Here is a 57,671-nt window from a genome sequence, read left to right as displayed (position 1 = left end):
TATTTAACTCTGATAGTGGTGTACCACCCATTCCATTAACTATAACGATTAATGATTGCTCTTGATTTTCTTTAAGTAATCGACTTAATAACCGTTCAATGATACTATCGATTTCTTCATAGTGTATTCGTTCAATTCCTTTTTCCCCATGAATACCTATCCCAATTTCTATATCCTCATCATTAATATCAAATCCATATTGGCCTGTTGTCGGAACCATTGGTGGTGTCAGTGCCATACCAATACTTTTAATTTGTGAAGCTATTGTTTCCGCTTTTTCTTTAATATCCTGTAGAGCTAAACCTTGTTCAGCTAAATAGCCTACATATTTATGAACGCATACTGTGCCTGCAACACCACGTCTTTGCGTTTCTTCAGACACTGATATGTCATCTTTAACGACAACCATCTCTACTTGAATATCTTCCATTTCTGCCATTTCTTGCGCCATTTCAAAGTTCATTACATCGCCAGCATAATTTTTAACAATTAATAAAACACCATCACCAGTATCGACAGCCTTAATTGCTTCTAACACTTTATCAGGTGTTGGTGAAGTAAATACTTCTCCGCAAACCGCCGCATCAAGCATCCCTTGCGCAACATAACCTGCATGAGCCGGTTCATGTCCACTACCGCCACCTGAAACAATCGCTACGCCTTTAGATTTCTTTTTACGTCGCACGACAACAGTTTCTGCAATGATTTCGATATCATTATTTGCTATTTTTAAACCGTCTAGCATATCTTTTAAAAAGTTTTCTTTTTGTTTCATTAGCTTTTTCATATGTAACCTCCTCCTTTGGCCTATCAATTTAATTATAAATCAAGCATAATGTATGCGCTATCATTTACATATAAATCGACTTTAATAAAAAAGTGGAAATGGAACAGAATTTGTCCTTATCCAAACACAGAGAATTTCAGCGTAAAATTCATTAATAGGGTCTGTCCACTCCCACGAAGATTACTACAATAGTAAAAAGGTTAATATTTAACTAATTAGAAACGATGTCTTAAATATATTTTATCCTTCAGCATCACTATTCAATGCACCAATTTTTAAATACTTTTAGATTTATACATTAAATAAATGAAATAAGGTGCGCCTATAATAGCAACTACAATACCAGCAGGTACCCCTGTCGGTTCAAGAATAACCTTACCAATGGTATCTGATAAAACAAGTAAGAAGGCACCTACAATAATTGAAATTGGTAAAAATAGTTGATGACGCGGTCCAATAATTGATTTTGCAATGTGTGGTCCCATTAAACCAATAAATGTAATAGCACCTGCAACAGCCACGGCAATTGATGATAAAACAACAGCAATAAAGAATAAAATTACACGTTCACGTTCAATCTTAACACCAAGTCCTTTTGCAATATGCTCATGTGTATTAATTAAGTTCAGCACATTAGATTTATATAAAAGAAATGGAATAATAATGATAAGCCATGGAATAGTTGCAATTACAAATGTAAAGTCATCGCCCCAGATATTACCAGCAAACCAAGTAGCAATAAATTCTGACTGATCTTCATTAAATTTAGACATAAGCGTAATAGAACCACCATATAAGGCTGTCTGCATACCTACACCAATTAGCACCATACTTGAAGGTGTAATGCCATCTCTCTTGTTCACACTAAATAAAAAGATAACAATTGCAGTAGCTACACCACCAATGACACTAATCACTGGTAACACATACACAAAATTATCAGGGTTAATATGTCCTATTGAAATAAATAGCGCTATGGCGAAACCACCGCCAGCATTAATACCTAAAAAACCTGGCTCCGCAATTGGATTCTTAGTGACACTTTGAATAATAGCACCACTTAAACTTAACGCAGCACCTGCTAAAATAGTAATTAACATTCGTGGAAAACGAAATTCCATTAAGATTAATTGATCATAATATTCACCTTGACCTATGAGCGTCTTTAAAAAATGATCAACCGGAATTTTATATTCTCCTGAAGACACACTCCATATACATGCGACTAATAATAATATTGAGAAAATTACTAAAGTAACGATTTGTTTTCGTCTTAATTTAGGATGAATCATATTGTGCGCCCCCCTCTTTTAACTAAGTATAAGAAGTAAGGTACACCGATAAATGAAATAATCGCTCCCACTGGCGCTTCACCTAACATTCGTGCAACAGTATCAGCTAAAATCATAAGTAAACCGCCTGTTAAAGCTGTTAATGGTAATACCTTTGCGTAGTCTGTGCCTACTAAGAATCTGACAATGTGAGGTACCATCAAGCCAACAAAGGCAATTTGTCCTACCATTGAAACGGCTACCCCCGCTAATATCATTGTTAAGAACAAACTTACTCCACGAATCAACGTGATATTTTGTCCCAAGCCTTTAGCAAGTGTCTCTCCTAAATTTAAAATCGTTAATTGTTTACTCATTGTTATGATGATAACAATAGCAATGATAATAACAGGTCCGCTCCACATAAGTTGTTTCCAAGTCGTACCTGAAACACCACCAGCAGTCCAGAAAGTAAGTGTTTGATTCAGCTTAAATGTTAAAGCAATACCTTGACTCAAAGCCGTTAAAAGTGCACTTACAGCAGCACCTGCTAAAATGATTCTCATAGGATTGAAGCCATCACGTCTAGATCGACCTATTGTTAAGACAATAAAGCCACCCAACATCGCACCTAAAAACCCTGCACACATGAGCATTAAGAATGGTACTGCCGGATAAAAAGCAAATGTTAACGCCAATGCAAATGAAGCCCCAGAGTTTAAACCTATTAAACTTGGATCTGCAAGTCCGTTTTTAGTTACGCCTTGAATAACAGCACCAGCAACTGATAATGCCATTCCAACTAATACCGCACCTAAATCACGCGGTATACGTATCTCACTAATAATATTATGTTGTTGATTTTTAGGATTATAATGAAAAATAGCATCCATAATAGTTGAAAAACTAATTTTTGCTTCACCTATCAAGATAGATACAAGCAATGCGCCTATTAACAACACAAAGACTAAAATAATATAGCCAATAAAACCTATGTTTACTTTTTTATCTTTCTCCATCATGATAAAAATTCCCTTTTCTTAGTTTATCTATATATTATGAATAATTGCGTTCGAATAAGTCATATGTCACTAACAATGGTTTACCTGTACGAGGGTCCGTACTAAGTACGACATCAATATTAAACACTTTTTCTAGAATATCTTTAGTCAACACGTCTTCAGTAGCGCCACAAGCAATGATTTCACCTTTCTTCATAGCGATAAGATGATCAGAAAAACGAATAGCCTGGTTAATGTCGTGTAAGACCATTATGATGGTACAACCTTGTTCTTTATTTAATTGTTGAACTAATTCTAAAATTTCTAATTGATGTGAGATATCTAAATATGTTGTGGGTTCATCTAGGAAAATAATGTCTGTTTTTTGAGCCAATGCCATCGCAATCCAAACTCGTTGACGCTGACCACCACTTAAATCATTAATAGAACGATGTCTAAATTCAGATGTGCCAGTAACATTTAAAGCCCAATCAATCTCTTTTTTATCTTCAGCAGATAGACGGCCGAACCCTTTTTGATGTGGAAAACGACCATAAGATACTAATTCTCCAACTGTAAGACCATCTGCTACTTCTGGTGTTTGTGGTAATATAGCAATTTTTTTAGCAATTTCTTTAGTTGATTGCGTATGAATATTTTCACCATCTAATTGAATTTCGCCATTTTTGATTGTTAATAAGCGTGACAATGCTTTTAATAATGTAGATTTCCCACAACCATTAGGCCCAATGATAGACGTAACCTTGCCATCTGGTATTTCTACATCTAAATTGTTAATAATCGTATGATCCCCATATCCAATTTCTACTTGTTCCGCTTTTAAACGATTCATGCTTTCCCTACTTTCATAATAAATAACTTTATGTACGATTGAGTTTTCCAATTGATAATAATTATCATAGTCAATAGTGGTATTATAACATCTTTGTAAATAACTGACTATTTGTAATCGACAAAACAAAGGTTAGGTATTTCATTAATTGATGTCGTCATATCACCTTCACCAATATATTGAAACACCTAACCTTATTCATTCTCATTATTCATCTGCTAAAAAGCCATTACCATATACATCTCTCACATCATGCACAACTAAAAAAGCTTGATTATCAATCTTTCGTATAATTTTCTTAGCTCGAGACACTTGTGTTTTTGCAACGACAACATATAATACGTCTTTTTCTTCACGACTATAATAGCCTCGACCATCTAATATTGTGAGACCTCGTCCAACTTGTTCATCTATCGCTTTCGCTACTTGGTCAGGCTTACTTGAAATAATTGTCATTGCTTTTTTAGTATTTAAACCTTCTATAACATATTCCATAACTTTGGTACCTATATATAATGATATAACTGTTACTAAGGCCATCTGCAATGGTAATACAGTTAATGATATGAGTACTACAATCAAATCAAAAAACAATAACGCATATGCAGTACTTACATCTAAATATTTATTAGCAATTTGTGCTAGTATCGTTGTCCCTGCAGTTGTACCACCAGCTAAAACAATAATACCAATGCCCAACCCAACACAAGAGCCACCAAATATAGCGTTAATAATGATATTTCCAGTTTCGACGTGCCAAGACTCAGTTAAACTTAAAAACACTGAGATAAGTACAGTTGCCACAATAGTTAATAACATACTTTTTTTACTTAAAAATTTATACCCTACAATGATCAGTAGTGCATTTGCTACAAAGTTCGTGATGGCTGGAGAAATGTGAAACGCATAATATAATACAATGGCTATACCTGTTACGCCACCTTCTCCTAAATTACCTGAGATAACGAATGCATTAACTCCAGCTGAAAATATGAAAGAGCCTAGTATAACTAAAAGTAAATCTTTAATATTTTTATTCACATACACCAACCCCTTTTAATGTAATATCATTAAAAAGGTTATCACAATCACTAGTGAAGCTACAATATGCATTTTAGAAATAGTCTATATCTAGATTATTTTCAAAGTATATTTCTATTTCATCATGTTTAAGTGAACTAATTTAAAAACAAATATAAATTTTCTGAATTTTTCGTTTACTTTGTCAATTACATTTGCTATAATGTGTATAACTTCTTAATAAGAGAAGTTATCTCCTTTGTGTTGTTTATAGTAACAAAACAAATTTTGCTCGAAGTACTGTGACAGTACCTAGTCCTTACCGTTACAAGTACATTAATATTCATTTCCCATAAAAACCAAGTATATAGAGTGTCTCCTCACCCTACATACTTGGTTTTTATCATGTTAACTAAAATCTACTGAAATAATTCAAAAAAATCGTGGAACGAAATTCAAATTGAATGATGTTCCACGATCCTTTTAAATTGTCAAACATGCTATGTATCTTCTTACCAAGCGAATAATCCGACAAACGCTGCAGTAAGTAATGATACTAATATACCTGCTAATAACATCATTGGTACGTATTTAGATACAAAATCTGATGTTTTTTGATCGACAATCCCTTTTAATGTTCCGACAATCATTCCGATTGTAGAGAAGTTAGCAAATGAAACTAAGAATGTTGAAATAACAGCTCTTCTGTGAGGGCTATATGAATCAACGACTTTACTAATTTCACCCATAACTACAAATTCATTAGTAACAATCTTCTTAGCCATTTGTTGAGCAACAATCCATGCTTCTCCCCATGGCAAACCAAGTAAAAGTGCAAATGGATACATAAATAAACCTAAAATTTGATTTAAACCGAAACTTCCTTTTACGCCTATCCATCCACCGACTAGACCTGTAATTAAGTTTATAAAGCGATCAATTAAGTCTGCTAAAGCAACAAAACTAATTACAAATGCAATGATGATTAATACTAATTTACCTGCATTAAGTACAGAATCACCTAAAAATGAGAAGAAAGGTTGACGTTCTACCGTTTCATTATTTTTGATGCTATAAATGATGTCTTCCTGTTCTTCAACACTTACCGGATTCAAAATTGAAGATACAATTATCGCATTAATAATATTTAGCGGTATCGCTGTTAATACGAGATCACCCGGTATCATTTGAACGTATGCACCAACAATAGCTCCAGAGATTGAACTCATTGACATCATAGCCACTGTTAATACACGCATTTCATTCATACGTTTCAATTGTTCGTTTGATACAGCTAAAGCTTCAGTATTACCTAAGAACATCATTTCGATGCCAAAGAATGATTCAAATTTAGGCTGACGCGTAATTTTCGCTAGCACCCAACCAATACCACCTATAATTTTAGGTAAAATATTGAAATACATTAATACGTCAAATAATGGTACTACAAGCAGAATTGGGAAGAGTGCGCTAATCGCCATATCCATCTGTTTACCGCTAGTGAAACTGCTGAATGCAAAGCCTGTTCCAGTATGCGCTGATTGAATTACCCATGCAATTGCTGAAGCTAATCCTTCTACAATCGTTCTCCCGATTTGGAAATAGACGAAGAACCATGCTAAAAACAAGTTTAATACTACAAGAATTAAAATAGATTTCCATTGGATGTTTTTGCGATCTCTTGAAAATAAAACTGCAATTCCCAAAAATGCAAGTAACCCAATGATGTTAACCAATAAAAACATAAGGCACCTACCTGATTAATTTTTTATGCCATTAATATCATAGCATGTCTATACAACAGAACCGTACTTTATTCACTAATTAACCCCAAAAGTTCTGTTAATAATATATTTTTAATTATACCATGAGGTAATGTTCGAGAAAACAAAGATTTTTTAAATAGTACAATAGAAAGCACTAGAGTTAAATTTACTGCTCTAGTGCTTTCTACTTTCATTTTAATTATGATTTTTTCTCAATATCTTTATAAATATAATCACCAATATATTGAGATGCTTTTCCATTTTCTATAGAACAAAAATCATTATAAAATGATTCTATCTTATCTTGATATTTCACTTTATGTTGATCAATTTGTTTTAACTCTTCAGCTAATTTAAACTCGTCTGTAATAATTTCACCTGGTAGGTCGTTCATGTAATCCATGTAGAAACCACGAAGTCCTTTATCATATTTTTCTATATCGTATGCAAAGAAAAATTGTGGACGCTTCAAGATACCAAAGTCAAACATAACAGAAGAATAATCAGTAACTAATGCATCAGAAATTAAGTATAATTCCGAAATGTCATTATAATTTGATACATCAATCGCAAAGTCATCATATCCATGTAAATCTAAGGCATTCGCAATTAGATAATGCATTCTTAATAAGATGACATACTCATCTCCTATTTCTTTTTGAAGATTAGCTAAATTAATTTTCAAATCAAATAAGTATTGTCCCTTTTTCACAAACTCATCGTCTCTCCAAGTTGGAGCATACATGATAACTTTCTTATCTGTAGGTAAATTCAAATCACGCTTAATTTGTTCAATATATTCAGTGTCATTTTGATGGTTAACTAATACATCATTTCTCGGATAACCAATCTCCCAAATACGGTCTTCATCCATCCAAAATGCTGATTTAAAAATATCAGAAGAATATCTATTTGGTGATACTAAACGATCCCAACGTGATGCTTCAGCATAGAAGTTCTTCTTATAGTTTGCAGTTGTCGTGCCAGGCATTCTAACCACTTTCATATCATTAGCTAAACGTTTTAATGGTGTTCCGTGCCAAGTTTGGATATACATTTGATTCTCTTTTTTATTTAAATATAAAGGTAATCTAGCGTTTGTAACCCAATATTTCGCTTTAGCATAGGCATCATAATAAGCTTGAGATCCTTTTTTCACTTTAGTAGCATTACCTGGAATATTGTTATTTTCTGGTTTTGAAAAGACCCAAATATAATTTAAATGAGGATAATGTTTTTGCATGTATTCATAAATATATTTAGGACTATCGCTATAATTTTTACCACCAAACGCTTCAAATACAATTGTATTCGAGTCAACTAAGTCTTCATTATCACTCAGTTGATATTTTGAGCGTTCTTTCATCTTGCTATTTAACACAATATTTTTAACTAAACGTGTTTTATTTCGTAAGTCATTAACATATTTGGCATTTTCAACATCATCCATTGATAAGAATAATATTTCTAAATTGTATAATACTTTCCCATCTTTTAGGATGTTCCATTTTAAAGCTTTAACAATTTTAATAAGCGCATCTTCAAGTGACACATATCGAGATTTTATATCTCTAAGTGCAGGATCAAATCCACTTTTAATTTCATTTTTCATTCGTTGAATGAGGAAATTTTTAATTCGCTTATCATTCGTTCTTTGCATAGCATCAAAGAAACTATTAACATGATCTTCAAATCTATTTGTAAAATCTTGATCACTCAATGTATTACCATAAAATGGATCGTATACCTCACCACGATAATAGAATGGGAAGTTGGTAATTCTAACAAAACGCTCCGCATATTTTAAATACTCAAGCACAAATGACGTATCTGCATAAATATCTAATGATTCATTAAATTGAATCTGATGCGCTTTAATAATGGCATTTTTAAATAAAATATTACATGCTGATTCTTTTCTCAAAATTGCATTTGGCCTTTTTTGATGAGAAGCATATTGCAAACGTACTTTATCTTTATCTACATACTGTGGTCGTTGACTTCTAAATTTATGAATTGGTGCAATCAGTGTATCTAAACCATTCACATGTTGAAGATAGTAATCAACAGCATATGAGGCCAATTGATCATCGGCATCTAGGAATAGTACGTATTGACCATGCGCTTGTTCCAAAGCTACATTTCGTGCATGTGCATGTCCAGTATTCTCTTGCAATTGAATGAAGTGAACGTCTTTATCATATGATTTTAATACTTCTTGTAAGATTTCTGTTGAGCGATCAGTTGAACCATCATCGACAACAATAATGTCAAAATCTTGATTTCTCTGGCTTTTTAAACTGTGAATACACTCACTAATATAATCTTCATTATTAAAATACGTAATAATAATCGATAATTTATTCAATATATTTCTCTCCAATTTTCTATTTATTCTCCGCATGTGTTACGTCATCGATGAGTGATTGATAATTATTTGATGCTTGTTCTACACTAAATTTTTCACTTAATTTTACATCTTTGAAATGAATATTTCTAGCCATTTCCATTGCATCCGCAAACCCTTCGATGTCATCTTTTTTCACAATTATACCATTTTCATGATTAGTAATTAACTCACTCGGTCCATAACGTACGTTATATGAGATAACAGGGCAACCGCTGTTTATACTTTCCATAATCGATAACCCAAAGCCTTCATACCGACTTGTCAATAGTGAAGCTATCACTTTTGAAAAGACTTCTTTAGGATGATTAGTGTGTCCTTTGAATATTACTTTATCTTCAAGTTGAAGTGTTTTAACCAATTGCTTCAATTTGTTTAAATTACCCTCTTTATCTTTTCCATATACAAGCAACGTAGATGAATAACCTTTTTTCAAATAAATATCAAACGCTTTGATAATATGATCAATTTGTTTTTCTTGAGCCAATCTACCAATAAAGCAAAATTGATCTTCTACATCATCTCGACTATTTGAGTGCGCTATGCTGACAAAATGAGGTATGACATCTATTTTATTATCATCTATGCCAAACTGTGATTGAATATCATGTTTTTGATATTCTGTTAAAACTATATATTTATCGATTATTTCTTGTTTATCTAGTGCTAATTTATATGAATGACGAACTTTATTACCTTGTAAATGATTGCTATGAAACATTAATATGCGCTTAATGTCATTTTCACAATCAATCAATGGTCTGTCGAGTAAGCGTGCATCATTAAATACAACACTTCCATTAGGTAAAACATGGTTATAATAATAAGTAAATAACGCTTTTTCATTATTAAAGGTGCGCGTCTCACCGTGCATTGATAGATGTTGAATATCAATCAATTTGTTCTTTTCATCGTTCGTAAAATGTTTCTTTAAATAAACGTTACCCTTTTTATCATAATATTCTTCCATTGTTTTGATTGCCCTTACATCATCAAAGTAATCAATTTTATGTAATCTGCCATTTAGCGTGAATGCCTTACGTTTAGATACCTTTTGTGAATTAGGATTGATTGTATCTTCAAACTTCATAATCTGTCTATTCGCATAATATTTGCGAAATAACACATAAACATTATCTTTATAGTATTTTACGTTATCGCCTTCTCGAATGGCCTCTAACCCACGTATTTTAACTTTAGTTTGAATTGGTAACTTTCTAAATAATTTGGGTTCAACTGGTTCCTCTAATAAATTATAATTCGCAAGCCAATCGTATATGTTGTCTAATTTTGTATTCTCAGTTATTAATTCTTTATTCCTAAAAATTCGATATACATTTTTATAATTAGCGTTATAGTTCGTCGTTAGAATTGTAGAAGTTTCTCCCAATTGAGTTTCTAAAAACTTTACTCTATGTAACAAAGATTTTGTTCTTCCACCATGTGTAGGAGGTAAGGTGGAAGTTATTGTATATAACATAATTATGCTCCAATCTTAAGTTTTAAAGTGTGAGACTGTATACTCACATACGTCATTTAATTATTGATGATTATTTCACAGTTAACTACATAAGACAAAACATATCCTTCATTTTTTCTTATTAAAAAAGTAGTTGGAGCTAACATAAGTCCCAACTACCTAATATTCATTACTCGGTTAAATTTTGAGTAGTAACAAACTGATGGTATTTTTCGTGATTTCTCATTAATTCAGCATGTGTACCTTCACCTGTTACCTTACCTTGATCTAGGAATATGATTTTGCCTGCTTTTTTTATAGTTGAGAGACGATGTGCAATAACAATAGTGGTTCTTCCTTCCATAAGAATTTCTAATGCCTCTTGGATTTTTTGTTCGCTCTCACTATCTAAATTTGCGGTAGCTTCATCTAATAATAAAATATCAGGATTTTTCACAAAACTGCGTGCAATATCGATACGTTGTCTTTGACCACCAGATAACTTCAGACCACGTTCACCTACTAACGTGTCATAGCCATCATCAAACTGCATAATAAAGTCGTGACAATTCGCTAACTTAGCATACTTAATCAATTCTTCATCCGACACTTCACGGTTTATACCATATAAAATATTGTCACGTATCGTACCACTCATCATAGAATTCGATTGCATTACATAACCAATCTTGTTTCGCCAATTTGTAATTGGAACATCATAAATACTTTGCGTTCCATATTTAATATCTCCAGATTTAATGTCATACATACGTTCAATCAAATTGAAAATTGTACTTTTTCCTGAACCCGACGGACCAACAAATGCGCTCACCTCTCCTTGAGGTATACGGAAAGATACGTTACTAAGAATCGTTTTAATATCATATTTAAAATCAACATTTTCAAATGACAATTCACCATCGTTAATTGAGATATCTTCTATAGGTTGTAAATCTTCCATTGGTTCAATAGGTTCTTGCATGATTTCAAAGATTCTACTACTTGCACCAACTGCTTTTTTATAATCTGTAACTAAGGTTGAAAGATTCATTAATGGCATAGATAACTGCATCACATAAAAAATCATCGCAATTAACGCACCAGCTGTTATCGCACCTGTAGCTATCCTTATCGCACCGAATCCTAATATAACTGCGATCATTAATAACATAATCACACTTGAAATAGGTTGAATGACAGCTGTAATTTTTGCTTGTCGCAGACCTAAATTATAAATCTCACGTAAATTACTGTGCGCGTTGTTTAATTCTTGCCTTTCTGTATTCGATACTTTTACTAAACGCATCTCAGTTAACACACGACCTAGCAAACCACTAAAGTTAGCAATTTCAGTTTGTGTGTTCATTGATATCTTTTGCATTTTGCGACCTAATGGAATCATTATTGCCATAAATATCGGAATTGCAATAAATGTTAATAATGTCATTTGCCAGTCCATAATAAACAACATAACTATGGATCCAATGAGTGTAATTACTGCGGGAAGTAATTGTGGCAATTTCTGTGAAATAAATTCATTTATAACCTTAGTATCGTCTGTCAAACGACTCATTAACTGCCCACTTTCATTCTTATCAAAAAAAGGCATTTTTAATTTAATGATATGTTCCCAAAGTATTGATCGAATATCGTAAATCATTTTTTCACCAATTTTACTTAGTAGATAAATACCAATACCACTTAGTAGTGCATTAGCTATAAATATTCCTGCAAATAAAAGAACGATATTCCAGTTGATACTACTTGTTGAGAATTTATCAACTAATCGTCCGGTAAATAGAGGAATTAATAGACCACTAATACTCCCTAGCGAAGAAATAATGATTGCCGCAATAATCAGTCCATATGGCCACGACAATCGTTTAAATAAGAAAAATAACGGATTTCGTCCTTTCATAAATTAGCCCTCTTTTTATATTCATTTTAAAAATTTAATTATCTTATTTTCCAAGTATAAAGCTTTAACAAATAAATTCATATAAACAAATTTATATGATAAAATATTTTAGTTGAAATTTTGAAAAAGGAAAGATAAGAATGAAACGAAACTTAATAATTACCTTTGCTCTACTTTTAACCATTGTTATTATAGCACCTAACTCCTACGCTTCCGAATATGAACCAACACCTACTGAAATTGCTAGACAATATGGTTACCCGAATGTAACAGATGCCTATCAACCTGAAGGTAGCATAAATGTAAGTCAAACCGGGCAAATTTTGTACGACTATCAATCTAACCAAAAATGGTACCCCGCTTCAATGACGAAGCTAATGACAATGTATCTTACACTTGAAGCCGTGAATAAAGGTGAGCTTTCTTTAAATGACAAAGTACATATTACGGACAAACATTATCGCATGTCAACTTTACCAGAATTAAGTAATACGAAATTATATGCTGGTGAAACATATACAATTAGCGAGCTACTCCAAATTACAGTTTCTAACTCAAGTAACGCTGCAGCTTTAATTTTAGCTGATGAGGTTTCGGGAAATGTGAATGATTTTACTGATTTAATGAATAAGAAAGCTAAAGCATTAGACATGTCAAACACACATTTCGTAAACCCAACAGGTGCTGAAAATAAGCAATTAAAAGAATTTGCGCCATCAAAATATAAAAACCAAGACAATACTACTTCCACTGCGAAAGATTTTGCAATTTTAGATCAGCATATCATCAAAGAGACTCCTAAGATATTACATTTCACTAAACAACTTGCTCCTACACAACACGGTGTCACATATTATACATTCAATCATTCATTAGAAGGAGCCAAAATGAGTTTGCCGGGTACAGATGGTTTAAAGACTGGCTCAAGTGATGTTGCAGATTATAATCACACGATTACAACTAAACGTAACAACTTCCGCATTAACCAAGTTATTATGGGAGCAGGAGATTACGTGAATTTAGGTGGAGAAAAGCAACGTAATATGATGGGAAATGCCATGATGAACCGTTCTTTCGATCAATACAGTTATAAAAAGGTACTTTCAAAAGGTACACATAAAATCAATGGCAAAAAATACTATGTCAAAGACAACTTATATGATGTAGTACCTGAAGGTATGAATAAAAAAGATTATAAATTTATCGTTAAAGATGGTTCAATTCATCTTGACTACAATCGTCAATTTCTTACAAAAGATGATAGACCTCCAAAAGTTGAAGTAACGAAACCTCTATTGCACAAAGCAAATACCATTGCTCAAACGACGTGGAAAGAGCATCCAGTGGTTACCTTTGTCGCATTAGCATTATTAGCAATTGCATTTATACTTATTGTACGTTCAATTATTCATTTATTATTTAAACGTAAATAAAGTGATTGATAACTCTTTGACTATATAGTAACAATATCTTTTACTTTCATTATTAATATAAAGAACCTAAGTGCTATATCACTTAGGTAAGAAATTCTAAAATGTAAAACAATTAAGAATTACTTTAAAGAACTGCTATAGAGACGTCACCTCAGGAACGTGAAGTAACTTAAGTTAAACAAAGAAGCCAGCAAATGAATTCAAAAAGTTCATTTGCTGGCTCTTTTAATAGGATTAAGACCTTATATTTTTAATTATTTAGCGTCTTTGCCATATAATTCTTGTTTAATCTTAGTTGTTGAAATACCTTCAGTACGTTTTAAGTATACGACTTCACATTTATCTTTTAAGAAGTCGAATTCACCTTCCCAGTCATGTCCCATTACAAAGACATCTACTTCAAAGCGATCCACATCAATTTCTTTTTGACCCCAATCATTCTCAGGAATAACTAAATCAACATAACGAATTGATTCTAACATCATTTTACGTTGTTCATAATCATAATATGACTTTTTATTCTTAATTTGATTGAATTCATCTGAAGATAAAGCAACTATTAAATAATCGCCCATTTCACGCGCTCTTCTTAGTAATTCAATATGACCATAGTGTAATAAGTCATAAGTACCATAAGTAATAACTCTTCTCATAAACGCTATCTCCTTAACATAATTTTTAACATTTTTTCATAATCTTAATTTAGCATAAATAAAATTTACATACCATTAATTTTATAAGTTATACTACACTATCTCTTTAAAGTACGCTTAACTAACTGTTTACTGCTAAAGGCAAATTTTTTAGGGATAACTTGTGCTTGAAAACGAAAATATCCTGGTCTTCCAATACCAACATCGATAAGCGTTTGACGCCACTTCTCGTAAGTGTCACGTGTCCAATTTGTTGCACCTTGCTCAACTGCTTGAATGATTCTAAACAACGCATCGCCAGAGTAGTTCGTATGTTGCATATCTTTAATGTAATGCGTGACCTTATCAATAAATTCAGGTGTAACTTTACTGTATTTTAATAAGTAAGCTTGGATAAGATAACTAACAATTAAATCATCCATTCGATAACTATAGTATGCTTTCTCATTTGTTAAAAGTAGCATCTCCATGACGTGCTGACGTACTCGTCGAGCATCTTCAATATAAGATATAAATGTATCAGCTCGTTTATCTGTGATTGAACCTTCTTGCTCATTATAGCCATATATAATGAGTGGTAGTAATTGGATATCGCGCGCTGTTAAATAAGCTCGTGTGACAAAGGTATGCTCTTCACAAAATACAACGTCTTCATCAAAACGTAATACACTAAATTTAGAATTAAATAATTTTCCACCAGGACCAATAGATTGCAAAATTTCAGGCGCTTGAGCTAAAGATACTAGTGATTCACGATTCATTTCCTCATGTGTCGGTACAATTTTCCAATCTCCTTGGACACCTCTACCAATTTGACCAATGACGATATCAACCTCTTGATTACGTTCATAGTAATCTATCATCTTATCTAGTCTTCCCGGTAAAAATTGATCATCTGCATCTAAAAACATAAATGCTTCAACATCATCAGACATTGCAGCTAATCCAAAATTTCTACTTGCAGCTGCACCTTGATTATCTTGATTGTAAATCATAATATTTTTAACTTCTTTTTGTAATTGAGTGAGCTCATGTCTCGAATGGTCTGTAGAACCATCATTCACACAAATGATTTCAGTCTCATGTGTTGTATCGATAGATTTGATTGCTCTACGTATTGTCTTTTCTGCATTATATACAGGTATTATGATAGCTATTTTCATCTTTTCACCATCTTTTCAATAAATTCTGTAACGCGTCGAACACTATCTTCACGATTATACTTATGCCAATTTTTAAATAAAGGTTTGAACAAGGCAATATCATTTCTAATTTTTAAAATTAATTCTTCTTCTGTTGTTACTTTATATTGTTGTGGAATTGCTTTATAAAATTGGTTTAAGCCACGAATTTTATCATATTTATGCTCGTCGTACACATAAAATAATGTTGGTTTGTCTAATAAACTCGCCTCAATAGGTAATGAACTATAATCACTAATAATCACATCCGCCATAATCATCAATTCTTGTGTTGTGGCTATAGATTGACTTTTTGAAATAGATGGATGTAATTGATTAATCAATGTGTACTCGGGTAGCGCTTCTTCAAAGCGAGCAACATCTATTTGTCTATTGTTTTCAGAACCTTCACGATAAGTAGGAACATAGACCACCAATTTTTTATGAATATTATAATGCTTTTTCAAACGTTCTTGCTCGGCCTTAAGATTGAATTTTAAATATTTTGATAGACGTGGTAAACCGAGTGGCAATAATTGTTCTTCAGTAGCTTCAAATGACTCTTTAAAACATGTTCCCATCTCTTTACCACCAATAAGATAATAATTAGTCGCTTGATACACGCGTTGATATTGTCTAACCATGGTTACATTAGTCAAATCAACTTGATGATCAGTCAGCCCAAAATTTTTCAGTGCGCCAGATGCATGCCACGTTTGAATAATCGTTTGTGTCTTCTTCTTAGTATAACCACCTAGCATTAAATAATACGTATCGATTAAAATGACTTTCGAACTACTTAATGCTTTTATATGTTTGACGATATATTTGTTTCCTGCTGGTATGAAAGTAATGTTGTTAAGATGTTTCAGCCCATATTGTTCTTCAAATTTTGCAATTACAGTTATTTTGTAACCTTTATTGTCTAATTCGTTAATAATCGGCATGACATCTTCAGGAAATGTCATGAGTACCGTAATTTGCTTTTTATCAACTTGTCTACTTTTGTAAATAAAATTCAATAATGTAATCATCAACATATATACTTTTTTAATAATTAGTCGCATACATTTACCTCTCATATTTTCATTATAAAAATTACAAATCAAAAATTGTCATTATGCTGTATACACAAAGTCCTTGATAAACGCATCAACATTTATCAAGGACTTTAAATTATAAGAAATCTGCGAAATGATCACGATATCTTCGATGTAAAATTGAACCTAGAACAAAGAAAATTAAAATAACTATCACGTTATAAATTAATAATTTCCAATGTTCTATAAAGTACCATTCGTGGAATAAAATCGCTGCACGATATGATTCAGCCAAGAAATAAACTGGATTAAATTTAATAATTTCACCAATTGTTCCACCAATACCTGAATCTTTAGGTACCCATAAAATTGGAGACATATAGAATAAAATTCTTAGCAAAGCCTGCATGATCATTTGTGTATCCCGTACAATAATGCCGAGTGTCGACGTAAATAATGCAACAGATGCTGTAAAGAAAAATGTCATTGGTACATAAATTAATAATTGTACAATATGAATAGAAGGGAAAATACCATTAACGATACAAATTCCTATAATAATTAACAATAAACCTATATGACCATAAAAACGACTGGTTACAGTGTAAGTTGGTATGATAGAAAGTGGGAAATTCATCTTTGCCACTTGATTAAACTTCATAGATACTGATTTAGTACCTTCAAGAATACCTTGGTTTACGAAGAACCACATACTAATCCCTACAAGTAGCCAATAAATAAAAGGTATCCCATGAATAGGTTGGTTACTTCTAATCCCCATACCAAATACAAACCAGTAAACCATGATTTGTAATGCTGGATTCAGTAATTCCCATGCTACACCAAGATAGTTATTCGTATTCGTTATTTTAATTTGAAATTGTGCAAGTCTTTGCACTAAGTAAAAATTCTTGATATGTTCTTTAAAAACAGATCCTACTGCCGACATTGAAATTAACCACGCTTTCAATTAAATATCCACAATGTATTTACATTTTTTATTTAAAATTAGGATAACTATATTATATATAACATTTTCTCAAAAGTTTAATATAATTATTACGTACATATAGTATTATTTTATATTGTAGAGAAGATTACTAGAAAATAAGAACCATAACTATGGACTTAATTTTCCAAAAAAAGTAGAATCTACTTATTGTTTACAAAAAGTTATTCAAAATCTCTTATACACTTTACACTAGGTTAATAAATTTAACAACTATTGTATGATGTATTATAATCTATATAAGTATTTATAAGGAAGGAAATATCATGAGCGTATCTGTAAATATAAAGAATGTGACAAAAGAATATCGCATTTATCGTAATAATAAAGAACGCATTAAAGATGCCTTAATCCCTAAAAATAAAAACAATACATTTTTCGCTTTAGATGATGTCTCTATAACAGCTCACGAAGGTGATGTCATAGGCTTAGTCGGCATTAACGGCTCAGGTAAATCTACATTAAGTAATATGATTGGTGGTTCTATTTCCCCAACTTCTGGAAATATTGAACGTAATGGTGAAGTCAGCGTCATCGCAATCAATGCAGGTCTGAATGGTCGTTTAACTGGTGTAGAAAATATCGAATTTAAAATGTTATGCATGGGATTCAAAAGAAAAGAAATCAAGCAACTTATGCCTCAAGTTATAGAATTTAGTGAACTCGGCGAATTTATCCATCAACCTGTTAAAAATTATTCAAGTGGTATGCGTGCTAAATTAGGATTCTCGATTAATGTTACAATTAATCCTGATATCTTAGTCATTGACGAAGCATTATCTGTTGGTGACCAAACTTTCACTCAAAAATGCTTAGACAAAATTTATGAGTTCAAAGAAGCGAATAAAACGATTTTCTTCGTAAGTCATAATATTCGCCAAGTCCGTGAATTTTGTACTAAAATTGCCTGGATTGAAGGCGGAAAGCTCAAAGAATACGGAGATTTAGAAGAGGTTCTTCCTAAATATGAGCAATTCTTAAAGGACTTTAAGAAAAAATCAAAAGCTGATCAAAAAGCATTTCGCAAAGGTTTAGATGAAAAACGCTTTATTGTTAAATAGCGATAATTATAATAAAAAATTTTAAAGGCGGATTCAGCCCTCTCGACTTGAATCCGCCTTCTTCATATTTAAAATAATTAGTATCAGATTAGCTACTTATTTTTGCTTTTTCATTTTTAGTTGTACTTTAAAAACTTTAAACATAAACTTAGGAATGCTACGCATACGTCCAATACGTTTCCAATCGATTAATAAACGATATACCCATTCGATATTTAATTTAATAAATAGTTTAGGGGCGCGTTTTTTTGTGCCACTATATATTTCAAATGAGCCGCCCACACCCATCATTACAGCTCTTTTAAAGGTGTGTCGATGTTTTTGAATCCATTCTTCTTGTTTAGGGAAACCCATTCCTACAAATATATAATCAGGATTAAAACGTTTTATGCGCTTGATTACCGTCTCATCATTTAAATCTATATAACCATGATGGTAATCGAATTGCGCCTGAGGGTATTTGTGTTGTAAATTTTTATGTGCTAGTGTGACTACTTCATTTTTGGCACCAAGTAAATATACTTTTTGATAATTTGTATGGGCAATCTTTAAACAATGTTCCATTAATTCAATGCCCGGCACACGTCGTTTCAACGGTGTTCTCAAACGATTTGATGCTTTAATAACACCTGTGCCATCCGGGACAACAAAATCCGCACTATTAATTAACTGTTTATAAGTACTATGCTCTGACGCATAATCAACGATTTCTGGATTAGCTGTCACGATAAACAAATTATCCTCAGTCTCTTGTGAGAAAAATGTTTTGACATGTTCAATCATATCTAACATGGTTACATTATTAAATTTAACACCTAAAATATCCACTTTAGTCGCTGTTGTCTCTTTTTGATCATGCATTTAAGTAATCTCCTTACTGTCTAAACAATTTTCATATGCATATATTATATGAAAATAGAGTCATAATAAATAACTATGTAGCTGCCTACATATATTTTCAAATGATTTATCTTCTTTTTTTAAGTTCTCTCATTAAAAGATACATCTAAAGTCTAAACGCTAAATCATCAAATTTACTTTATAATAAATACTATAATCTTACACTCGACGAGGTCAACTATGGTCTATTTAGAAAACTTTTTTACTACAACTATTAATTTAAATATATATTTAATCTGTATTATAGCAATTATCTATATTATGATTCATCAAAATAGACATCGTCAATTCAATCAATATTTAGATGTTTATTTAAATTATATTCCTGTACTTACACATGAATTCGGTCATGTATTATTCAATAAAATCAGTGGTGGACGTGCAAAAGATTTAGTCATCATCACACGACCTTCGGAACGACTTCAAACGATGCAACAAGGCTATGCCATTACCCAATCCAAGGGGCTCATTGGACAATTCATTACTACTCTAGGTGGCTATATTATGCCTCCATTAATGCTTTTAATTGGTCTAAGTGCTGCGTATTATGGTCACCCTAGTTTGTTCTTAAGCGCTTATATCATCATTTTCATTTATTTTTTAATGCTTACATCACGCAAACTATCACCTATCATTGTACTAATTATATTTATTGCACTTCTATACTTCTTAGTACAACATGATAATCAATTATTATTTTATTATCTAGTCACATTTATTTATCACCTTATACTAGGTGTCTTATTAGGTGAAGTTTTACAATCAAGTTGGACGATATTCAAACTGACTTTTCAGCGACCAATTCCAAGTTGGGATGGACGCACATTGACAGAACTTACACGCATACCAACTTCCTTATTCAGTACATTATGGATAGCGATTAACATATTATCGATATACTTAATGCTTATCTTTACAATTTAATAAATTCATTCAAAAAATCTCCAATAAAAAGGTATTATTGAACCTTTTATTGGAGATTTTATTATCTGATTTAAACATGCTCTGCGAAAATATTCATTGCATTATCATAACTTAGTATCGTTACAATATCATTTCGTTTCACAATCATTACTTTATTTGTTTCATCTTTAGTTACGATTTCAACATCATTTCCAATTGAAATATTTTTGCTAGAAAGGTATACTAAAATTTCGGTCTTATCACGCACTCGCTTAATCGTCACTTTATCACCAGGTTCAAATTCTAATAAAGATACCGTGAATTTCTCTTCAAAATGCTGATTTCTAGGGATAATACCACCGTGTGGACATGTTTCAGGATAATCAAGTATCTTATCCAAGCGTTCTACAAATAAATCTGAAATGCGATGTTCCAAGATTTCCGCTTCTTGATGGACTTCTTCCCAATTATATTGTAAAACTTCTATTAAAAATAACTCCAACAGGCGGTGACGCTTAATGATATCCAACGTATGTTTCAAGCCTTCATCTGAGAGTTTCACACCTTTATAGTGTTTCGTTTCAACATAACCAGCCTTTTCCAAGCGTCCAACCATTTCACTAACTGAAGGAGGTTTTATATTTAAGTACTGAGATAACTTTTTATTTGAGACAAAGGATGTATCCCCATCATTGGCTAATATTGCTTTTAGATAATCCTCTTTTTCTTCAGTTAACATCATTTCACCTCACCCATACATTCACTTTATTGTATCATGAATTGATAACGAATGTTATTCACCTTATTTAAACAAACCGTACCTTAATAAAAAAAGTGAGGCTAGGATAGAATTCCATTTGAATTCATTATCCCGACCACACTCTATTATATCTTCAATCATATTTATTAAGTTAGTCAGTTAAGCTATCAACGATAACCATTTCATCATAGTTTATCGCTTCTCTTAATTTCAATGCCGTACTTTCAGTAATCTCTCCATCGTCAGTTAAACTAGATAAAACACGGCGTTGTTCTCTTAAAGCATTTAATTTTATCTTCGTAATTGAATCTTCGGCACGCGTATTAAAGAAATTAGATGGCGATAAGTTATCTATTCTCATAAGATAACCGTCACAAATCATACCAACTTCTAATTTGTTATCTTCATTCGCTTCATCTACAAGACGACTAACAACATTATAATGAACAATCTTATTGATTTTAGAAAGTTCCATTAAGTTATCAGTAACACTTAATGATGATGCCGCATTGGTACGTGTACGTATACGACGTTTTAATAGTACAGCTCTCGCACCAACAATCATACGACGTATCAATGACGCTTGACGATACACTTGTGTACGTTCTGCATAACGCATGTAGTTTTCTAATACACTCGCAGTTATTTCACCATCATCGGCAAGTCGTTCTAACGTTTTCGTTTCAACCTTAAAAGCTAAACTCTGTAATCTTTCGAGTTCTTTTGAGTTCTCATCATCCTTTTCAACAGATTTCAAGAACGTTAATTTATCGTGATATTCTTTAATAACATTACCATAACGATAACTTGTTTCAAATGATGAATGATGATTCAAGTAATCTATGACATGTTCAAGAATATATATTCTAGCTTCTTTAAAATTCATACTTCCAATCTTAGCCTCAGGTGCACTAGATGTTACAAACGGCAATACAACTTGTGCAATCACAAGACTTATAATAACCATACCTGATGAAATAAATAGTAAATCATTACGATATGTAAACGCATGATGATCTGCTAAAAAGTATGGTAATGTTAATGCGATTGCTAACGAAATAGTTCCGTGCACGCCACATAGTGTCATGATAAGCGCATACATGCTTCGTTTAGGTGGCTTCTCTTTCTTCTTGTCTTCTCCTTCTTCATTCATTAATTTTTGGAAAGGACTGACAGATAAATAGAATAGAGGATAGAGCACATACACCCATATGAATCTAAATAAGTATACCGCTAACGCAACGAGTGCTGTTATCACAACTAAGAACAATAAATTGTGTGGTTCAGTCTTTACAATATTTCCAATTACTTCTGGAACTAAAAATCCTAATATTGAAAAAACAAAACCATTCAATGCATATCCTAAAATGTTCCAAGTGTGATTGTAACTCATTTGAAGTCGAGTACGTGTTTGAGCGATACGATCACGTTCAAAACCATGTACTAAACCTGCTACAACGGCAGCAATAATACCTGACGCATGAAACATTTCAGCAACAAGATAAGTAACAAATGGCGTTAATAGTTGTAAAAAAGTAAACATATTAATGTTTTCTATGCCACGTCTTGTAAGTGTTAAACGGAATCTAACAAGCGCAATACCAATAAGTAAACCAATAATCGCACCACCGATTGACGCGATTAGAAATTGTTGCACCGCTTCAAATAATGAGAATGAACCAGTAATTAAAACACCTACCGCTATTTTGAATGAGATGATACCTGCTGCATCATTAAGTAATGATTCACCTTCAAGGATAGTCATAGCACCTTTAGGTAAAACCTTACCTTTTGTAATAGCTTGCACTGCCACAGCATCAGTTGGACATAATATTGCGGCTACGGCAAAAGCTGCACCAATAGGAAGTGTCGGCCAAATCCAATTAATAAATAGACCTACACCAATAACAGTTGTAATAACGAGTCCTAAAGCCATTAACATCACTGGTTTAATATAACGACGTAAATGAGCTCTCGAAACGTTAACACCTTCCACAAAAAGTAACGGTGCAATCGTTGCTACCATAAAGAGTTCTGAATCGAAGTTAAATTCTACAGGTACCGGCGTTAAAAAGAGGAGCATTCCTAAAGCAATTTGAATGAATGCCAGAGGCACTTTGGGTAAAAAAGTATGAACAAAGGAGCTTACAATAACTACTGCTAGAAATATGAGAATCGTTTCAAATATTTCCAAACTTCCACCCCATTTTATACTTCATATTTAATTGGAGAAATAAGACTTGCCTAATATAAAAATAAGTTTTATGTCTATTTATATCCTGATAAAATACATCTTAAACTCACAATCGGTTAATTATAATTTTACCATTAAAGTTACAATGAATTAACTAACTTGCATTCATTTCTAATCTATTTTAATTAAATTGAAGACACTATAATTCACTTCTAAACCATACATACATTTTTCATTCCCTATTACAATAAAATTCAGTAATGGATTGAAATAGCGGTCCTTCCTCTTCTTTTATAAACGGAAGATTAATTTAGTTGACGTATTTTTAATCTTTACTAAAATTTTAACCGTATAACAATTCTATTTTAAGGAGTTAAAATTATGAATATATTTTCAGAAAAGGAAAAACTCAAATTATTATCAGATATCGTAGAAATTAATTCGGTGAATGATAATGAAATTGAAGTTGCAACTTATTTGAAGGACTTATTTGAAGCGCACCATATTAACGCAGAAATTGATGTTATTGAAGGTAAACGTGCTAACTTAATTGCTACAGTCGGCAGTGGTAGTCCAGTTGTTGCAATTTCAGGTCACATGGATGTTGTATCGGAAGGTGATCAAAACGATTGGGACTATCCACCATTTCAAATGACTGAAAAAGATAATCGATTATTCGGTCGTGGTACCTCAGACATGAAATCTGGACTTATGGCTTTAGCTATTACGATGATTGAGTTGAAAGAGAATGATGCACTACCTCATGGTACGATAAAATTTTTGGCAACTGCCGGCGAAGAAAAGGAACAACTTGGTTCCGCACAATTGTATAAGAAAGGTTATATGAATAATGTTGATGCTTTGATAATTGCCGAACCATCTGAAACGAATATTGTTTTTGCTCATAAAGGATCGATGGATTATAAAATCACTTCTAAAGGAAAGGCCGCACACAGCTCTGTACCTGTCGTAGGATTTAATGCAATTAAAACATTAATTCAATTTATACAAGATATCGATACAGAATATGAACGTATTTCGAAAGAATTAAAAAGCGAAAAGCTAGATTTCTCACATCTTATCAAACACATTCAATCACAATTACAACAAGAAAACAATTTAGATGAAGAAGAAGTTGAACGTGTGATTTCTGGACTTGTTATTAGCAATACTATTTTACATGGTGGGAACCAAGTCAATTCAGTTCCTGATACTGCAACTGCTGAATTTAATATTAGAACAATTCCAGAATATGATAACGAAAAAGTTAAATCACTATTCAAAACGTATTTAGAAGAAGTTAATAAGCAAGGCGGACAGTTAGAAGAAGATTTATACTTAGATTTAGATCCAGTATTAACAACTGGAGATAATCAATTAATTAAGATTGGGCAACGCGTAGCTAAACAAATATTTGGAGAGGATATTGTCGCATCACCAACCGTTGGTGTAACAGATGCTTCCAATTTATTGCGCGATAAAGATGAACACTTTTCTTTCCTAATGTTTGGACCAGGAACAGTACCTCATCAAATAAATGAATATGTCGAAAAAGAGAAATATCTTCGTTTTATCGATTACTATAAGGAATTGCTTATAACTTATTTAAAGAAATATAAGTAACTAGCGATCATCTTAAACTAATATTTATACTGAGAAAACTTTATATTTAAACGTGTATGTTATCCTTTAGTTGAGTCTTACATTCATAGGAGGATATCATGAAAATTTCATGGATTTTTTGGTGGATAATAAGTGCGTTTGAAGTTTTAAGTTTTTTAGGATTTGCATTTTTACTTTGGCAACGATCTGCAGATGCAGCAGGTGTTATACAAACTACCGAAGTCAAATGGATTAATATTGCTGTATTGGGATTAGCATATCTAATTCCATTCTTGATACAAATCGTATGGCTAATTGTTAATCTCATTTATTCAAAACGCAAACAAGCAACAATTTAGATTATTTACTAAGTTAACGCAAATTAAGTAGATGTGAGGGATTAAGGCAATGAATCTAAACATTCTGTCCAACTCCCTCTTCTTTTTTATTTAATCAACCTTGTTCTGAACCCTCTTCTTTTTACATTTTCCCTTTTATATTTTAAATTGTTTCACTAATTTTTTTTATGAATTTACTTAAATCATTAGAAATAGGGTATGATTCAACAAATAATATAAAAATACAACTGTCTACTTTTAATATACTTATTACCTTAAATAAGGGGTGTAAAGAATGTATGTTCCTAAATATTATGAAATGAAGGATTTCAAACAAATTAAGCACTTTATGATAGAACATAATTTCATTACCATTATCACTACTGACAATTCTGTACCAATAGCCACGCATTTACCTGTTATCGTCGAGGAACACGATAATCATTTATATGTGTCTGGGCACTTTTCTAAGAAAAATAAGCAATGGACATCGATTAAAAATAATGAAGATATACTTATGATATTTCACGGTCCGCACGCTTATATTTCATCTACTTGGTATGAAACAGAGGATGTACCAACATGGGATTATCAAATTGTACATACTTATGGCTGTGGTGAGCTATTAGATGAGGAAACGCTTATCACTGATTTATCCAAGTTGCTGTATAAATATGAACAACATCGTTATAATGGCGCAACATGGAATAATATTTCTGACCAAACAAAGCAACAAATCCACGGCATTGTTGGTTTTAAAGTTAAAATTAACAAAATTGAAGCTTCATACAAATTGAGTCAAAATCGCCCTCAAAAAGACAGGGAGAATATTACAAGACACCTTTCAGATAGTAGTAACACGATGCATAATAGTTTAGCTAAAGAAATAGATACGAATTAGAATCAAATTCATGTCATATTATATAGAAGTCCTTTATGATGAATAAATTTAAATTTGTTCTTCTTATATGCTCTTTTTTACTAATGATTGCAACCTTGTTCTTTTGGACATTATTTCTGCCACCATTGTCTGAACTTGAAGGCGAGAATGCATTGGCATAAATGGTTGTGTTTGTCCCATCTATAATTGCGTACCCAATTTTATTTCCGATTATATGGCTTTTAGAAATCTTTTATCTTTTTACAACGAAACACTGGTCTTATATGGACTTATTATTTTTATTACTTAGTTTAGTAACGCCAATCTTATTATTGGTTATTCATTTTATAATCGCTACATTACCCATACCTTTCCTACTTCTTTACATTTATTTAAGTATATTGACCGTGTTAATGACACTGGTCTCTTATATAAATTTTAAAAAATGAGATTGAGCATTTCAAAGTAGTAGTCTTAACTATTACTCATTCATGTTCAATCTCATTCATTGATTTAATCAATCTTTAGTTTCTCTTCTAGCTTCTGATAAACTTTCGATTTTTTCTTCTTGCTGTTTTTCTTTTTCTTTCTGTCGCTGCTTCTGAACATCGTAATAAATTTTTTCACGACGCTCTTCTCGAATTCGAGCTCGATTTTTAAGTTCTTCTGTAGAATTGTATTCTTTAGAACTTAATAAAATGGAAGATCGACTTAGTGCATCATCTTTGCGATACATGTATGCACCTGTACGATATGCTGCTCTGGCAACTAAATGCATACCTACCGGTGATGTTAAATTAATAAAAACAATTGATAATAATAATCTAACACTAAAGAAGCTTTGTTCATTCGTAAAGTAAATTAATACACCCACTAATGTTAGTAAGACAGATAGCGTAGAACTCTTGGTAGATGCATGACTTCGTAAAAAGACATCTTGAAATTTTACAATTCCAATTGCACTAATGACGGCAATGATACTGCCTAGAAATATGAGGAAAGCGGCAATCAAATCAATGATTTCGTTTATTTGTGCCATTGAATACTCGACCTCCCCCTATAAATCTAGAAATAGATACAGAACTTACAAATGAAATAATTGCAACAAGCATTATGGAATCAAGGAACGAAACAGTATTATAAATAACACTAACTATACCTATAATGCACATGATGACAGCACTGGAAGCATCGAATGCCACAACCCTATCAGCTGTAGTAGGTCCTTTGATTAAACGGAATAATCCAATTATGAACGCTATGCCAAATAATACTAATGCACTTGTAATAAAAAAATTCGTGAGCGTTTCAATCATTGTGACACCTCCGTAATCAAGTTTTCATATTGTTTTATGCTTTTAAGCAGACTTTCTTTTTCTTTTTCTGAAACCTCTATACTGTGTATAAAGAATTTATTGGTAGTCTTCGAAATACGAATAACTGTTGAACCAGGCGTAATAATGATTAGAATAGTTAAAAACGTAATTGCCCAATCATTTTTTAAATTCGTTTCATATGTTAATAACCCAGGATTCATATGTCTCGTTTTAAATAGAATATAATTAATAATACTAATACTAGAAGTAATTAATTGGTATAAATACACACCTAAGAACTTAATAGCAATCCATATCTTCTTAGGATAAAAAGCTTGTCCAAAGAAACGATGTAATATATAAATTACGATTAAACCAATGATGAAGCCAGATACGAAGGTAGAGAATTGAAATGAGTCTTCATCTTGAAACAGTACCCATAAAAATGCGATTAATATGTTCAATACAACTTGTCTCATTTATTTCCCTCCTTCAAATGTGAATTGACAATGCTATGGAAATAATTATCATCCATATTCAATTTTGTTGCATTTTCAGTAGCATTCATCACAACTGGCGCTGCAATACCCATTGCAAGTACGACTGCGACTAAAATACCCAGAATCGTTTTACGGTGCTTAGGTAGTGGATTGAAATCAACCTGTTCACCATCATTGTCTCCAAAGTACATAATAAATAAAATTCTAAACAGACTATACATTGCTAATAGACTTGTGATAATCATTAACGCTAAGCCAATGTAGTTACCATTTTCAATCGCACCTTGGAAGATGAGTACTTTTCCTGGGAAACCACTAAATGGCGGTACGCCTCCAATCGCAAATATCATAACAACAAATGCAACACCAAAGAATGGTTCTTTCTTAGCTAATCCACATAAATATTTATATTCGCGATAACCAGACATATAAACTAAACTACCTATAATAAAGAACAACATTGTCTTCACAATAATGTCATTCGCTAGATAGAAGATAGCACCATGTACACCTGCAAAGGTATTGGAACCTAGACCTAAAATGACAAAACCTATCGATAATATAACTTGATATGAAGCCACTTTCTTAATATCACGATATGCAATAACACCGAAAGCGCCTATAAGCATTGTGATACATGACATAAATACTAACAATGGATGTGTCACACCCGTATGTTGATCAAATAGAAGTGTAAAGAAACGAATGAGTGCATATGCTCCTACCTTCGTCATTAACGCTGCAAATAAAGCGGCAAGTTCAGTGTTAAGCACTGCATAAGCTTTAGGCAACCACATAAATAGTACTAAGGCAGCTTTCGAACCAAAGGCCACTATAAATACAATTGAAATAATAATAATCGCTTTATTATCATGGATTTGATCTAAACGTAAAGCAACTTGTGAGAAGTTTAATGTTCCAACCATCTTGTATAATAAACCAATACCTAGCAAGAATAACCATGATCCTACGATATTCAGTACAACATAAATAATGGCTGCTCTTAATTGTTCGACAGATTGTCCTAACGTTACTAATACAAATGAAGCTAGTAACATGATTTCAAACATAACATACAGGTTAAATAAATCAGATGTTAAGAAAGAGCCAATAACGCCTGTTGTTAAGAATAAGATGAAAGTAGGCAAGTAGTATCGATTTACACGATCTTCCCCACGACCAAATCCGTATGACATAATGAGTGTCACAACAAATGACGCCACTGTAACCATAACTAAACTCAGTGAATCACCTAAGAATTGGATACCATAAGGTGCTGCCCAACCACCAAAATCAAGCGTAATGGGTTTATGTTGTAAGACGTATATCAATAAACATAATGAAATAATTGTATTAACAGACATTGTTCCAATATACAAAATTTTAGACAACCTGTTCTTTTCTTTAGTAAAAACAAGGACTAATGCACATAACAATGGTAATAGGATTGGAAGGACTAATAAATTACTGTTCATTTTCATCCTCCTCTCCTCTTAATACATCAATATTTGCTTCTTTAGTAACACGGTATGTTCGATAAACTAATACTAGTAAGAAGGCAGTCATTGCAAACCCGATAACGATCGCAGTTAAAACAATAGCCTGCAATAATGGATCCACATAATTAGTATTAGAACCGTGAATTAAAGGTTCCGTCATCTTATTACTATAATGACCCATACTCATAATAATTAGATTTCCCGCATGCGTATAAATCGAAATACCTATAACAATTCGAATTAAGTTGAGTGATAGTATCATGTACGTTCCTATAAACACTAAAAATCCTATCACAAGTAATAATATTAAATTCATGATTTACCACCACTCAAGGCCAACATAATTGTTACGATGACGCCGACAACCGTTAACAATATCCCTAATTCAAACAATGTAATTGTCGTTACATGTAATTCACCTAATAATGGAAAATGGATGTATGCTTCACTTTGGTATAGGAACGATTTACCAAAGAAAACCGGAATGATTGCAGTAAGTGCTGAGATTATGGCACCAACAATCATTAACTTTTTAAAATCAATAGGTAAACTTTCTAATACTTCATGTACATCAAAAGCTAGAAACATTAGGATAAAGGCCGAACTAAAGATAAGACCACCTATAAAACCGCCACCAGGATTGTTATGTCCCGCAAAGAAAACATAAAAGCCGAATGTTAATAAAATAAATACGACGATTTTAGTAACGGTTCTTAACACAACATCATTTTCTTTCATCTTGGCCCCTCCTATCTTTGTAATGTAATAATGTATAAATACCTAAACCGGCAATAATTAAGACGATACCTTCAAACATTGTATCTAAGGCTCTGAAATCTCCTAAAATAGCATTTACAATGTTTTTACCACCAGTCAATTCATAGGCATTCGTATAATATTTAGAAATTGACTCTAGACCATCACCTTGTTGCGCAATAAATATGAGCGTTACTACGGCTCCAGCCATAATAAATGATACGATAATTTTGATTGCTTCTTTTTTCATATTCGCTGTTGTACGAGCGATATTTGGCAATCTAGAGAAACTTACAATAAAGAGAATGGTCGTAATTGTTTCTACTACTAATTGAGTTAACGCTAAATCTGGTGCTCTCATTAATAAGAAGAATAATGCAACACTGTAACCAATAATTCCATTTAAAATGACCATTGTTAAACGTTGTCGAATAAACACTAACGCTATACCGACAACACTAATCATAATGCCTAAAATAACTTCCAATGGACCAAATTCTGAAACTTCTATTTGATGTAACTTTGGCAAACCTACTTGGAATATGCCATATGCAATTAATATAGAGAAAATAAGAACCGTTATAATATTATAATGGTTTAATCTGTTATTCATTAAACCTCGAATCATTTGACCTGAATAACGTTCAAATCCTCGATACACGTTGCGATAAGAATTTGTAATAGAAGCATATTTAATGACTTGATGCGTAATAGCTTTCCAGTTTACTTTTAACGCTACAATGAGACCAACTATAATAACAATCACACTAAAAATGAGTGGCAAATTAACACCATGCCATTGAGAAACATGCGGTGCTATTGCATCTACGCTACTACCCAAATTGGTAACATTTCGTAGTGCCGGCAATACTAAGTGCTCAGTGAAAAGGTTGGGAATAAAGAAAATTATTGGTATCATAACCATTAAAATTATTGCAGGTAAACTGAACAACCAAGGTTCATGAATATGTTTCTTTGGCACTTTCTTTTCATCAAATTCTCCCCAATAAGTTTCTTTAAGCATGTAAACTGCATACACAAAAGTAAAGATACTTGCTATAACACCAATAGCTACAACAATAATCGTTAACGTTAAACCAAATTGTTGAAGTTTGATTGCGCTAACTAAAGAATCGAAGAACATCTCTTTACTTAAGAAACCATTTAACAACGGCACACCTGCCATTGATAACGCAGCAAGTGTCATAACTAAATTCATTTTCGGGAAGAATTTACGCATTCCACTTAGTCGGCGAATATCTCTCGTACCAGCTTCATGATCAATGATTCCGACACCCATAAATAGAGCACATTTAAATATTGCGTGATTCATTAAATGGAATAAACCGGCGAATAAAATTAATGTATACGTCTCTGACATTGGACCTGATGAATGTTGCGCAACACCTCCACCTAGACCAACCATCGACATAATCATTCCTAATTGGCTAATTGTTGAATACGCTAAGATACCTTTTAAATCATATTGTCTTAAGGCCGTTACAGAGCCAAATATCATTGTAATCAAACCTACAAAAGTAACAATATAAATATAACTATCACTTAAACCTAAGATAGGCGTGAATTTAAATAGTAAAAAGATACCAGCTTTAACCATAGTAGCTGAGTGTAAATAGGCACTTACAGGGGTGGGTGCAGCCATGGCTTTAGGTAGCCAAATATGGAGTGGAAATTGAGCTGATTTCGTAAATGCACCTATTAACAACATTATCATCATTGGTATAAATAGAGCATGTTTACTAATGCTATGACTTTGAGTAAGTAATTCTGAAATCGTATTTGTACCAGTAATGATATACAACATAATGAATCCTGTTAATAAGGCTAAACCACCTAAAACAGTGATAATAAATGATTGAATGGCGCCTAATTGACTTTCGGCATTGCTATACCAGTATGAAATTAATAAGAATGACGATACACTTGTTAATTCCCAGAAAACATACATTAAGATAGTATTATTTGAGACTACAATACCCAACATACTAAACATGAATAATAATAAATATAAGAAGAAACGCGGTAAGTTATCTCTATTAACAGATAAATACTGAGTAGCATAAAAGAATACTGCCACCCCTATAATGGAGATAATTAATCCAAACATTAATCCTAGACCATCTAATCGAAAATCTAGATTAACATCAATAGCGGGCATCCATGGAATTTTAAATTCTACAAATTTTCCATGTAGAACATTAGGAATTTGGGCTAAGAAATATCCCGAAGCTAAAATAGGTGCTAACAAAGCAATATATCCAGCGAACCGTCTCAATGGCTTAATAAACAACGTCATTAAGACGATTAACATAATAACTATTAGTCCACCTAGTAAATATACTAAGCTCATCAAAAGCCTCCTTTTCAGTAAAAATCAATTATAAATTTAAAGCGATAATTGTATGAAGTTCATCATCGGCAGACAACCCGATAAATTTCACCGTTTCTTGAGTTGTCTGATGACCTAAATATTTTTGTATGATTGCAATAGAAATACCTGATTGATAAGCATGATAAGCAAATGTTTTTCGCAAAGTGGTCAATCCAATATGACACAAGCCTAACTCTTCAGCGGCATGATGAATGATTCGGTAAGCTTGTTGTCTAGATAACTCTTTATGTGTTCTTATCGATTGGAATAATAAATGATCATCCATAAGCTTATTATATTCAATAAATCTTCTAACCTCTTCACGTAAATCGTTTGGTAACAAGATTTTGATTGCGGGCGCACATGACTCAATCCAAGATGATTTTATTTCATCTTGATCAATCATTTTGACGTCTTTCACTTTTAGATTTAATAAATCTGTTAAACGTATACCCGTATGTATAGCTAATTTAAATAAAAGATAATCTCTATCAGATTTCTTTTTTAATACATCATACATCTTTTTTATATCATCTTTATTTCTGATCGGTTCAACTTGATTCATTTATCCACCTCATAAAAGTTTCTTATTTAATGATAAACCATATTTTAGTAACATTAAATGTTTTTGCTCAAATTTCTTTAAATAAATGTGTCCCTTTTTTGAATGGATTTCGATATATAGAGTGAAAGGAGGTGACAAACATATGAATGAAATTTCACAATTATCTGTTGTTTGCACGCATATCACTCACGACGCAAGTGGTAAAGCGAAAGAAACAAAACGTCGTTTTACTAACTTAAACACTAAAGCCACAGATTCAGAAATCAGATCATTCGTCAATATCATTGCACATCTGATTAATGAAACATTCGATAAAGTTGAGGTGGTTAAAACACAAGTTTTATCCTAATTTAACTTAAAAATTAAGAAAGGAGGTATTCTACATGTCAAAGACTTTAGAACTTGCTTTTAAAACAAATTTAAATAAAACTGCTAAATTGCAATTCCCACAAGTTAACGTTGCTGTATCTGAGGCTGATGCTAAAGCCGCTATGGATAATATTATTAAACTTAATATTCTACAACCTACAGTTGGCACACCTATTAAAGCCACTTCTGCTAAATTAATAGACGTTACGAGTACTACTCTATTTGAAACTAAATAACACATTCTGATGTTTCAATGAGTGTGAGACAAAAAAATGTTTCATGACTACTGCGTATATTCGTAATAGATGACTAAACTGACAAGACGCTTAAATCAAGCTTTTCTCACTTCTAGTCAACCTTGCGAAGCTAGGATGAAGAATTCGAAAAGAATTCTGTCCTAGCTTCTTTTTTTATAATTAATACTTCAATAATTTATATTCTGAGCCCACCATTAGTAAAACGCGTTGATATTCGTATTTTGAAATTGGAAACTAAAATGCGTATAATAATGATGGTTTAGTTATGAAAGAAAATATAGGGGGTCTATCGTGGCATTTTTATTTATACTCGGTATTGTGGCTGGTATGATGGTCCCAATCCAAACCTCAATCAATTCTCGCCTAGGACGATATACAGAATCATCTTTTTATGCATCTACCATTTCATTTTTCGTAGGTACACTATTTTTATTTATTTTAAATATGATTTTTAATCCTAAATTATTTGACGCTTCATTTTATAGTGGACATACAATTGACTATCATTGGTGGGTTGGTGGTCTACTAGGTGTTTGTTTCTTAACAGGAAACTTATTATTACTGCCTCGTTTAGGCGCAGCGTTAACTGTTGTCATGACAGTAGCTGGTCAAATCATCATGGGGGTCTTCATAGATACTTTCGGACTACTTGGCGCAAGCAATCATTCATTTACTTTCCTAAAAGCAGTAGGCATCATAATCCTATTCTTCGGTATCCTATTAATGAACTATATACCTAAAAATAAACTCCAAGAAAAAACAAATCATATGTTTTATGTTTGGCTTATCATCGGCTTTATATTTGGGTTTGCGCCACCATTACAAACTACAATTAACAGTGGTCTAGCTCAGCAAATGCATAATTCGCTATTTGCCGCACTCGTATCTTTCACTGTTGGTACATTAGCATTATTCATTTTAACGTTAATATTTAACAGAAGTCTTAAAATTAAAATCACACGCCCTGATATCGGTAAAATCAAGCCAATACATTTTATTGGTGGTGTTCTAGGCGTTGTATTTGTCACATCAAATATAATTCTGATGCCGTTTTTAGGTGCAGCACTGACAACTATCGTCGCAATGTTAGGTCAAATGTTAATGGGCGTTATCATTGATCATTTCGGTTTAGGCGTTCGCAAGAATCCAATAACACTTCGCAAGTTTAGTGGGCTAATTGCCATAGCTATAGGAATTATTTTGTTACGCCTCTTTTAGTTTTTACAACACTATATTAATATCTTTATTTAAAATGTCTTCTTTTCTTAGTAATTGAGAAGACATTTTTTTATTTATACGATATTACACATATTCGTTATATCGCCATTGTATAATAGTTGTATAAAAATTTTATAGAGGTGATCTTATTGAAGACATTTTTTACCCCGTTAAGAATTTTAATTGCCACACTTATCCTCCTCGTCATATCCTTTGTATGTTATATTTATGCAAAAACTCCAACAGAACCTGACACATCTAAAATAGAAACCATTACTGCAAAACCTCAATACTCTCTTTCATTCATTGGCGAACAACAACCACAAGAAAGTTTCACTTTATATTTCAATCCATCTTTAGGAAATGTTTCTTCCTTACTTGTCAAAAATGATGAAATCATCCATTCTGATACACCTTTATTAGAGTATTACAATCCGCTCCTTGAAAAGCTTATTGTAGATAAAAAGAAGGCCCTATCCTCACTTATCAACCATTCACCGAAACAATCAATTAGTCAACAGTTAACGCTAAACAGCCAAATATTAGAACTCCAAAGTCGACTTCAAACACGCATTAATTCCCCTATTTCTGGAAAAGTAACTATCCTAGAAGCACATCCTTCTAAATTAAATACAAAAATAATGCAAATTAATAGCGAAAAACATATTATTCGTGCTAATATAACTGAATCTCAATTGGAACATATTAAAGCTAATCAAGATGTAAACGTTACAAGAAATCACTCCAAATTATTTACTGGTAAAATTCTTTCTATCATTCAAATCCCTTATAAAGTAGAAAAAGGTGAATCAATTTATCAAGTAGATATTTCGACTCAAGATCAATACCCTTTTGGACGCCACTTTGATATCGATGTTGGAACTTCTAAAATAGAACTACCTATAAGTTCAATTTATGAAAATTATTATGTTTTAATTACACAAAATAACAAAATTATTAAAAGAAGAATAGAATATACTAAAAGTCAAAAAAATGGGTATATTATGGTATCCAATGGATTAAATATTGGAGATAAAGTGATTGTGCATCCTTCATCATCACTTCTACAAAAATAGCAGTGATTTTTTGCAATTGTATATTCATATTAAAATTTATTATATAGAGCGAAATAATAATTGTTCTTAATTAATTGATTTTTATAAATTGCTTTGAAATTCAAATAAAGAATATAATAATCAAAATATTGTTTTATTAAGTACTTTTTTGTTTACTTCTTAATTTCATTTAGTTATAATTAACTAAATAATATAGCATTAAATTAATTTAATAAAATTCTTTTAATCTAAATTATTTAAGTAATTTTAACTATTATAAGACGTTATATATAATTTAACGAGCAAAATAGAAAAAGTGCACAATTAGTTGGGGAGGTTTCAAAATGGCAATTTCAAAAATCAATGATTGTTTCGAATTATTAGCAATGATCACATACGCAGATAAATTAAAAAACATCATCAAAAAAGAATTTTCAATTAGCTTTGAAGAATTCGCAGTTTTAACATATATTAGTCAAAGTAAAGAAGAGGAATATTATTTAAAAGATATCATTAATCATTTAAACTACAAACAACCACAAGTAGTTAAAGCAGTGAAAAATTTATCTCAAGAAGATTATTTTGATAAAAAACGTAATGAACACGATGAAAGAACTGTATTAATTCTTGTAAATAATACACAACGTAAAAAAATCGATTCATTATTAAATAAAGTAAATACTCGTATCGAAGAAGCTAACAAAGAAACTGAATTATAATTTCTTTGTGGCTTTTCTAATTCTATTTGTTTCGATATGAATTTATAACCCTGAGATATTATTTTTAAATAACAAAGCCAGTAAATGAAATCCGTAAATTTCACTTACTGGCTTTTTTTATATCATATGACGTATTACGAATGTATTTTAAATTATAATATTTTCATCTAATATATTAATGTAAAAGCTTTATATCATGATTCATCAAACAGGCATCCACTTATAAAAATAACTGATATCATTTAATGATTCACTTCTGTTACCTGTTCAACATTTTCTAAAAAACTTAAATATAAGACTAGAAACTTATCTTCTTCTTCAACATAGGGTGCATGTCCAGATTCTTCAAATAAAACCTTCTCAATATTTTGATAACGCTCTTCTATTTTATAATGATTCTTATCATTTATAATTGGATCATAGCGTCCGTTTATAATTAATGTAGGAACTTTAACATAATGCGTGTACCCTTTATTCGCATAAGCCGTATCTAAAAGTGCTCTGCTTGCTATAGCACTATCCTCGGAATTTTGTTTACTGTATAAGCGTTGCCGTTGAATCCATTTCATTGCTGATTCTTGTTCTTTATAGATATACGGGAATAATAAAAGTAATGCTTCAGATTTATTAAACCCTGCAATTTCGTCTTGGTGCTCAATCATTAATTTCGTAAAACCATGAACGATATCCTCAGCTTTTGAAGAGATAATTGTTAAAGATAATACATGATTTTCATGTTTTTCGGTAAATTCTCTAGCAATAATCCCTCCCATATCATGACCTAATAGATGCGCTTTCTTTAAGTTTAATTTATTGATAAGTACATATAAATCTTTCACATGTTCTTCTAAGTTATATGAATCAGGACGTGACGATTTACCATGTCCTCGAACATCATACACAATCACTCTATAGTTTTGTTGGAGTTGTTTGTTTAATAAATCAAACGCTGCCGAATTACCATCTAAGCCATGAATTAAGATAACGGGGCTGCCATGTCCTTCATCTTGATAAGCTAATTTTGTTTGGTTTAACGTTTCGATTTTTTTCATATTGGCACCTCCCTTAATTGTTACTATACCCACTTCATTAAAAGTTACGCTATGAATGTTCTTAACTTTATTAAAATAATTATCATATAAATATTTTTTTAAATTAAAAAAAGCACTTGTAACAAGTGCTTTTTAACGCAGTCAATGACTGCCAATATAATAACGCCTGAGAGATTGCTTATGTACCAGGCTCTACTCTCAAGTTAATTTACTTATCTATTTTGAACTGGGAATGTAAACTCAAATAATATTTATTTCAAGCTTATATTAATTAAGCGTTACACCCTCGTCCTTGATGATAATTTAATTGTATAAAAAACGATCAATGCCACTATCATGATCCATATAATAAGAGAAATGATTTGTGCAATTTCAGGTTTTGTCACTACTGCATCAATCGTCTTTTGACAGAATAATAAACCAATTGCTGTGTACTCTATTTTTTTAAAAAAGACACCAATTAAGCTCAGTATAATACCTATAAAAAAAACGACTTGATGACTATAAATAGTGATGGGAATGATTCCCCAATTTAGATTAAAAGCACGCATAATGATTAAAATTAATGCAATTATCGCAATGATATACCCTAGTATCATTTCAAAACGATTGCTATATAGAAACTTCTTCTTATCAATACGAATATTAATAAAAACCGTTAATGGAAAAATGATTATACAATAGAATATAGAAATTGCTGTAGCAGCTTGAAATGGCACATATTGCTTATCATAAAGATATGATATTAAGATAAAATTCATAATAAAGAAAATAACAGGATTCGTTTGTAAACCGAATAAATTTCGTTGAATAATCAAAATGATTTGTGCTGGAGATTTGCCACGATAATCTAAATAATCTTCATCTTTTGATTCAGACTTTTTCAAATCATTGCGCAAATTTTCTTTTATATCATCGATTAAATTAGGTGCCATCCCTTTGTGACTAAAGTAATCGTTAATATTTTCAAGTAACACTTTATCGTTGGTTCTCATGAGTTACTCCTTTGCTATAGTTTAATAACATCTATACGATTTGTTAATTGTTCAATTTAAAATTTTATCATACATTGACATTATTTTCTGTTTAATGACGAAAAATAAGAGCATGACGTTATTCAAAAGTTAGAATTTAACGTCATGCTCCTAGTGATGAAATTATAAAATTTGTTATTTTTATTATTTAGCAAGATCAATACGATATAATTTTAAGTTTTTATCTTGAGGTGAATTTGAGCCAAATTGATAGCTTGTTTTACCTTTTTGAATATATCCAAAATTGCCGCTTACTTTATTATATTGAACTCGTGCCACTGCATTTTGGCCTAAACTTTTCTTAACTTGATTATAAGTTGGGCCATTAGCTTCATTATAAGTCATAGAAACTCTAGTAACATAACCTTGGTTCTTTTTACCTACTGCAGTTACAACTAATAAACCTTTATTTGTGCGATACTCATAATAACCTTCATTGTTGCTTGGATTTTTAGAATAAATCGGTGTACCATATTTGTTTGAAACATTTTTGATTGATTCGCCTAGTGTAATATTTTCTAAAGATTTTTCACCTTGATTTAATTGTTGAACTGTTTGAATTGTATTACCGCTAGCTGCTTCAGCATGATTAATGCCTACTCCTGTCATTACTAGTCCAGAGACTAAAAATGCCGCTACTAATTTTTTCATAAGCACTCTCTCCTTTATCTCGTTTCTCGTCTTGTGCTTATTCATAGTATACCCCATTTATTACTAAAATAACAGTATTATTACGAAAATGTTACAAATTAGGTTATTTTATGTAACAAATTAGGATGACGACTGAAGTTATCCTAACAACAATTAGTGTTCAGGCATATATTTCTTAATAAATGGTGTTACATCTTCAATAAACTTACCTTTCTCTTCCTCAAAAGGATATAAACTTGATTGAGCATACACATTAAATTGTGACTCTTTAACTAAATCGGCTACTTCTTTAGATTCAAGTGTTGTAATACGCTCACCATGTTCTCCCGCAATAATTAACGTCGGTTTCGTTACATGTTCAAATACGCTTGAAATCGCAGTTTCTTTGAACACATCTTCAATCGCTTGTGTCTCCTCTTTTGTAGAAATTGCATTCGTATCCTCAACATGTTTTAAAAACTTATTAACTTTTCTCGGCTTATGATAACGATGCTTTTCTAAAAACTTATTTTGTTTTTCGTCATCCCAGTTTCTAATTTTATGTGAATATTTTCTGAATAAACGTTCTTCAGGTAATTCACCCTCAATAGATGTTGGTGTTACCATAATGAGGGATGAAACATAATTAGGATAACGTTCTGCCAAATCCGCAATTATGGCTGCGCCCATTTCATGACCTATTAATGCTGATTCATCAATATACAAATAATCTAGTAATTGTATGATATCATCGGCAAATTCTTTGAAATCAATTTGCCTTGGTTTATCTGAATAGCCATGTCCTCTCAAATCTAGTAAAACTACTTGAAAAGATTTTGCCAATTCTTTTGCTAAATTTTGAAATATAGAAGCATTTTCATATGCTGTATGTACTAAGACAACAGGATATCCCTCACCCATCGTATTGTAATGTAAGGATAAACCACCTTTTCTAGTAAATAAATCCATCTTATGAATCTCCTCCTTGTTTTTTATGAATCGGTAATATTGATAATAACTCTTCACTTGTAGTAATAATAAAGTCAACCTCTTCTTCTAAAGGTTCTAATTCAGCGTCATCATGTTTAAACCACACACTTACCATGCCCATTGCGCGAGCTGGTGCTACATCATTTAAAGCATCATCACCCACATACATTATCTCTTCAGGTTGAACATTTAATTGATAAATCATATCTTCAAATATTTTAGGATGAGGCTTACGGAATCCTACAGTTTCAGAAGTTGATAAATAATTGATTACATGCCCTAATCCTAATGAATGTATACGAAATTGTTTAATTTTAGATTTACCATTTGCGATAACACCTAAAACATAATTATTTTGCGATAATTTCTCCAAAGTATATAGCGTGTCATAATAAGGGAATACGTAACGATAGAAATGCATTTCAAAATCATTAAATAAATCTTTCCATGTTAAACGATCAATATGGAACTGCTTAATAATTGCTTTATATAAATCAGGTTTATCATTATCTTCATCGTCATCTAATTCTATAAATTTTTGTTTAAAATCTGCTAATTGAACATGTACGAAATAATCATGAAATCGTTCATATTGTTCCTCAATGAATTTATCTCGAGATTTTGTTCTATCTAATAATGTACCTTCTAAATCAAACACGATTGCTTTTATATGACTTAAGTCCATTGTCAATTCCCTCTTAACTCTATAATTATTCTCATTTTATCAAAAGTCTTCCATAAAATAATAACGTAATATCCATGTGATACAGTTAAATGTATGTTTAAACATCTTTAGATTGCTTAAGCAAAATGTAAAATAATGTTGGAATACCTATTAAAGCCAAAATAATACTAGCTGGTATTTGCACTGGATGAATTAACACACTACCAAACCAATCTGCAATCAACATCATTGTAGCACCGATTAAAATATTTAATATCATTTGAATGCCTAACGTAAATCTCCAATAATAGCGTCTTATCAGTTGAGGCACTATCATGCCGATGAAACCAATAATACCTGTATATGCTATCGCGACTGCTGTTATTATAGATGCTAGTGTTAGTATCAAAAACATGACTTGTTGGACGTTTAAACCTAATGACTGGCTCTTCAATTCACCTAATTGTAATAACTTAATCGCTGGCACCATACTAAATAGAATCAATATAATAGGTATAGTTATTAGACCGATGTATATGACCTCTCGCGTTTCAGCCGCTGCAAATCCTCCGAAAAAGTAGTTAGCTATTTGGTTCATCTTATTAGGTTTAATTAAAACTAGAATATACAATAATGCATTAAAGAGTGCACCTATCATCAAACCAGTAATAATAAGAATTTTGAGTGGATAACCACGTGAGATTTTGGCAGCAATCATTAAGACGATCAATAATGCGATTAAACTAGCGCTAATTGAAAAGATGGGCACCCAAATAAAAGATAATCCTAGAAATATCGCCAATCCAGAACCGAATGTAGCACCACTTGCCAGTCCTAATGTAAAACTATCGGCTAGAGGATTATTTAAAACAGTCTGAAACATCTGACCTGCTAGTGTTAATATTGCTCCTGTTAATAAGGCCTCAATAATTCTTGGCAACCGAACTTTAAGCAATATCATTTGATTAAATGAATCCGTTAAGCTCCCTATGTCCCATAGTAAATAAAGTCCTATGGCACCGATTAAACATATGCACCAACTTAGAAATGTTGAATATATATTTCTTGTCATTTTATCAACTCATCAATAATCTTTCTATTATTTCTTCTATTATAACTGATGATATAAAAGAATGGGACTGGGGGCAGCATTCTTTTAAATTCGTAGACTTAGCTTGCATTAGTTATAGCATTTCTATACAACATTCTTTTTGCTAGGTCCCGTAGTTGCATAGTCGCAAAAATAATTAAAACTGAGAAAAGCTTGATTTAAAGCTCTTCTCAGTTCAGTCAGCTACAGAGGATTTGTAATGTAACTTTTCAATATAAATTGTACTAATCTCACTTTTACAATAACTATTTAATTCATATGAATTTATCTTTTATAAATAGCGTCTCTTAATTGTTTTAAACCTTCATCAATACGAGGGCCTGGACGTGAAATTTCATCACCGTTCACAGTTTCAACACGTCCATTTTTCACAGCTTTAATTTGACGGAAACCATCACGTTTTTTAATCACTTTATAGTAATCTGATTTAGATAGACCTTCTGTAGAAATGAGGATATCTGGATTCTTTTTAATGATACTTTCTTTATCCACTGGTTTCCAACCTTCTATATTTGAAAAGCTATTTTTAGCATCTAATTGGGCTAACATGTCATCAAAAAATGTATGTTTGCCTGCTGTATATATTTCAGGTTTAGAAGAGACTTCCATAAAAACAGATTGTGACATATGATGTCTTGGCACCGACTTTATTACTTTTTCAACATTGTGCTTCGTCTCATCAATAAGTTCGTTAGCTTCATGTTCACGTCCTGTTACTTTACCTATTTGTTTAAAAGTTTCATACGTTTGATCCAATGATTGTGCATCTTTCACATAAACCACTTTTACACCATTTTTTTCAAGACTATCTAACACTTTCTTTGAAGTTCCTTTTTGAGATTCATGTGCTAAAATTAAATCGGGTTTGACTTTTAATAAGGCTTCTTTATTTAAATTCATTGTATTAAATTGTTCTTTCCCCTTTTTAACATCTTTAGGGTAATCGTCCACTGTAGAAACACCTACAACATCTTTTCCGAGACCTAATTCATAAAGAATTTCCGTATTACTTGGCATAAGCGACACGATACGTTTGTATGAATGCTCTTTCGAGTTGGAATCAGATTGATTACTTTGTTTATCTTCTTGTTTATGTTGATCGTTTTGTCCACAAGCGACAAGAATCAACATGACTAAACTAAGTAATATCCATAACTTTTTATTTAACACGTTCACACATTCCTTTCTAGATTATGTATATGTATGCATATATCATAACAAATAATATTAAATATTAATTTAAGTTTTTCATATTTAATTGTGTAATTTCATACTATTATTTGTTTCATGGAAAATTTTAAATATTAAAAAGCATTGAATATCTCTAAATTTAGAAATACTCAATGCTTTTCTTAACATTACGTTGCCTTGGGATTAGTTCCATACTCATTTGTACCTTTTTCACTATCTGTAACACAATAAATCAATGCGAAAATAGATACAATTAATAATACGATCGAAATAACTAACACAACTACCGTTGCAATCATTAACGATACGTCAGAATAAAAATCACTCAAATACACATTAGATATTGTTTCTATTAATACAATTAATCCTCGTAACAGCATCGATATTAACATAATTAACGGAATTAACATTGTGCGCCCAACATCATGAAATCGACGTACTGACATAGTAAATGTACCTATTACAATGATGACATCAATCGTTTCATACACAATGTTAAAAAACGTATCTCCACCGCCAAACACCCATTTAAGTAAGTCTGCAAGTAAACTTAATAATACAAGTACGATGATATTAGCTAATGTTGCAAACCAATAATGTCGTCTACGAGTTCGACCTTGTACATTGAAATAATTTTTCCAGAATAGCTGATACTACTCAATCATTATAGCGTCTCCTTTGAATATGATTCACTATAATCATTACACAATAAAGGATTAAAGAAAATACTTTATTTAATGTAAGCTCGAATCGCTCTTGCAATATATTCATTTAAATAATCATTACGATTTTTATTTATATTTTTAGCAAAACGTTCATCGCTTTCGTAAGTGAGTGCCATATATTCTAAGAATTGATTGTCCGCATTTGGTACTTGTCGTTGTAATATCTTTTTTAACGTTTCGATATTTTGATACGTAAATGCGTCATCCGCTGAATAGCCATCTTCCAATAGTTGATTCATCTCATTAAAAAATTGATTGAATTGTTCATTAGTATGATCATCATTATCTTGCTTCTCAGAATCACTAAATTGAGTTCTATTATCTTGATATGACTGATAGTAATCCGTGTCACCATATTTTAGCGCCGCTTCTTTATCATATTGTTCATTCACATCAAATTGATTAAATTTGTCCATATTAATCTCCTCATTTCTATGATTAATTAGATGATGATTGAGGTAATCAATGATTTGATTCAGGTGATTTCGTTGATGAATAATTTGAGCATAATTTTCTTCTAATATTACATTTTTATCATTAATACTTTGCTGAAAATAGTCTTGAATGTTCTCAAGCGATAAATTGAGTTGTCTAAGAAATAAAATTGTTTGTAATTTTGATATATCTTGAGAATGATAATAACGATACCCGTTATCATCAATATAACTAGGCACAAGTAAACCAATCTCATGATAATAACGTAAAGTTCTTGTACTAACCGACGTCACTTTGCTCACTTCATTAGGTGTAAAATAGTCATGATTTATCATTATTTTATTCTCCACTTTACTTTATTTTTAATATCATTAATACCTCATTCATCTATTTAGGAGTGTAGACTATGACGTAACGTTAAAGTCAATCATTCTTATTAAAATAATCTTCTAAAAATGTGTATTTTTGAGTCCCATTTCCATTAAAATAGTTTTTCCCAAAATTATCTAATAAGGCATGAAACTCGTTAGCATCTTGATTCGTAAAATGAGGAGGCAATGAAATTTGCTTTTTAAATTTATCATAACTTTCTGTATGGGCGTAACCTAACTTACTATACAAACGTCTCGTATAACTATCAGGAATAAACTCGATACCTTTAAAGATATAGACGAGTAAAACATCAGCTGTTTCGCTACCGATGCCACGAATTTTTAGTAATTCTCTTCTTAGATTATCTCCATAATGTTGATCAATATTTTCATAATCAAAATTAAATTGATTTAACCACTGAAACAAAGCATGAATGGCTTTCCCTTTATTCCTATAAAAGCCGCTGGAACGGATCGTTTCTTGTAGTTCAGTTAATGGCAACGATAAAATTTTTTGAGGATTAAAGTTTGTTTTTTCTTTTAACCGAAGTAAAGCCATGTCTGCATTTTTCCAATTCGTATTTTGGACTAATATAGCACCGAGCATCATTTCTTCCGGGCTCTCAGCGGGCCACCAATGTTGCTGTCCCATATGCTCTAATAAAGTTTCGTAAAGTTCTTCTGTCGTAAGCGTTGGCATACTCTCACTCCAATCTTTACATAATAATACCCTCACAAATCGAAATTTATGAGGGTGTTATCAAAATTTATATAATTCTCTTGATTACATAGATTCAGGTGCAGAGACACCAACCAGTGCTAATGCATTGTGTAACGTAATTCTTACTGCATCTACTAAAGCTATATGAGCTTTCGTCTTTTCTGCATCATCTGTTAATACTTTTTCAGCATTATAGAATTTGTGGAATGCAGAAGCTAAATCTTGAATATAGTTTGTTAAACGATGTGGTGCGCGACTTTCTGCTGCACTTTCAATAGTTGGTTCAAATTCAGCAATCTTCTTCAATAAGTCGATTGCTTTTTCATTTGTAATCGTTGAAAAGTCAGCATCATCAGTAACTTCAACACCTTGTTCTTTCGCTTGTTTTAAGATTGAGCAAATACGTGCATGCGCGTATTGAGCATAGTAAATTGGATTGTCTTGTGACTTTTCTTTGGCAAGTTCCAAATCAAAGTCGAAATGAGAATCAGGACTACGCATTGTTAAGAAATAACGTGCAGCATCAATGCCTACTTCATCCATAATTTCACGTAAAGTAATTGCATTACCTGTACGTTTACTCATCTTCACTTCGACTCCATCTTGCATTAAACGAACCATTTGCATGATTTGAATTTCAAGACGATCACTATCCACACCAAATGTTTCAAGACTAGCTTTCAAACGATTAATATAACCATGATGATCGGCACCCATTAAATCGATTAGGATATCATTACCACGATTAATTTTATTGTAATGATATGCTGTATCTGGCGTAAAGTATGTGTAAGTACCATCTTTCTTAATTAATACTCGGTCTTTATCATCTTTAAAGTCAGATGTACGTAGCCATGTCGCACCATCTGCTTCATACGTATAACCTAGTTCATTCATTTTAGCTAATGTGTTATCAATGGCACCATTTTCATATAATGATGTTTCACTGAACCAGTTATCAAAGTGGACGTTGAAATCAGCTAAATCTTTTTTCAATTTATCCATTTCATAATCGACACCTAATTGTCTGAATGTTTTAAGACGTTCTTCATCAGAGTAGTCTTTCATTTCAGGGTGTTTATCAGCTAAATCTTTACCAATTTCGATGATATCTTTACCGTTATAACCATCAGCTGGCATTTCATGACTTGTATCACCAAGTGCCTCGAAGAAACGTGTTTCAATAGAACGTGCTAAGTTAGTAATTTGATTACCCGCGTCATTAATATAATATTCACGTGTTACATTATAACCTGCAGCAATTAAAATATTAGCTAATGAATCACCTACAGCAGCATTTCTAGCATGACCAATGTGCAAATCACCAGTTGGGTTAGCAGATACATATTCTAGTAAAATATTCGTGTTCTTAGATTCTTCTGCACAACCGAATTTGTCACCTTTATTGATAGCTTCTGGGATAACTGCAGTTAAATACTGATTATCTAAGTAGAAATTAATAAAACCAGGGCCCGCGATATCTACTTGCTTCACGTTCGCTTTACTTGTGTCTAAGTTATCAACGATAGCTTGCGCAATTTCACGTGGATTACGTTTCGCAATTTTAGTTAATACCATTGCAATATTCGTTGAATAATCCCCGTTTTTAGTATCTTTTGGTATCTCTACTTTAATTTCGGGAATATCTTCAGCCAGATTAGCTTTTTCAATACTTGCTTTAATTTCTTCTATTAAAGTTGATTTTACTGTTTCAATAATATTCATTCGCTTATCTCCTTATAATTAATTTCATATTGATATGAGCCCATCTTTTCATCGTTCTGATGTAACTCGTATTGAATTTTTAATTTTCCACCATTTTCATTCACAAAATGCAGGATGCTACGTGTTTTAACAGTTAAAGGAATACGACCAGCTGGTATATCGTAAAGTGTAGTCGTATCATGACCTTCCACAAAGTGAAGATTCATATTAATATCGCCTTTGCGTATTAATTTAACACCGCGTTCCTCAATTTTAATTGTTACATTAACGACTGCATCTTCAATTTGTTCTTGATATCGAATATAATCTGCGTTTTTCTTTTGCCATGAACCTTGAGCAGCAAATTCAAATTTTTGTTTTTCACCATTTTGTTTTAGAACTTGTTTCGTTTGAACGTCTATATTCTTATTCAACGTTTGCCTCACCTTAGCTTCTAAATAATACACCACATTATAGCATAAATTAGATAGTGCATGTAGGTGATACTTCTCAGTTTTAAAGTATTTAGGATATATATAAGTATCATCATCTATTTTGATAAATTTAGTAATAAAAAGAACAGTATATAGGTTAAATCTTGGAAAATATTACTATAAAATGACTTATTAGAAGTAAACTATCAGCGTGTATTTGGAGATGATATAATATACTAGTCGCCTATCTCTCAGGCGTCAATTTAGGCGTAGAGAGGAGGTGCTAATCTATGCTAGAAATCCTTGTTCACATCACGACCACAATCATCAGTGGTTGTATTATTGCGATATTCACGCATTGGCTACGTAATCGCAATAATAAATAGGCGACCATAGCCACACCTAAAAATCCCCTCACTACGGCAATAGTGAGGGGATTGGTGCATCTATGCTAGTTTCCTTGTTAACTAAATTATAACACTGGTGAGTGGAGAAATGCAAAATGATTTCACACGATGACTCAACTAATTAGAAGAAACATATTAAACAACGGTAGAAATTGAGGTGTGCGATATATTCGATACTAGATAAACAACATATTTTAAAATTGTAGTTTCTTTTTTAGGTAACATCATTCTCACATATCAATATTATTAGAAACTATTAATGTAATAGAAAACAATATATGATCCTACATTGACATTAGCATTTAATTTGGCAAGACTATTTGGTACCACTGTGGATGAATTTTTTTCGGTTCTGTTGCAAAGTTAGAAAAATATAGCTAATTACCTTTTTATCATGTCGTTGTTCCCTTAACTGGCTAACATATGCCTAATTTCATGGCATGGCGAAAATCCGTAGATCTGAAGAGACCTGCGGTTCTTTTTATATAGATCGTAAACACATCAAGACAAGAAGAAACTCGTTTCAAAAAAAGAAAAAACATGCATAATTAAATCGTAATAATTACGATTGTAGACAAGGAATTGAACTTTACAAAAGATTTAAATCAAAAAGAAAACGAATTAAGAATTAATATCATACATAAATTTTGCGAAAACCCTAATAGGAAAATAGATTTAATCCCTCAATACAAATCTTTAATAGACAAAAAAGTTATAACTACTGAAAATAATAAAATCAAATGTATATATCTTATATCTTCTAAAAAACAAATAAGCTCGTCTATACTAACAAAAGCAAAGAACCTTTATTCGCAATGTGTGCAACAGAACCATCAATTTTATATCCTTTAAAAACTTCGAAGAATAATTTAATAAAAAACCATCGACAAAGTGTATATCTTTATCGATGGTCTAATCTATCAAATAAATATTTATAATTAATCTTAATTTATGCTTCTAATTGTTTAATAATCTCTCTATTGAAATCATCTAAGTCATCTGGTACACGACTTGTTACAATATTATTATCTACTACAACTGATTCATCGACAACATGTGCTCCTGCATTAGATAAATCTTTACGTACGTTGATAACACCAGTTATTGTACGTCCATTTAAATCGTCAGTATCAACTAGTAAAAGTGGACCATGACAAATCGCAAATGTTGGTACATCATTTTGAGTAAAGTACTTAGTAAAGGTACCATAACGTCCTTCTTCGTCACCACGTAAATGGTCAGGTGAAAATCCGCCAGGAATTAATAAAGCATCATAATTTTCTGGCTTGGCATCTGAAATGCTTATATCTACAGTTACTTTTTCACCATGTTTACCAACAAGTTCTTGTTTTGCTGTATCTCCAATAATTTCAGTCTCAAATCCAGCATTTTCTAATGCTTCTTTTGGACTAGTTAATTCTATATCTTCAAATTCATCTGCTAAAATGATTGCTACTTTTTTAGTCATAATACACTATCTCCTTTTAATTGTAATGTTTTAAATCTTGATATTATATACACCAAGAACGAGAGGTTTAAACATAAATTGAAATGATTAAGCATTTCCGTCAATTATATCACGACATTTTTTAGCAGCAGCTTTTGGATCGTCAGCGTTTGCGATGCCACCACCAACAATAATTAAATCTGGTTGTTCAATCGCCACTGATTTAATTGTATCGGGTTTGATACCGCCTGCTACAGCTACTTTTGAATTTGTAATAACTGATTTAACAGTACGTAAACTTTCTAAAGGTGATACACCTTTAGCTTGTAAATCATAACCAGTATGTACTGCAATATAATCAGCACCCATTTTATCTAATTCAGCTGCACGTTGTTCTAAATTTTGAACCGCAATCATATCAACTAATAATTCTTTGCCATTGTTGTGCGCTTCTGCGATAGCACTTTTAATTGAAGCATCTTCAGAAACACCCAAAATTGTTACGATATCAGCACCGAATTTTACAGCTTGACTTACTTCATAACTAGCAGCATCCATAATTTTTAAATCTGCTAACACTTGTGTGTTAGTGACTGATTTACTCATATGTTCAACAGCAGATAGTCCTTCATTAATAACAATTGGTGTTCCAATTTCTACGATATCAATGAATTCCTCTACTTCTTGAGCTAATTTTGCTGCTTCTTTTTGGTCTAATAAATCGATTGCTAATTGTAATTTCATTAAAGTTTCTCCTCTCTATCTTTTATAATGCTATTATGGTATTAGTTATTTAGAATAACAATACTGACATTTTTGTCACTATATGCAAATGGAGGATTCGTTTTGTTGATTGAATATAATAATAAAACATTTTATACATCGAAAGATTTAGCCCTGTCTGTCATTGGTGGAAGATGGAAAATTGCCATTGTTTACCATCTTTTGCAGAGTAATCGTTTAAGGTTAAGTGAATTACAAAATAAACTACCCGATATCAACCAGCGAATGTTAATAAGACAACTTAGAGAACTAGAACAAGACAAAATTCTCGAAAGGACGGTTTATCCAGTAGTCCCTCCTAAAGATGATTATAGATTGACTGAAATAGGTTTAAAGCTTGATAAAGTAGTGTTTTCAATTTGTGATTGGGGTGATGATTTTCTAGATACAATTAAAATTAATAATCATAGATAATGAGAGAACCTACATTTATCAGAAGTTTTCACCTAAAAAGATATATTAAAGTTTTACAAATCTTTAATGCACCTTTTAGAGTGTTTTTAAATCTATTCTTTAATAGACTATAATATTCACTTTTTATTACTCCGTTTTTTCTTTAGATTAATGAATTTAGGGGATAATTTTGAACTGCGTTTCTTCTTTTGTCTTGATACTATAAAAACAAAGTTATATAACATAAGACGGCTTATCGGAAGTTATATGTAACTCACCCATTACAGATGATACAATATAAAGGTCGCCTATCTCTCAGGTGTCAATCTAGACGTAGAGAGGAGGTGTAATTATGCTTGATAACTTTGTTCACATCATGACCACAGCAGCGGGTGGTTGTATCGTCGCATTATTTGCGCATTGGCTACGCAATCGCAACGATAAGAAAAAATAGGCGACTATAGTCACACCTAAAAATCCCCTCACTATCGGAAGTAGTGAGGGGATTGGTGTATTATGCTTAATAACTTTGTTAAGTAGATTATAACACTGGTTAGTAGAGGAATGCAAAGTGATATGTATGATATTAGTTACAATGCGTCATTCTAATATTTTTGACGCTAATTGCCAATAATTTAAAGGATAAGTTATGAATGTTATATATTGAGAGTTTATCCTTTTTTAAATAGATTGTCATTAGAACATGCATTAAATTTAGAATAAATAATACAAAGATCAAAATTCATGAAATCAAATTTTTGATAACTTCATTAAGCTTCGTATCAATATACTTATTTTTATGTATGACTAAATAGAAATAGCGTGTAATGTCTAAGTTTGTTACTTCTAGCTTTTCTAAATCATAAGGTGTTAATGTCGATTTAGAAACAATAGAAAAGCCTTTATCAGCATGAACCATATTTTTAATTAGATTTGTGTTATTAATTTCTACTAAATAAGAGGATGAAGTCATTTGTGATAACGCATTTTCTTGATAGACTCTTGTACCTGATCCGCGTTCTCTGATAAAGCATATTGATTTATTTGAAGATGATGATTTTTTACGAATTAATACTATTTCATCTTGAGCAATACGTCTACTGTGTATAATATTACTTTGAACCTCTTTTTCGATTATACCTAAATCGATAGTGTTATTCTTAATATGTTGTAATACTGTATCAGAATTATTTAAATACACATGAATGTATAATTCAGGATATTTTTTGGCTAAATCAGTAAGATGTTGTGACAATCGATATTCTCCATAAGTGTAACTGCTCCCTACCGTCACATCTCCCGAAATTGTATCAGGTTGCATTTTCAAATCGTGTCTTAAGGTTTGTTCTAAACGCTCACGTTGTAAAGCATATTGAAATAGTTTCTCCCCATCACTTGTTAAAGACATTTTAGAATGTCTAAATTCGAAAATTTTTACATCGTATTCCAGTTCTAATCGTTTAATATCGCGACTTATTGATGGCTGTGAAGTATATAAATTTTCTGCAGCTTTAGTAAAACTTTGCGTTTTAACTACTTCAGTTAGAACTTTTAATGAATCCATTAACTAGGTCTCCTGACATTTGAATACCTCTATTATAACAAAAATGTTATGAGTAATATACTAAATATTTATTTCACGTTATAACTATGCGATGCTAAGCTTTTGATAAAGGAGGAGTTAAAAAGTGAAATCCTTAAAAAGCAAAGCCTTTATTTATGGTTTATTATTCACATTTATCATCGCAGTTATAAGTTTGTTAGGCTCAAAGTTACCATTTTTAGATAAGATAGGTGCTTTAACAATTGCTATACTGATTGCGATTCTATATAGACATTTTAAGGGTTACCCTGAAGCATATCGCTCAGGAATCGTATTTTCGTCTAAACGGTTACTGAAATTAGCTATTATATTATATGGATTAAAGCTAAATATTTATGATGTAATTGGAAAAGGTAGCGATTTGTTATTAATCGATATTGGAGTCATCCTTTTTAGTATCGGATTAATGTTATTACTAAATAAATATATTAAAGGAGATAAAAGCCTCATCCTATTACTAGGTATTGGCACTGGGGTGTGTGGTGCGGCAGCTATTGCAGCAGTATCTCCAATATTAAAATCTAGAGAAAAAGATTCTGCGATTAGTATTGGTATTGTCGCACTTATTGGCACTATATTTTCGCTTGCATATACTGTAATATATTCTGTTTTTACAATATCTCCTGAAGTATTTGGGGTCTGGTCAGGTACAAGTTTACATGAAATTGCACATGTAATTCTTGCTTCGGGCTTCTCAGGCCAAGAGGCTTTGAGTATGGGACTGTTAGGAAAACTGGGGCGTGTTTTTTTATTAATACCTCTGAGTATTATTTTAATTTTAATTATGAGAAAAAAATCGCATAGTGAGACTGAAAAAAAACGTATTGATGTACCTTACTTTTTACTTGGTTTTGTCATGATGGCACTATTCCATACTTATGTATCCTTGCCACACATGGTTATGCAAATTATAGATAATATCACTACTATATGCTTATTGATGGCAATGGTTGCATTAGGGTTAAATGTTTCATTTAAAGACTTAAAAGATCGTGCTTTCAAACCATTAATAGTTGTCATTATTGTATCTATTTGTTTATCAACTGTGACATTTATTGTTGCTAAGTGTTTTTATAGTTAGACTATAAGTATACTAAAAAATTGATATAGATTCTCACAAACAAACACAACACATTGAAGGCATTCCATATACTACGGCTAAAAAAGATCAGCCTTTTTCTTACTAGGCCTATTCTTCTTTATTTCTATTAACTATGAAACAATATACTAAATTGAAGAAGTAGATACTTCTTAATATAATTTAGGGTACACCCTAATCATACAAATATAGTTGTTGAATTTATAACGACTAAAACGTATGATTAGGGTGTATATTTATTGTGGAGTGAAAATAAATGATTATAGGTTATGCGAGAGTATCTTCGATAGATCAAAATTTAGAAAGACAGTTGGAAAATTTAAAAACGTTTGGTGCTGAAAAAATATTTACAGAAAAACAGTCTGGTAAATCTATTGAAAATAGACCGGCACTTCAAGAAGCACTTAACTTTGTGAGAATGGGAGATCGGTTTATAGTGGAATCCATCGATCGTTTAGGTCGTAATTACGATGAAGTGATTCATACTGTTAACTATTTAAAAAACAAAGAAGTTCAATTGATGATTACTAGCTTGCCTATGATGAACGAAGTTATTGGCAATCCATTACTAGATAAATTTATGAAAGACCTGATCATTCAAATATTAGCAATGGTTTCAGAACAAGAACGAAATGAAAGTAAACGTAGACAAGCCCAGGGTATTAAAGTTGCGAAAGAAAAAGGTGTGTATAAAGGACGCCCTTTATTATATTCGGCCAATGCGAAAGATCCTCAAAAACGTATTATTTATCATAGAGTTGTAGAAATGTTAGAAGAAGGGCGAGCAATTAGTAAAATTGCGAAAGAAGTGAATATAACAAGACAGACTGTTTATAGAATTAAACACGATAATGACTTGATTTAATAAACTTTACTTCGATGTAAATGAGAGCTTCTCATAGCGTCCCAAAACGGATGATAATAATCGATTATGAGCTTTTAAAGACAAGAAAAGAGAGTGCAAATATGCTCTCTCTTTTTTCTATATTCTTTTTCTCAATAACGTTCGTTTTTGAGACTAGAATTTTATGCCCTACTTACTTCTTTTATTTTCATTCAAATATTTGCTTGTATGATGAGTCGAAAATGGTTATAGTATACTCAAATAAATATTTGAATGAAGATGGGATGATAATATGAAAAAAAAAGATACTTGTGAAATTTTTTGTTATGACGAAGAAAAGGTTAATCGAATACAAGGGGATTTACAAACAGTTGATATTTCTGGTGTTAGCCAAATGTTAAAGGCTATTGCCGATGAAAATAGAGCAAAAATTACTTACGCTCTGTGTCAGGATGAAGAGTTGTGTGTTTGTGATATAGCAAATATCTTAGGTGTTACGATAGCAAATGCATCTCATCATTTACGTACGCTTTATAAGCAAGGGGTGGTCAACTTTAGAAAAGAAGGAAAACTAGCTTTATATTCTTTAGATGATGAACATATCGGGCAGATAATGATGATCGCCCTAGCACATAAGAAAGAAGTGAAGGTCAATGTCTGAACAAAAGGTTAAACTAATGGAAGAAGAAATGAACGTCTATCGGGTCCAAGGATTTACATGTGCAAATTGTGCAGGAAAGTTTGAGAAAAATGTTAAAAAGATTCCAGGCGTTCAAGACGCAAAAGTAAACTTTGGCGCTTCTAAAATTGATGTATATGGAAATGCATCGGTTGAAGAACTTGAAAAAGCAGGTGCTTTTGAGAATCTAAAAGTATCTCCTGAAAAACTAGCGAATCAAACGATACAAAGGGTTAAAGATGACACTAAGGCTCATAAAGAAGAGAAAACACCATTTTATAAAAAACATAGTACATTGCTGTTTGCCACACTACTAATTGCTTTTGGTTACCTTTCTCACTTTGTAAATGGAGAAGATAACCTCGTAACTTCCATGTTATTTGTAGGTTCTATTGTAATTGGCGGATATTCATTATTTAAAGTCGGTTTTCAAAATTTGATACGCTTTGATTTCGACATGAAAACCCTGATGACCGTTGCCGTTATTGGAGCTACCATTATTGGTAAATGGGCAGAGGCATCTATTGTTGTTATTCTCTTTGCAATCAGTGAAGCACTTGAACGCTTCTCTATGGACAGAGCAAGACAATCCATACGTTCATTGATGGATATCGCCCCAAAAGAAGCACTAGTTAGACGAAATGGTCAGGAAATAATAATCCATGTGGACGATATCGCTGTGGGTGATATCATGATTGTCAAACCAGGGGAGAAAATTGCCATGGATGGAATCATTGTGAATGGCTTGTCGGCTGTCAATGAGGCAGCTATAACAGGAGAATCTGTTCCCGTCTCCAAAGCGGTAGATGACGAAGTATTTGCAGGTACGCTTAACGAAGAGGGACTAATTGAAGTAAAAATCACCAAATACGTAGAAGATACAACCATTGCCAAGATTATTCATCTTGTTGAAGAAGCACAAGGGGAGCGTGCTCCAGCCCAAGCATTCGTTGATAAATTTGCGAAATACTACACTCCGATCATTATGGTTATTGCAGCCTTGGTTGCAGTCGTTCCACCCCTATTCTTTGGTGGCAGTTGGGATACATGGGTTTATCAAGGATTAGCAGTTCTTGTAGTTGGATGTCCTTGTGCATTAGTTATTTCTACTCCAATCTCGATTGTCTCGGCAATTGGAAATGCAGCGAAAAAAGGTGTGTTGGTTAAAGGTGGTGTCTATCTCGAGAAATTAGGAGACATTAAGACAGTCGCATTTGATAAAACAGGAACACTGACAAAAGGTGTACCAGTGGTAACAGATTTTGAAGTATTAAATGACCAAGTGGAAGAAAAAGAGCTATTCTCTACCATTACAGCTTTAGAATATCGTTCACAACATCCACTTGCTTCAGCAATAATGAAAAAGGCAGAGCAAGATAATATCCCTTATTCTAATGTACAAGTGGAAGAATTCACTTCGATTACTGGGCGAGGTATAAAAGGGATTGTAAACGGAACTACTTACTATATTGGAAGCCCAAAACTTTTCAAGGAATTAAATGTTTCCGATTTTAGCCTTGGGTTTGAAAACAATGTGAAAATCCTACAAAACCAAGGAAAAACAGCCATGATTATTGGAACGGAAAAAACAATTCTCGGCGTAATTGCCGTTGCAGATGAGGTTCGTGAAACAAGTAAAAATGTGATTCAAAAACTTCATCAGTTAGGTATCAAGCAAACAATTATGCTGACAGGTGATAATCAAGGTACTGCAAATGCAATCGGTACACATGTAGGCGTTTCTGATATTCAGTCTGAATTGATGCCACAGGATAAATTAGATTATATTAAAAAAATGCAATCGGAGTATGATAATGTAGCTATGATTGGCGATGGCGTTAATGATGCTCCAGCACTTGCTGCATCTACTGTTGGAATTGCAATGGGCGGTGCTGGAACGGATACTGCAATTGAAACAGCTGATATTGCATTAATGGGAGTTGATTTAAGTAAGCTTCCATTTGCAGTAAGACTCAGTCGAAAAACTTTAAATATCATTAAAGCTAACATCACTTTTGCTATCGGAATTAAAATAATTGCCTTACTATTAGTTATCCCGGGATGGTTAACTCTTTGGATAGCGATTCTTTCCGATATGGGAGCTACTATTTTGGTAGCATTAAATAGTTTACGACTGATGAGAGTGAAGGATAAATAGGTAGAAAACAGAATAGTAAGGTCACGCTGTGCGCAATTCAAGGGGGGCTTTTCAATTTGAAGAAAAGTCCTACCCCTAAAAGGTTCTGTTGCAAAGTAAAAAATATAGCTAACC

At 32.1% G+C, this 57,671-nt stretch carries 56 protein-coding genes and 3 pseudogenes (1 of these 59 running past the window's edge); 19 read left to right on the top strand and 40 right to left on the bottom strand.

The window, feature by feature from the left end:
* From dhaK to HMPREF2737_RS05995, 9 genes are all read right to left on the bottom strand, one after another.
* On the bottom strand, positions 1 to 787 hold the 5' portion of the coding sequence (gene dhaK / locus HMPREF2737_RS06035; protein ID WP_037548302.1) for a dihydroxyacetone kinase subunit DhaK. It extends 176 nt beyond the left edge of the window; only the first 787 of its 963 coding nucleotides appear in the window; the start codon lies at positions 785 to 787; its stop codon lies beyond the left edge, outside the window.
* 275 nt (positions 788 to 1,062) lie between these two features.
* Positions 1,063 to 2,079, bottom strand: a complete 1,017-nt coding sequence (locus HMPREF2737_RS06030) for a FecCD family ABC transporter permease (RefSeq protein WP_037548300.1) — start codon at positions 2,077 to 2,079, stop codon at positions 1,063 to 1,065.
* Positions 2,076 to 3,080: a FecCD family ABC transporter permease gene (locus tag HMPREF2737_RS06025; protein WP_037548297.1), complete on the bottom strand. Its 1,005-nt coding sequence runs from the start codon at positions 3,078 to 3,080 to the stop codon at positions 2,076 to 2,078. The genes HMPREF2737_RS06030 and HMPREF2737_RS06025 overlap by 4 nt, the downstream gene beginning before the upstream one ends.
* A 34-nt stretch (positions 3,081 to 3,114) precedes the next feature.
* Complete coding sequence (locus HMPREF2737_RS06020; RefSeq protein ID WP_037548294.1) at positions 3,115 to 3,912, bottom strand: ABC transporter ATP-binding protein; 798 nt, start codon at positions 3,910 to 3,912, stop codon at positions 3,115 to 3,117.
* A 207-nt stretch (positions 3,913 to 4,119) separates the two neighbouring features.
* A complete protein-coding gene (locus HMPREF2737_RS06015; protein ID WP_037548291.1) occupies positions 4,120 to 4,953 on the bottom strand; it encodes a YitT family protein in 834 nt (277 codons plus the stop codon).
* A gap of 491 nt (positions 4,954 to 5,444) precedes the next feature.
* Entirely contained in the window at positions 5,445 to 6,677 is a 1,233-nt protein-coding gene (locus HMPREF2737_RS06010; protein WP_011276509.1) for a NupC/NupG family nucleoside CNT transporter, read from the bottom strand.
* A 220-nt stretch (positions 6,678 to 6,897) separates the two neighbouring features.
* On the bottom strand, positions 6,898 to 9,066 hold the full coding sequence (locus tag HMPREF2737_RS11270) for a bifunctional glycosyltransferase/CDP-glycerol:glycerophosphate glycerophosphotransferase (protein ID WP_080287534.1): 2,169 nt from the start codon (positions 9,064 to 9,066) through the stop codon (positions 6,898 to 6,900).
* A 19-nt stretch (positions 9,067 to 9,085) separates the two neighbouring features.
* Entirely contained in the window at positions 9,086 to 10,585 is a 1,500-nt protein-coding gene (locus tag HMPREF2737_RS06000; RefSeq protein WP_037548288.1) for a glycosyltransferase, read from the bottom strand.
* Positions 10,586 to 10,754: 169 nt separating this feature from the next.
* Entirely contained in the window at positions 10,755 to 12,482 is a 1,728-nt protein-coding gene (locus tag HMPREF2737_RS05995) for an ABC transporter ATP-binding protein (RefSeq protein ID WP_037548285.1), read from the bottom strand.
* 140 nt (positions 12,483 to 12,622) lie between these two features.
* Here HMPREF2737_RS05995 and pbp4 point away from each other — a divergent pair, with 140 nt between their 5' ends.
* On the top strand, positions 12,623 to 13,915 hold the full coding sequence (gene pbp4, locus HMPREF2737_RS05990; RefSeq protein WP_037548283.1) for a penicillin-binding protein PBP4: 1,293 nt from the start codon (positions 12,623 to 12,625) through the stop codon (positions 13,913 to 13,915).
* Between the two features lie 254 nt (positions 13,916 to 14,169).
* On the opposite strand, the gene tagD is transcribed toward pbp4, so the two are convergent.
* The 4 genes from tagD to HMPREF2737_RS05970 all read right to left on the bottom strand — a co-directional run bounded on the left by tagD (position 14,170) and on the right by HMPREF2737_RS05970 (position 17,738).
* A complete protein-coding gene (gene tagD / locus HMPREF2737_RS05985) occupies positions 14,170 to 14,568 on the bottom strand; it encodes a glycerol-3-phosphate cytidylyltransferase (protein WP_011276515.1) in 399 nt (132 codons plus the stop codon).
* A gap of 98 nt (positions 14,569 to 14,666) precedes the next feature.
* The gene (locus HMPREF2737_RS05980; protein ID WP_037548280.1) at positions 14,667 to 15,731 is read right to left on the bottom strand and encodes a glycosyltransferase family 2 protein; all 1,065 of its coding nucleotides are present in this window, start codon (positions 15,729 to 15,731) and stop codon (positions 14,667 to 14,669) included.
* On the bottom strand, positions 15,728 to 16,816 hold the full coding sequence (gene tarB, locus HMPREF2737_RS05975) for a teichoic acid glycerol-phosphate primase TarB (protein ID WP_037548278.1): 1,089 nt from the start codon (positions 16,814 to 16,816) through the stop codon (positions 15,728 to 15,730). The genes HMPREF2737_RS05980 and tarB overlap by 4 nt, the downstream gene beginning before the upstream one ends.
* 109 nt (positions 16,817 to 16,925) lie before the next feature.
* Positions 16,926 to 17,738, bottom strand: a complete 813-nt coding sequence (locus HMPREF2737_RS05970) for an ABC transporter permease (protein WP_037548273.1) — start codon at positions 17,736 to 17,738, stop codon at positions 16,926 to 16,928.
* A gap of 326 nt (positions 17,739 to 18,064) precedes the next feature.
* Between HMPREF2737_RS05970 and tagH the strand changes: the two genes are divergently transcribed.
* Entirely contained in the window at positions 18,065 to 18,859 is a 795-nt protein-coding gene (tagH, locus tag HMPREF2737_RS05965; RefSeq protein WP_033080080.1) for a teichoic acids export ABC transporter ATP-binding subunit TagH, read from the top strand.
* Between the two features lie 96 nt (positions 18,860 to 18,955).
* Here tagH and tarA read toward each other — a convergent pair whose 3' ends face one another.
* Entirely contained in the window at positions 18,956 to 19,720 is a 765-nt protein-coding gene (tarA, locus tag HMPREF2737_RS05960; protein WP_033080081.1) for an N-acetylglucosaminyldiphosphoundecaprenol N-acetyl-beta-D-mannosaminyltransferase TarA, read from the bottom strand.
* Positions 19,721 to 19,939: 219 nt separating this feature from the next.
* Here tarA and HMPREF2737_RS05955 point away from each other — a divergent pair, with 219 nt between their 5' ends.
* Positions 19,940 to 20,683, top strand: coding sequence for a M50 family metallopeptidase (locus HMPREF2737_RS05955; RefSeq protein WP_037548268.1), 744 nt, complete (start codon positions 19,940 to 19,942; stop codon positions 20,681 to 20,683).
* Between the two features lie 70 nt (positions 20,684 to 20,753).
* Here HMPREF2737_RS05955 and HMPREF2737_RS05950 read toward each other — a convergent pair whose 3' ends face one another.
* Both HMPREF2737_RS05950 and HMPREF2737_RS05945 read right to left on the bottom strand, forming a co-directional pair.
* Positions 20,754 to 21,401 (bottom strand): metal-dependent transcriptional regulator, encoded by a 648-nt coding sequence (locus HMPREF2737_RS05950; protein ID WP_037548263.1) that lies wholly within the window; start codon positions 21,399 to 21,401, stop codon positions 20,754 to 20,756.
* A 172-nt stretch (positions 21,402 to 21,573) separates the two neighbouring features.
* Positions 21,574 to 23,616 (bottom strand): cation:proton antiporter, encoded by a 2,043-nt coding sequence (locus HMPREF2737_RS05945; RefSeq protein WP_037548259.1) that lies wholly within the window; start codon positions 23,614 to 23,616, stop codon positions 21,574 to 21,576.
* Positions 23,617 to 23,997: 381 nt separating this feature from the next.
* Here HMPREF2737_RS05945 and HMPREF2737_RS05940 point away from each other — a divergent pair, with 381 nt between their 5' ends.
* The 3 genes from HMPREF2737_RS05940 (at position 23,998) to HMPREF2737_RS05930 (ending at position 26,457) form a co-directional block, all read left to right on the top strand.
* Entirely contained in the window at positions 23,998 to 25,239 is a 1,242-nt protein-coding gene (locus HMPREF2737_RS05940; protein ID WP_037548256.1) for an ArgE/DapE family deacylase, read from the top strand.
* Between the two features lie 98 nt (positions 25,240 to 25,337).
* Complete coding sequence (locus HMPREF2737_RS05935) at positions 25,338 to 25,577, top strand: DUF3923 family protein (RefSeq protein ID WP_037548251.1); 240 nt, start codon at positions 25,338 to 25,340, stop codon at positions 25,575 to 25,577.
* A gap of 274 nt (positions 25,578 to 25,851) precedes the next feature.
* Positions 25,852 to 26,457, top strand: a complete 606-nt coding sequence (locus tag HMPREF2737_RS05930; protein ID WP_037548249.1) for an FMN-binding negative transcriptional regulator — start codon at positions 25,852 to 25,854, stop codon at positions 26,455 to 26,457.
* Positions 26,458 to 26,953: 496 nt separating this feature from the next.
* On the opposite strand, the gene HMPREF2737_RS05925 is transcribed toward HMPREF2737_RS05930, so the two are convergent.
* The 8 genes from HMPREF2737_RS05925 to HMPREF2737_RS05890 are packed head-to-tail and all read right to left on the bottom strand — an operon-like array spanning position 26,954 to position 33,464.
* A complete protein-coding gene (locus HMPREF2737_RS05925; protein WP_037548247.1) occupies positions 26,954 to 27,475 on the bottom strand; it encodes a Na+/H+ antiporter subunit G in 522 nt (173 codons plus the stop codon).
* Complete coding sequence (mnhF2, locus tag HMPREF2737_RS05920; RefSeq protein ID WP_011276529.1) at positions 27,450 to 27,752, bottom strand: Na+/H+ antiporter Mnh2 subunit F; 303 nt, start codon at positions 27,750 to 27,752, stop codon at positions 27,450 to 27,452. Before mnhF2 ends, HMPREF2737_RS05925 begins: the two co-directional genes overlap by 26 nt.
* The gene (mnhE2, locus tag HMPREF2737_RS05915; protein ID WP_037548244.1) at positions 27,749 to 28,231 is read right to left on the bottom strand and encodes a Na+/H+ antiporter Mnh2 subunit E; all 483 of its coding nucleotides are present in this window, start codon (positions 28,229 to 28,231) and stop codon (positions 27,749 to 27,751) included. Before mnhE2 ends, mnhF2 begins: the two co-directional genes overlap by 4 nt.
* Positions 28,228 to 29,727, bottom strand: a complete 1,500-nt coding sequence (gene mnhD2, locus HMPREF2737_RS05910; RefSeq protein ID WP_037548242.1) for a Na+/H+ antiporter Mnh2 subunit D — start codon at positions 29,725 to 29,727, stop codon at positions 28,228 to 28,230. The genes mnhE2 and mnhD2 overlap by 4 nt, the downstream gene beginning before the upstream one ends.
* Positions 29,717 to 30,067, bottom strand: a complete 351-nt coding sequence (gene mnhC2, locus HMPREF2737_RS05905; RefSeq protein WP_011276532.1) for a Na+/H+ antiporter Mnh2 subunit C — start codon at positions 30,065 to 30,067, stop codon at positions 29,717 to 29,719. The genes mnhD2 and mnhC2 overlap by 11 nt, the downstream gene beginning before the upstream one ends.
* Positions 30,064 to 30,489 (bottom strand): Na+/H+ antiporter Mnh2 subunit B, encoded by a 426-nt coding sequence (mnhB2, locus tag HMPREF2737_RS05900; protein WP_037548239.1) that lies wholly within the window; start codon positions 30,487 to 30,489, stop codon positions 30,064 to 30,066. Before mnhB2 ends, mnhC2 begins: the two co-directional genes overlap by 4 nt.
* Positions 30,476 to 32,878, bottom strand: a complete 2,403-nt coding sequence (locus tag HMPREF2737_RS05895) for a DUF4040 family protein (protein WP_037548237.1) — start codon at positions 32,876 to 32,878, stop codon at positions 30,476 to 30,478. The genes mnhB2 and HMPREF2737_RS05895 overlap by 14 nt, the downstream gene beginning before the upstream one ends.
* A 28-nt stretch (positions 32,879 to 32,906) precedes the next feature.
* On the bottom strand, positions 32,907 to 33,464 hold the full coding sequence (locus HMPREF2737_RS05890) for a tyrosine-type recombinase/integrase (RefSeq protein WP_011276535.1): 558 nt from the start codon (positions 33,462 to 33,464) through the stop codon (positions 32,907 to 32,909).
* Positions 33,465 to 33,606: 142 nt separating this feature from the next.
* Here HMPREF2737_RS05890 and HMPREF2737_RS05885 point away from each other — a divergent pair, with 142 nt between their 5' ends.
* The 5 genes from HMPREF2737_RS05885 (at position 33,607) to sarA (ending at position 37,082) form a co-directional block, all read left to right on the top strand.
* Positions 33,607 to 33,813, top strand: a complete 207-nt coding sequence (locus HMPREF2737_RS05885; protein ID WP_037548235.1) for a sigS mRNA-stabilizing protein SroA — start codon at positions 33,607 to 33,609, stop codon at positions 33,811 to 33,813.
* A 34-nt stretch (positions 33,814 to 33,847) separates the two neighbouring features.
* Positions 33,848 to 34,069: a DUF2922 domain-containing protein gene (locus HMPREF2737_RS05880; protein ID WP_037548232.1), complete on the top strand. Its 222-nt coding sequence runs from the start codon at positions 33,848 to 33,850 to the stop codon at positions 34,067 to 34,069.
* A 312-nt stretch (positions 34,070 to 34,381) separates the two neighbouring features.
* The gene (locus HMPREF2737_RS05875; RefSeq protein WP_037548229.1) at positions 34,382 to 35,308 is read left to right on the top strand and encodes a DMT family transporter; all 927 of its coding nucleotides are present in this window, start codon (positions 34,382 to 34,384) and stop codon (positions 35,306 to 35,308) included.
* A gap of 149 nt (positions 35,309 to 35,457) precedes the next feature.
* Positions 35,458 to 36,384 (top strand): efflux RND transporter periplasmic adaptor subunit, encoded by a 927-nt coding sequence (locus HMPREF2737_RS05870; RefSeq protein WP_037548226.1) that lies wholly within the window; start codon positions 35,458 to 35,460, stop codon positions 36,382 to 36,384.
* 323 nt (positions 36,385 to 36,707) lie between these two features.
* Positions 36,708 to 37,082 (top strand): global transcriptional regulator SarA, encoded by a 375-nt coding sequence (sarA, locus tag HMPREF2737_RS05865; protein ID WP_037548222.1) that lies wholly within the window; start codon positions 36,708 to 36,710, stop codon positions 37,080 to 37,082.
* A 242-nt stretch (positions 37,083 to 37,324) separates the two neighbouring features.
* Here sarA and HMPREF2737_RS05860 read toward each other — a convergent pair whose 3' ends face one another.
* The 12 genes and pseudogenes from HMPREF2737_RS05860 to HMPREF2737_RS05805 form a co-directional block, all read right to left on the bottom strand.
* A complete protein-coding gene (locus tag HMPREF2737_RS05860) occupies positions 37,325 to 38,134 on the bottom strand; it encodes an alpha/beta fold hydrolase (RefSeq protein WP_037548219.1) in 810 nt (269 codons plus the stop codon).
* A gap of 278 nt (positions 38,135 to 38,412) precedes the next feature.
* A complete protein-coding gene (locus HMPREF2737_RS05855; protein WP_037548215.1) occupies positions 38,413 to 39,129 on the bottom strand; it encodes a hypothetical protein in 717 nt (238 codons plus the stop codon).
* Between the two features lie 183 nt (positions 39,130 to 39,312).
* A complete protein-coding gene (locus tag HMPREF2737_RS05850) occupies positions 39,313 to 39,819 on the bottom strand; it encodes an SA0570 family protein (protein ID WP_037548212.1) in 507 nt (168 codons plus the stop codon).
* 153 nt (positions 39,820 to 39,972) lie between these two features.
* A complete protein-coding gene (locus HMPREF2737_RS05845; RefSeq protein WP_037548209.1) occupies positions 39,973 to 40,767 on the bottom strand; it encodes an alpha/beta fold hydrolase in 795 nt (264 codons plus the stop codon).
* A gap of 1 nt (position 40,768) precedes the next feature.
* A complete protein-coding gene (locus HMPREF2737_RS05840; RefSeq protein ID WP_037548206.1) occupies positions 40,769 to 41,473 on the bottom strand; it encodes an HAD family hydrolase in 705 nt (234 codons plus the stop codon).
* A 97-nt stretch (positions 41,474 to 41,570) separates the two neighbouring features.
* Positions 41,571 to 42,524 (bottom strand): FecCD family ABC transporter permease, encoded by a 954-nt coding sequence (locus HMPREF2737_RS05835; RefSeq protein ID WP_037548202.1) that lies wholly within the window; start codon positions 42,522 to 42,524, stop codon positions 41,571 to 41,573.
* A gap of 303 nt (positions 42,525 to 42,827) precedes the next feature.
* A complete protein-coding gene (locus HMPREF2737_RS05830) occupies positions 42,828 to 43,694 on the bottom strand; it encodes an ABC transporter substrate-binding protein (RefSeq protein WP_052071606.1) in 867 nt (288 codons plus the stop codon).
* A 227-nt stretch (positions 43,695 to 43,921) separates the two neighbouring features.
* Positions 43,922 to 44,374: pseudogene (locus HMPREF2737_RS05825) on the bottom strand (DUF805 domain-containing protein); the annotation flags it as partial.
* 110 nt (positions 44,375 to 44,484) lie between these two features.
* The gene (locus HMPREF2737_RS05820; protein ID WP_037538118.1) at positions 44,485 to 45,249 is read right to left on the bottom strand and encodes a MerR family transcriptional regulator; all 765 of its coding nucleotides are present in this window, start codon (positions 45,247 to 45,249) and stop codon (positions 44,485 to 44,487) included.
* Positions 45,250 to 45,337: 88 nt separating this feature from the next.
* A complete protein-coding gene (locus HMPREF2737_RS05815) occupies positions 45,338 to 45,985 on the bottom strand; it encodes an endonuclease III domain-containing protein (protein ID WP_037548196.1) in 648 nt (215 codons plus the stop codon).
* Between the two features lie 84 nt (positions 45,986 to 46,069).
* Positions 46,070 to 47,731, bottom strand: a complete 1,662-nt coding sequence (gene argS / locus HMPREF2737_RS05810; RefSeq protein WP_037548193.1) for an arginine--tRNA ligase — start codon at positions 47,729 to 47,731, stop codon at positions 46,070 to 46,072.
* The gene (locus tag HMPREF2737_RS05805) at positions 47,728 to 48,144 is read right to left on the bottom strand and encodes a YwiB family protein (RefSeq protein WP_011276552.1); all 417 of its coding nucleotides are present in this window, start codon (positions 48,142 to 48,144) and stop codon (positions 47,728 to 47,730) included. Before HMPREF2737_RS05805 ends, argS begins: the two co-directional genes overlap by 4 nt.
* Positions 48,145 to 48,434: 290 nt before the next feature.
* On the opposite strand from HMPREF2737_RS05805, the gene HMPREF2737_RS11475 reads away from it, so the two are divergent.
* Both HMPREF2737_RS11475 and HMPREF2737_RS12005 read left to right on the top strand, forming a co-directional pair.
* The gene (locus HMPREF2737_RS11475) at positions 48,435 to 48,530 is read left to right on the top strand and encodes a type I toxin-antitoxin system Fst family toxin (protein WP_107109960.1); all 96 of its coding nucleotides are present in this window, start codon (positions 48,435 to 48,437) and stop codon (positions 48,528 to 48,530) included.
* Between the two features lie 270 nt (positions 48,531 to 48,800).
* Positions 48,801 to 48,918 (top strand): annotated as a pseudogene (locus HMPREF2737_RS12005) (helix-turn-helix transcriptional regulator); the annotation flags it as partial.
* Between the two features lie 41 nt (positions 48,919 to 48,959).
* Here the strand turns inward: HMPREF2737_RS12005 and HMPREF2737_RS11470 are convergent.
* The 3 genes and pseudogenes from HMPREF2737_RS11470 to hxlA all read right to left on the bottom strand — a co-directional run.
* Positions 48,960 to 49,052 (bottom strand): annotated as a pseudogene (locus HMPREF2737_RS11470) (IS6 family transposase); the annotation flags it as partial.
* A gap of 448 nt (positions 49,053 to 49,500) precedes the next feature.
* The gene (locus HMPREF2737_RS05800; RefSeq protein ID WP_037548191.1) at positions 49,501 to 50,019 is read right to left on the bottom strand and encodes a type 1 glutamine amidotransferase domain-containing protein; all 519 of its coding nucleotides are present in this window, start codon (positions 50,017 to 50,019) and stop codon (positions 49,501 to 49,503) included.
* Between the two features lie 87 nt (positions 50,020 to 50,106).
* Positions 50,107 to 50,742, bottom strand: a complete 636-nt coding sequence (gene hxlA, locus HMPREF2737_RS05795) for a 3-hexulose-6-phosphate synthase (RefSeq protein ID WP_037548189.1) — start codon at positions 50,740 to 50,742, stop codon at positions 50,107 to 50,109.
* Positions 50,743 to 50,844: 102 nt separating this feature from the next.
* On the opposite strand from hxlA, the gene HMPREF2737_RS05790 reads away from it, so the two are divergent.
* Positions 50,845 to 51,195, top strand: a complete 351-nt coding sequence (locus HMPREF2737_RS05790; protein WP_037548185.1) for a winged helix-turn-helix transcriptional regulator — start codon at positions 50,845 to 50,847, stop codon at positions 51,193 to 51,195.
* 331 nt (positions 51,196 to 51,526) lie between these two features.
* Positions 51,527 to 51,628: a type I toxin-antitoxin system Fst family toxin gene (locus HMPREF2737_RS11465; RefSeq protein WP_141745580.1), complete on the top strand. Its 102-nt coding sequence runs from the start codon at positions 51,527 to 51,529 to the stop codon at positions 51,626 to 51,628.
* A 288-nt stretch (positions 51,629 to 51,916) separates the two neighbouring features.
* Here the strand turns inward: HMPREF2737_RS11465 and HMPREF2737_RS05785 are convergent, their stop codons facing one another.
* Positions 51,917 to 52,738, bottom strand: a complete 822-nt coding sequence (locus tag HMPREF2737_RS05785; RefSeq protein ID WP_037548182.1) for a LysR family transcriptional regulator — start codon at positions 52,736 to 52,738, stop codon at positions 51,917 to 51,919.
* 124 nt (positions 52,739 to 52,862) lie between these two features.
* Here HMPREF2737_RS05785 and HMPREF2737_RS05780 point away from each other — a divergent pair, with 124 nt between their 5' ends.
* From HMPREF2737_RS05780 to cadA, 4 genes are all read left to right on the top strand, one after another.
* The gene (locus HMPREF2737_RS05780; RefSeq protein ID WP_016930872.1) at positions 52,863 to 53,858 is read left to right on the top strand and encodes a YeiH family protein; all 996 of its coding nucleotides are present in this window, start codon (positions 52,863 to 52,865) and stop codon (positions 53,856 to 53,858) included.
* A 274-nt stretch (positions 53,859 to 54,132) separates the two neighbouring features.
* Entirely contained in the window at positions 54,133 to 54,741 is a 609-nt protein-coding gene (locus HMPREF2737_RS05775) for a recombinase family protein (protein ID WP_037548178.1), read from the top strand.
* Between the two features lie 271 nt (positions 54,742 to 55,012).
* Entirely contained in the window at positions 55,013 to 55,381 is a 369-nt protein-coding gene (gene cadC, locus HMPREF2737_RS05770) for a Cd(II)/Pb(II)/Zn(II)-sensing metalloregulatory transcriptional repressor CadC (RefSeq protein ID WP_000726008.1), read from the top strand.
* Positions 55,374 to 57,557 carry a cadmium-translocating P-type ATPase CadA gene (cadA, locus tag HMPREF2737_RS05765; protein WP_070650049.1) on the top strand — a complete coding sequence of 728 codons (2,184 nt, stop codon included), beginning with the start codon at positions 55,374 to 55,376 and terminating at the stop codon, positions 57,555 to 57,557. The genes cadC and cadA overlap by 8 nt, the downstream gene beginning before the upstream one ends.
* Positions 57,558 to 57,671: the final 114 nt, after the last annotated feature.

Source organism: Staphylococcus sp. HMSC069D12 (assembly GCF_001810405.1).
GTDB lineage: Bacteria > Bacillota > Bacilli > Staphylococcales > Staphylococcaceae > Staphylococcus > Staphylococcus haemolyticus.
The sequence above is the reverse complement of the archived record's forward strand: the minus strand, read 5'-3'. Positions and strand labels throughout refer to the sequence as shown.

Excerpts from the sequence above, each read along its gene's own strand:
- HMPREF2737_RS06030 (WP_037548300.1), bottom strand. The coding sequence starts at position 2,079 with ATGATTCATCCTAAATTAAGACGAAAACAAATCGTTACTTTAGTAATT.
- HMPREF2737_RS05855 (WP_037548215.1), bottom strand. The coding sequence starts at position 39,129 with ATGAGAACCAACGATAAAGTGTTACTTGAAAATATTAACGATTACTTT.
- HMPREF2737_RS05935 (WP_037548251.1), top strand. The coding sequence starts at position 25,338 with ATGAAAATTTCATGGATTTTTTGGTGGATAATAAGTGCGTTTGAAGTT.
- HMPREF2737_RS05885 (WP_037548235.1), top strand. The coding sequence starts at position 33,607 with ATGAATGAAATTTCACAATTATCTGTTGTTTGCACGCATATCACTCAC.
- HMPREF2737_RS05980 (WP_037548280.1), bottom strand. The coding sequence starts at position 15,731 with ATGAAAATAGCTATCATAATACCTGTATATAATGCAGAAAAGACAATA.
- HMPREF2737_RS05995 (WP_037548285.1), bottom strand. The coding sequence starts at position 12,482 with ATGAAAGGACGAAATCCGTTATTTTTCTTATTTAAACGATTGTCGTGG.
- HMPREF2737_RS06020 (WP_037548294.1), bottom strand. The coding sequence starts at position 3,912 with ATGAATCGTTTAAAAGCGGAACAAGTAGAAATTGGATATGGGGATCAT.
- pbp4 (WP_037548283.1), top strand. The coding sequence starts at position 12,623 with ATGAAACGAAACTTAATAATTACCTTTGCTCTACTTTTAACCATTGTT.
- HMPREF2737_RS05775 (WP_037548178.1), top strand. The coding sequence starts at position 54,133 with ATGATTATAGGTTATGCGAGAGTATCTTCGATAGATCAAAATTTAGAA.
- tarB (WP_037548278.1), bottom strand. The coding sequence starts at position 16,816 with ATGCGACTAATTATTAAAAAAGTATATATGTTGATGATTACATTATTG.
- tarA (WP_033080081.1), bottom strand. The coding sequence starts at position 19,720 with ATGCATGATCAAAAAGAGACAACAGCGACTAAAGTGGATATTTTAGGT.
- mnhB2 (WP_037548239.1), bottom strand. The coding sequence starts at position 30,489 with ATGAAAGAAAATGATGTTGTGTTAAGAACCGTTACTAAAATCGTCGTA.
- HMPREF2737_RS05955 (WP_037548268.1), top strand. The coding sequence starts at position 19,940 with ATGGTCTATTTAGAAAACTTTTTTACTACAACTATTAATTTAAATATA.
- mnhF2 (WP_011276529.1), bottom strand. The coding sequence starts at position 27,752 with ATGATTGAAACGCTCACGAATTTTTTTATTACAAGTGCATTAGTATTA.
- HMPREF2737_RS05785 (WP_037548182.1), bottom strand. The coding sequence starts at position 52,738 with ATGGATTCATTAAAAGTTCTAACTGAAGTAGTTAAAACGCAAAGTTTT.
- hxlA (WP_037548189.1), bottom strand. The coding sequence starts at position 50,742 with ATGAAATTACAATTAGCAATCGATTTATTAGACCAAAAAGAAGCAGCA.
- mnhE2 (WP_037548244.1), bottom strand. The coding sequence starts at position 28,231 with ATGAGACAAGTTGTATTGAACATATTAATCGCATTTTTATGGGTACTG.
- HMPREF2737_RS06025 (WP_037548297.1), bottom strand. The coding sequence starts at position 3,080 with ATGATGGAGAAAGATAAAAAAGTAAACATAGGTTTTATTGGCTATATT.
- HMPREF2737_RS05835 (WP_037548202.1), bottom strand. The coding sequence starts at position 42,524 with ATGACAAGAAATATATATTCAACATTTCTAAGTTGGTGCATATGTTTA.
- mnhC2 (WP_011276532.1), bottom strand. The coding sequence starts at position 30,067 with ATGAATTTAATATTATTACTTGTGATAGGATTTTTAGTGTTTATAGGA.
- mnhD2 (WP_037548242.1), bottom strand. The coding sequence starts at position 29,727 with ATGAACAGTAATTTATTAGTCCTTCCAATCCTATTACCATTGTTATGT.
- HMPREF2737_RS05860 (WP_037548219.1), bottom strand. The coding sequence starts at position 38,134 with ATGAAAAAAATCGAAACGTTAAACCAAACAAAATTAGCTTATCAAGAT.
- HMPREF2737_RS06010 (WP_011276509.1), bottom strand. The coding sequence starts at position 6,677 with ATGTTTTTATTGGTTAACATCATTGGGTTACTTGCATTTTTGGGAATT.
- HMPREF2737_RS05820 (WP_037538118.1), bottom strand. The coding sequence starts at position 45,249 with ATGATAAATCATGACTATTTTACACCTAATGAAGTGAGCAAAGTGACG.
- HMPREF2737_RS05890 (WP_011276535.1), bottom strand. The coding sequence starts at position 33,464 with ATGAATCAAGTTGAACCGATCAGAAATAAAGATGATATAAAAAAGATG.
- HMPREF2737_RS06000 (WP_037548288.1), bottom strand. The coding sequence starts at position 10,585 with ATGTTATATACAATAACTTCCACCTTACCTCCTACACATGGTGGAAGA.
- HMPREF2737_RS11465 (WP_141745580.1), top strand. The coding sequence starts at position 51,527 with ATGCTTGATAACTTTGTTCACATCATGACCACAGCAGCGGGTGGTTGT.
- sarA (WP_037548222.1), top strand. The coding sequence starts at position 36,708 with ATGGCAATTTCAAAAATCAATGATTGTTTCGAATTATTAGCAATGATC.
- HMPREF2737_RS05880 (WP_037548232.1), top strand. The coding sequence starts at position 33,848 with ATGTCAAAGACTTTAGAACTTGCTTTTAAAACAAATTTAAATAAAACT.
- HMPREF2737_RS05815 (WP_037548196.1), bottom strand. The coding sequence starts at position 45,985 with ATGCCAACGCTTACGACAGAAGAACTTTACGAAACTTTATTAGAGCAT.
- HMPREF2737_RS05895 (WP_037548237.1), bottom strand. The coding sequence starts at position 32,878 with ATGAGCTTAGTATATTTACTAGGTGGACTAATAGTTATTATGTTAATC.
- HMPREF2737_RS05925 (WP_037548247.1), bottom strand. The coding sequence starts at position 27,475 with ATGGCACAAATAAACGAAATCATTGATTTGATTGCCGCTTTCCTCATA.
- HMPREF2737_RS05830 (WP_052071606.1), bottom strand. The coding sequence starts at position 43,694 with ATGTTGATTCTTGTCGCTTGTGGACAAAACGATCAACATAAACAAGAA.
- HMPREF2737_RS05800 (WP_037548191.1), bottom strand. The coding sequence starts at position 50,019 with ATGACTAAAAAAGTAGCAATCATTTTAGCAGATGAATTTGAAGATATA.
- HMPREF2737_RS05840 (WP_037548206.1), bottom strand. The coding sequence starts at position 41,473 with ATGGACTTAAGTCATATAAAAGCAATCGTGTTTGATTTAGAAGGTACA.
- cadA (WP_070650049.1), top strand. The coding sequence starts at position 55,374 with ATGTCTGAACAAAAGGTTAAACTAATGGAAGAAGAAATGAACGTCTAT.
- HMPREF2737_RS05930 (WP_037548249.1), top strand. The coding sequence starts at position 25,852 with ATGTATGTTCCTAAATATTATGAAATGAAGGATTTCAAACAAATTAAG.
- cadC (WP_000726008.1), top strand. The coding sequence starts at position 55,013 with ATGAAAAAAAAAGATACTTGTGAAATTTTTTGTTATGACGAAGAAAAG.
- HMPREF2737_RS05950 (WP_037548263.1), bottom strand. The coding sequence starts at position 21,401 with ATGTTAACTGAAGAAAAAGAGGATTATCTAAAAGCAATATTAGCCAAT.
- HMPREF2737_RS05970 (WP_037548273.1), bottom strand. The coding sequence starts at position 17,738 with ATGTCGGCAGTAGGATCTGTTTTTAAAGAACATATCAAGAATTTTTAC.
- argS (WP_037548193.1), bottom strand. The coding sequence starts at position 47,731 with ATGAATATTATTGAAACAGTAAAATCAACTTTAATAGAAGAAATTAAA.
- tagH (WP_033080080.1), top strand. The coding sequence starts at position 18,065 with ATGAGCGTATCTGTAAATATAAAGAATGTGACAAAAGAATATCGCATT.
- HMPREF2737_RS11475 (WP_107109960.1), top strand. The coding sequence starts at position 48,435 with ATGCTAGAAATCCTTGTTCACATCACGACCACAATCATCAGTGGTTGT.
- HMPREF2737_RS05845 (WP_037548209.1), bottom strand. The coding sequence starts at position 40,767 with ATGGATTTATTTACTAGAAAAGGTGGTTTATCCTTACATTACAATACG.
- HMPREF2737_RS05940 (WP_037548256.1), top strand. The coding sequence starts at position 23,998 with ATGAATATATTTTCAGAAAAGGAAAAACTCAAATTATTATCAGATATC.
- HMPREF2737_RS05850 (WP_037548212.1), bottom strand. The coding sequence starts at position 39,819 with ATGAAAAAATTAGTAGCGGCATTTTTAGTCTCTGGACTAGTAATGACA.
- tagD (WP_011276515.1), bottom strand. The coding sequence starts at position 14,568 with ATGAGAAGAGTTATTACTTATGGTACTTATGACTTATTACACTATGGT.